The organism is Mesorhizobium sp. M0074 (assembly GCF_040322975.1).
GTDB lineage: Bacteria > Pseudomonadota > Alphaproteobacteria > Rhizobiales > Rhizobiaceae > Mesorhizobium.
On sequence record NZ_JAMYUM010000012.1, the window covers coordinates 111124 to 167866 of the forward strand.

General features: G+C 63.8%; 52 protein-coding genes (2 of these 52 running past the window's edge). 15 read left to right on the plus strand and 37 right to left on the minus strand.

The window, feature by feature from the left end:
• Window positions 1–1952, minus strand: partial view of an AsmA family protein gene (locus NKJ73_RS17925; protein ID WP_352570450.1) — the beginning only. Its footprint begins 2158 nt before the window's first position; only the first 1952 of its 4110 coding nucleotides appear in the window; the start codon lies at window positions 1950–1952; its stop codon lies off the left edge, out of view.
• Window positions 1953–2046: 94 nt separating this feature from the next.
• The gene (locus NKJ73_RS17930) at window positions 2047–3462 is read right to left on the minus strand and encodes an FAD-binding oxidoreductase (RefSeq protein WP_352570452.1); all 1416 of its coding nucleotides are present in this window, start codon (window positions 3460–3462) and stop codon (window positions 2047–2049) included.
• 119 nt (window positions 3463–3581) lie between these two features.
• Between NKJ73_RS17930 and NKJ73_RS17935 the strand changes: the two genes are divergently transcribed.
• The 3 genes from NKJ73_RS17935 to NKJ73_RS17945 all read left to right on the plus strand — a co-directional run bounded on the left by NKJ73_RS17935 (window position 3582) and on the right by NKJ73_RS17945 (window position 5129).
• The gene (locus NKJ73_RS17935; RefSeq protein WP_023676714.1) at window positions 3582–4067 is read left to right on the plus strand and encodes a thioesterase family protein; all 486 of its coding nucleotides are present in this window, start codon (window positions 3582–3584) and stop codon (window positions 4065–4067) included.
• A gap of 147 nt (window positions 4068–4214) precedes the next feature.
• Window positions 4215–4412, plus strand: coding sequence for a hypothetical protein (locus NKJ73_RS17940; protein WP_023676715.1), 198 nt, complete (start codon window positions 4215–4217; stop codon window positions 4410–4412).
• A gap of 186 nt (window positions 4413–4598) precedes the next feature.
• Window positions 4599–5129, plus strand: a complete 531-nt coding sequence (locus tag NKJ73_RS17945) for a hypothetical protein (protein ID WP_352570453.1) — start codon at window positions 4599–4601, stop codon at window positions 5127–5129.
• A 33-nt stretch (window positions 5130–5162) separates the two neighbouring features.
• Here the strand turns inward: NKJ73_RS17945 and NKJ73_RS17950 are convergent, their stop codons facing one another.
• On the minus strand, window positions 5163–5642 hold the full coding sequence (locus NKJ73_RS17950; RefSeq protein WP_352570508.1) for an Lrp/AsnC family transcriptional regulator: 480 nt from the start codon (window positions 5640–5642) through the stop codon (window positions 5163–5165).
• Between the two features lie 90 nt (window positions 5643–5732).
• On the opposite strand from NKJ73_RS17950, the gene NKJ73_RS17955 reads away from it, so the two are divergent.
• Window positions 5733–6635 carry an EamA family transporter gene (locus tag NKJ73_RS17955; protein ID WP_352570454.1) on the plus strand — a complete coding sequence of 301 codons (903 nt, stop codon included), beginning with the start codon at window positions 5733–5735 and terminating at the stop codon, window positions 6633–6635.
• Here NKJ73_RS17955 and NKJ73_RS17960 read toward each other — a convergent pair whose 3' ends face one another.
• On the minus strand, window positions 6636–7535 hold the full coding sequence (locus tag NKJ73_RS17960; protein WP_352570455.1) for a dienelactone hydrolase family protein: 900 nt from the start codon (window positions 7533–7535) through the stop codon (window positions 6636–6638).
• A gap of 275 nt (window positions 7536–7810) precedes the next feature.
• Here NKJ73_RS17960 and NKJ73_RS17965 point away from each other — a divergent pair, with 275 nt between their 5' ends.
• On the plus strand, window positions 7811–7960 hold the full coding sequence (locus NKJ73_RS17965) for a hypothetical protein (RefSeq protein ID WP_023676719.1): 150 nt from the start codon (window positions 7811–7813) through the stop codon (window positions 7958–7960).
• A 9-nt stretch (window positions 7961–7969) separates the two neighbouring features.
• The gene (locus NKJ73_RS17970; RefSeq protein ID WP_352570456.1) at window positions 7970–8401 is read left to right on the plus strand and encodes a hypothetical protein; all 432 of its coding nucleotides are present in this window, start codon (window positions 7970–7972) and stop codon (window positions 8399–8401) included.
• A 10-nt stretch (window positions 8402–8411) separates the two neighbouring features.
• Here the strand turns inward: NKJ73_RS17970 and NKJ73_RS17975 are convergent, their stop codons facing one another.
• Window positions 8412–10724 carry a glucose/quinate/shikimate family membrane-bound PQQ-dependent dehydrogenase gene (locus NKJ73_RS17975; RefSeq protein ID WP_352570457.1) on the minus strand — a complete coding sequence of 771 codons (2313 nt, stop codon included), beginning with the start codon at window positions 10722–10724 and terminating at the stop codon, window positions 8412–8414.
• A gap of 251 nt (window positions 10725–10975) precedes the next feature.
• On the opposite strand from NKJ73_RS17975, the gene NKJ73_RS17980 reads away from it, so the two are divergent.
• On the plus strand, window positions 10976–13699 hold the full coding sequence (locus tag NKJ73_RS17980; protein ID WP_352570458.1) for an ATP-dependent helicase: 2724 nt from the start codon (window positions 10976–10978) through the stop codon (window positions 13697–13699).
• A gap of 9 nt (window positions 13700–13708) precedes the next feature.
• Here the strand turns inward: NKJ73_RS17980 and NKJ73_RS17985 are convergent, their stop codons facing one another.
• From NKJ73_RS17985 to NKJ73_RS18005, 5 genes are all read right to left on the minus strand, one after another.
• The gene (locus tag NKJ73_RS17985) at window positions 13709–14758 is read right to left on the minus strand and encodes an ABC transporter permease (RefSeq protein ID WP_352570459.1); all 1050 of its coding nucleotides are present in this window, start codon (window positions 14756–14758) and stop codon (window positions 13709–13711) included.
• Complete coding sequence (locus NKJ73_RS17990; protein ID WP_352450092.1) at window positions 14755–15552, minus strand: ATP-binding cassette domain-containing protein; 798 nt, start codon at window positions 15550–15552, stop codon at window positions 14755–14757. The genes NKJ73_RS17985 and NKJ73_RS17990 overlap by 4 nt, the downstream gene beginning before the upstream one ends.
• Window positions 15553–15638: 86 nt before the next feature.
• Window positions 15639–16652 carry a substrate-binding domain-containing protein gene (locus NKJ73_RS17995; protein ID WP_352570460.1) on the minus strand — a complete coding sequence of 338 codons (1014 nt, stop codon included), beginning with the start codon at window positions 16650–16652 and terminating at the stop codon, window positions 15639–15641.
• A 105-nt stretch (window positions 16653–16757) separates the two neighbouring features.
• Window positions 16758–17666, minus strand: a complete 909-nt coding sequence (locus tag NKJ73_RS18000; protein ID WP_352570461.1) for a sugar phosphate isomerase/epimerase family protein — start codon at window positions 17664–17666, stop codon at window positions 16758–16760.
• Window positions 17663–18697 (minus strand): Gfo/Idh/MocA family protein, encoded by a 1035-nt coding sequence (locus NKJ73_RS18005; protein WP_352456540.1) that lies wholly within the window; start codon window positions 18695–18697, stop codon window positions 17663–17665. The genes NKJ73_RS18000 and NKJ73_RS18005 overlap by 4 nt, the downstream gene beginning before the upstream one ends.
• A gap of 195 nt (window positions 18698–18892) precedes the next feature.
• On the opposite strand from NKJ73_RS18005, the gene NKJ73_RS18010 reads away from it, so the two are divergent.
• Complete coding sequence (locus NKJ73_RS18010) at window positions 18893–19918, plus strand: LacI family DNA-binding transcriptional regulator (protein WP_352570462.1); 1026 nt, start codon at window positions 18893–18895, stop codon at window positions 19916–19918.
• A 10-nt stretch (window positions 19919–19928) separates the two neighbouring features.
• On the opposite strand, the gene NKJ73_RS18015 is transcribed toward NKJ73_RS18010, so the two are convergent.
• From NKJ73_RS18015 to NKJ73_RS18040, 6 genes are read right to left on the minus strand one after another with little or no spacing between them, the layout of a single operon-like run.
• Complete coding sequence (locus NKJ73_RS18015) at window positions 19929–20846, minus strand: ribokinase (protein ID WP_352570463.1); 918 nt, start codon at window positions 20844–20846, stop codon at window positions 19929–19931.
• Window positions 20843–21718, minus strand: coding sequence for a MurR/RpiR family transcriptional regulator (locus NKJ73_RS18020; RefSeq protein ID WP_023676730.1), 876 nt, complete (start codon window positions 21716–21718; stop codon window positions 20843–20845). Before NKJ73_RS18020 ends, NKJ73_RS18015 begins: the two co-directional genes overlap by 4 nt.
• Complete coding sequence (locus NKJ73_RS18025; RefSeq protein WP_352570464.1) at window positions 21715–22692, minus strand: ABC transporter permease; 978 nt, start codon at window positions 22690–22692, stop codon at window positions 21715–21717. Before NKJ73_RS18025 ends, NKJ73_RS18020 begins: the two co-directional genes overlap by 4 nt.
• Window positions 22693–22708: 16 nt before the next feature.
• Entirely contained in the window at window positions 22709–24241 is a 1533-nt protein-coding gene (locus NKJ73_RS18030) for a sugar ABC transporter ATP-binding protein (RefSeq protein ID WP_352570465.1), read from the minus strand.
• Window positions 24242–24297: 56 nt separating this feature from the next.
• Complete coding sequence (locus tag NKJ73_RS18035; RefSeq protein WP_352570466.1) at window positions 24298–25356, minus strand: sugar ABC transporter substrate-binding protein; 1059 nt, start codon at window positions 25354–25356, stop codon at window positions 24298–24300.
• A gap of 42 nt (window positions 25357–25398) precedes the next feature.
• Window positions 25399–26388, minus strand: coding sequence for a TIM barrel protein (locus NKJ73_RS18040; protein WP_352570467.1), 990 nt, complete (start codon window positions 26386–26388; stop codon window positions 25399–25401).
• A 247-nt stretch (window positions 26389–26635) separates the two neighbouring features.
• On the opposite strand from NKJ73_RS18040, the gene NKJ73_RS18045 reads away from it, so the two are divergent.
• On the plus strand, window positions 26636–28114 hold the full coding sequence (locus tag NKJ73_RS18045) for an esterase-like activity of phytase family protein (protein WP_352570468.1): 1479 nt from the start codon (window positions 26636–26638) through the stop codon (window positions 28112–28114).
• A 146-nt stretch (window positions 28115–28260) separates the two neighbouring features.
• On the opposite strand, the gene NKJ73_RS18050 is transcribed toward NKJ73_RS18045, so the two are convergent.
• Window positions 28261–29049, minus strand: a complete 789-nt coding sequence (locus NKJ73_RS18050) for a L,D-transpeptidase (protein ID WP_352570469.1) — start codon at window positions 29047–29049, stop codon at window positions 28261–28263.
• A 197-nt stretch (window positions 29050–29246) separates the two neighbouring features.
• Here NKJ73_RS18050 and NKJ73_RS18055 point away from each other — a divergent pair, with 197 nt between their 5' ends.
• Complete coding sequence (locus NKJ73_RS18055; protein WP_352570470.1) at window positions 29247–30719, plus strand: MATE family efflux transporter; 1473 nt, start codon at window positions 29247–29249, stop codon at window positions 30717–30719.
• A 9-nt stretch (window positions 30720–30728) separates the two neighbouring features.
• On the opposite strand, the gene NKJ73_RS18060 is transcribed toward NKJ73_RS18055, so the two are convergent.
• Window positions 30729–31937, minus strand: coding sequence for an MFS transporter (locus tag NKJ73_RS18060; RefSeq protein WP_352570471.1), 1209 nt, complete (start codon window positions 31935–31937; stop codon window positions 30729–30731).
• A gap of 182 nt (window positions 31938–32119) precedes the next feature.
• Here NKJ73_RS18060 and NKJ73_RS18065 point away from each other — a divergent pair, with 182 nt between their 5' ends.
• Entirely contained in the window at window positions 32120–32695 is a 576-nt protein-coding gene (locus NKJ73_RS18065; RefSeq protein ID WP_023676740.1) for a TMEM175 family protein, read from the plus strand.
• A 7-nt stretch (window positions 32696–32702) separates the two neighbouring features.
• Here NKJ73_RS18065 and NKJ73_RS18070 read toward each other — a convergent pair whose 3' ends face one another.
• Entirely contained in the window at window positions 32703–32984 is a 282-nt protein-coding gene (locus NKJ73_RS18070; RefSeq protein WP_023676741.1) for a hypothetical protein, read from the minus strand.
• Window positions 32985–33114: 130 nt separating this feature from the next.
• On the opposite strand from NKJ73_RS18070, the gene NKJ73_RS18075 reads away from it, so the two are divergent.
• Window positions 33115–33987 (plus strand): SDR family NAD(P)-dependent oxidoreductase, encoded by an 873-nt coding sequence (locus NKJ73_RS18075; RefSeq protein ID WP_023676742.1) that lies wholly within the window; start codon window positions 33115–33117, stop codon window positions 33985–33987.
• A gap of 69 nt (window positions 33988–34056) precedes the next feature.
• Here NKJ73_RS18075 and NKJ73_RS18080 read toward each other — a convergent pair whose 3' ends face one another.
• From NKJ73_RS18080 to NKJ73_RS18090, 3 genes are all read right to left on the minus strand, one after another.
• Window positions 34057–34488 carry a low affinity iron permease family protein gene (locus NKJ73_RS18080; RefSeq protein ID WP_031211766.1) on the minus strand — a complete coding sequence of 144 codons (432 nt, stop codon included), beginning with the start codon at window positions 34486–34488 and terminating at the stop codon, window positions 34057–34059.
• Window positions 34489–34656: 168 nt separating this feature from the next.
• Window positions 34657–35298, minus strand: coding sequence for a DapH/DapD/GlmU-related protein (locus tag NKJ73_RS18085; protein ID WP_352570472.1), 642 nt, complete (start codon window positions 35296–35298; stop codon window positions 34657–34659).
• Between the two features lie 96 nt (window positions 35299–35394).
• On the minus strand, window positions 35395–35883 hold the full coding sequence (locus NKJ73_RS18090) for a CreA family protein (protein ID WP_023676745.1): 489 nt from the start codon (window positions 35881–35883) through the stop codon (window positions 35395–35397).
• Window positions 35884–36088: 205 nt separating this feature from the next.
• Here NKJ73_RS18090 and NKJ73_RS18095 point away from each other — a divergent pair, with 205 nt between their 5' ends.
• Both NKJ73_RS18095 and NKJ73_RS18100 read left to right on the plus strand, forming a co-directional pair.
• Window positions 36089–36667: an SCO family protein gene (locus NKJ73_RS18095; protein WP_352570473.1), complete on the plus strand. Its 579-nt coding sequence runs from the start codon at window positions 36089–36091 to the stop codon at window positions 36665–36667.
• Between the two features lie 11 nt (window positions 36668–36678).
• Entirely contained in the window at window positions 36679–37551 is an 873-nt protein-coding gene (locus tag NKJ73_RS18100; protein WP_352570474.1) for a 50S ribosomal protein L11 methyltransferase, read from the plus strand.
• Window positions 37552–37590: 39 nt separating this feature from the next.
• On the opposite strand, the gene NKJ73_RS18105 is transcribed toward NKJ73_RS18100, so the two are convergent.
• Window positions 37591–37935: a hypothetical protein gene (locus tag NKJ73_RS18105; protein WP_352570475.1), complete on the minus strand. Its 345-nt coding sequence runs from the start codon at window positions 37933–37935 to the stop codon at window positions 37591–37593.
• Between the two features lie 36 nt (window positions 37936–37971).
• On the opposite strand from NKJ73_RS18105, the gene NKJ73_RS18110 reads away from it, so the two are divergent.
• Complete coding sequence (locus NKJ73_RS18110; protein ID WP_352570476.1) at window positions 37972–39816, plus strand: aminopeptidase P family protein; 1845 nt, start codon at window positions 37972–37974, stop codon at window positions 39814–39816.
• On the opposite strand, the gene NKJ73_RS18115 is transcribed toward NKJ73_RS18110, so the two are convergent.
• The 14 genes from NKJ73_RS18115 to murC all read right to left on the minus strand — a co-directional run.
• Complete coding sequence (locus tag NKJ73_RS18115; protein ID WP_023676750.1) at window positions 39806–40696, minus strand: LysR family transcriptional regulator; 891 nt, start codon at window positions 40694–40696, stop codon at window positions 39806–39808. The genes NKJ73_RS18110 and NKJ73_RS18115 overlap by 11 nt on opposite strands.
• A 316-nt stretch (window positions 40697–41012) precedes the next feature.
• Window positions 41013–41309: an AzlD family protein gene (locus NKJ73_RS18120; protein WP_023676751.1), complete on the minus strand. Its 297-nt coding sequence runs from the start codon at window positions 41307–41309 to the stop codon at window positions 41013–41015.
• On the minus strand, window positions 41306–42034 hold the full coding sequence (locus NKJ73_RS18125; RefSeq protein ID WP_023676752.1) for an AzlC family ABC transporter permease: 729 nt from the start codon (window positions 42032–42034) through the stop codon (window positions 41306–41308). The genes NKJ73_RS18120 and NKJ73_RS18125 overlap by 4 nt, the downstream gene beginning before the upstream one ends.
• Before the next feature lie 122 nt (window positions 42035–42156).
• The gene (locus NKJ73_RS18130) at window positions 42157–42849 is read right to left on the minus strand and encodes a DUF2461 domain-containing protein (protein ID WP_352570477.1); all 693 of its coding nucleotides are present in this window, start codon (window positions 42847–42849) and stop codon (window positions 42157–42159) included.
• Complete coding sequence (gene ligA, locus NKJ73_RS18135) at window positions 42849–45056, minus strand: NAD-dependent DNA ligase LigA (RefSeq protein WP_352570478.1); 2208 nt, start codon at window positions 45054–45056, stop codon at window positions 42849–42851. The genes NKJ73_RS18130 and ligA overlap by 1 nt, the downstream gene beginning before the upstream one ends.
• 241 nt (window positions 45057–45297) lie before the next feature.
• Entirely contained in the window at window positions 45298–46971 is a 1674-nt protein-coding gene (gene recN, locus NKJ73_RS18140; RefSeq protein ID WP_352570479.1) for a DNA repair protein RecN, read from the minus strand.
• A 13-nt stretch (window positions 46972–46984) separates the two neighbouring features.
• Entirely contained in the window at window positions 46985–47854 is an 870-nt protein-coding gene (locus tag NKJ73_RS18145; protein ID WP_023676756.1) for an outer membrane protein assembly factor BamD, read from the minus strand.
• 204 nt (window positions 47855–48058) lie between these two features.
• Window positions 48059–49006, minus strand: coding sequence for a UDP-3-O-acyl-N-acetylglucosamine deacetylase (gene lpxC, locus NKJ73_RS18150; protein ID WP_254818982.1), 948 nt, complete (start codon window positions 49004–49006; stop codon window positions 48059–48061).
• A 279-nt stretch (window positions 49007–49285) separates the two neighbouring features.
• Window positions 49286–50956 (minus strand): cell division protein FtsZ, encoded by a 1671-nt coding sequence (ftsZ, locus tag NKJ73_RS18155; protein ID WP_352570480.1) that lies wholly within the window; start codon window positions 50954–50956, stop codon window positions 49286–49288.
• Window positions 50957–51024: 68 nt separating this feature from the next.
• On the minus strand, window positions 51025–52332 hold the full coding sequence (gene ftsA / locus NKJ73_RS18160; RefSeq protein ID WP_023676759.1) for a cell division protein FtsA: 1308 nt from the start codon (window positions 52330–52332) through the stop codon (window positions 51025–51027).
• Window positions 52329–53270 (minus strand): cell division protein FtsQ/DivIB, encoded by a 942-nt coding sequence (locus tag NKJ73_RS18165; protein ID WP_023676760.1) that lies wholly within the window; start codon window positions 53268–53270, stop codon window positions 52329–52331. The genes ftsA and NKJ73_RS18165 overlap by 4 nt, the downstream gene beginning before the upstream one ends.
• Window positions 53258–54184 carry a D-alanine--D-alanine ligase gene (locus tag NKJ73_RS18170; protein ID WP_023676761.1) on the minus strand — a complete coding sequence of 309 codons (927 nt, stop codon included), beginning with the start codon at window positions 54182–54184 and terminating at the stop codon, window positions 53258–53260. Before NKJ73_RS18170 ends, NKJ73_RS18165 begins: the two co-directional genes overlap by 13 nt.
• A gap of 315 nt (window positions 54185–54499) precedes the next feature.
• Window positions 54500–55465, minus strand: a complete 966-nt coding sequence (gene murB / locus NKJ73_RS18175; RefSeq protein WP_031211769.1) for a UDP-N-acetylmuramate dehydrogenase — start codon at window positions 55463–55465, stop codon at window positions 54500–54502.
• Window positions 55462–56743, minus strand: the 3' portion of a protein-coding gene (murC, locus tag NKJ73_RS18180; RefSeq protein WP_352456166.1) for a UDP-N-acetylmuramate--L-alanine ligase. The gene runs 125 nt beyond the window's last position; 1282 of the gene's 1407 nt are visible here — the last part of the coding sequence; its start codon lies off the right edge, out of view; the stop codon is at window positions 55462–55464. Before murC ends, murB begins: the two co-directional genes overlap by 4 nt.

A 56743-nucleotide genomic window follows, 5' to 3' on the forward strand; every position in this document is an offset into this window, starting at 1 on the left:
GTACCGTCGCCATTGTCTGCGGCACTCGTGACCGCGTCGATACGCGCATCCTGGAACAGCTCGGGATAGGCACCAGCACGCTCCGCCAGCCCCTTCAGCACCGCATTATCCGGATAATGCCGGACGGCGACGTCGATCAGCGGCTTGAGGTCGACGGCGACCACCGAGGCGTCGAGCTTACCGGTCGGGCTCGCCGGGAAATCCTTGATCCGGCCGGTAGCGCTGATCGAGGCGCCGGCAAGCCCGCCAACCGACAGCCGGTCGATCTCAAGCAACCCGTCGCGCAATCTCAGCGCGGTGTCGACGCTATCGGCGGTCAACCCACCGGCGCTGACCGGCCCGGCCTTGATCTGGAAATCGAGGTCGCGGTCGGAAAAGCGGTTGGCACCCTTGTCGCTGACGAAGATCGAGGCGAAGGCGGCGAGCCCATCGACGTCGAGTTCGCCACCTTCCAGTTGCATCAGCACCGATGGCCTTGTGTCGTCGGGCTGGCTGGAATCGATGCGGCCGGAGAACTTCGCCTTGCCGAGGATGAGTTCGAGATCGCTGAAGGCCTGGTGTTTTTCGCTCAAGTCGACCTTGGCCTTGAAGCCGGCAGCCGGCAAACGGCGGATCGCCTCGTCGACGTCCTTAGACAGCCATGCGGCAAAGCCGGAGGGCTGCGCCACCGCCAGAAGCAGCGATCCGGTGAAACCGAAATGGTCCTCGACGCTGACCAAGCCATTGGCTTCCAGCTTAGCGCGGCCGGGCAGCGTGGCGGCCAGCGATTTTACCGCCCAGCCGCCCTCGGCCGGTTCGGCGGACAGGTGCACGTCGCGAACGGTGGTATCGCCTGCCACCACGGCCGGCAGTTTCACCTCGACCGTGCCCGGTATGGTCGGCTTCGGCAGATCGAGCAGCGCCTGCTCCAGCGCCGCCACCCGCTCGGACAGCGTCAATCCGGCACCGGCCGCCGCCCCCACGGCCTCGTCGAACTGCACCTGCGCGCCATTGGCCTCGATCGAGAAATGCGGCTTCAGCCCAAGGTCGACCGCAGCCTTGCCGTCGGCGGTGTAGGGATTGTCGAGCGGTCCGGTCTCGAAGCGAAATTCGTCGACGCCGAGCTTCTGATGGTCGAGCGAAAACTTGCCGTTCAGCCTGAAGCCCGGGTCCGGTTTGCCGGCGCTGACTTTCAGTGCCTCGCCGCCGGTGCCGCGCAGCTGCGCCGCAGTTCGGTCTGCGCCCGATATCTTGAACTGGCCCGAATAGACCGCGGCGCCCTCGACGAGGCCCACATTGCCGTCGGTCTCGATGACCAGCGGATAGTCATCCGGATCGGCCTTGAGCCTGAGCCGCATTTGCCCGTCCGGTTCGGTCTTGCCGGTGGAAGCGGCGATCGTGGTCCGCAACCCGTCCAGCAACAGCGAGCCGTCCAGCCGCCAGGGGCCGGCCAGCGACTTGGCCGAGATCGTCGAGTTGATCTCGGAAATAAGATGGCTGCGCCCGCCGGCGGCGTGGCTGAGCGCGATCTGTCCTTCCGTCACCGTCAGCTTCTCGATGGAGATCTGGCCGGGATCGAAGGGCGAAGACGGCCGTATCGTCCAGTCGACCGTGCCGTCGGCGGCGATGTCGATCGTCGCCTTCGGCCGCACCAGCCGCATGTCGAAGATCAGCACCTCGCCGCGCAGGAATGGCGCGAGTTCTGCATCCATCGAAAAGGTTTCGACGGTCATCGCCGGCTGGCCGTTAGGGCCACCGGCAACGGCGACGTTGGAAAAGGTCACCGAGGGGAACGGCAACAGCCTTGCCGTTGCATCGCCTCGCACGGTCACCTTGCGGCCCAGAACGGCACTGGCCTCGCGCTCGAAATCGGCACGGTAACCCGTCCAGTCGACAAAGTACGGCACCACCAGCGCCGCACACAGCACCAGCACAAGAAGCCCACCGAAGATCACGAACAGGCGTGCGAGCATGAACTCCTAGACAGTTGATAGTAAAGTCAGTGGCACTCTACCCGCATCAGCGTGTCGATAAAGAGGCAAATCGGGGCGCGGCAGCGGCCTGATGTCAGTCCTTTCCCGGCAATATCTTGCCCGGGTTCATGATGTTCAGCGGATCGAGCGCCTGCTTGATCGTGCGCATGATGTCGACGCCATGGCCAAGCTCGTGCCGCAGGAAGCCGATCTTGCCCTGCCCTATGCCATGCTCGCCAGTGCAGGTGCCGTCCATGGCGATGGCCCTCATATTGAGCCGCGCCACGAATTTTTCCGCCAGCGTGATCTCTTTCGGATCGTCCACGTCCATCAGCACCAGCACATGGAAATTGCCGTCGCCGGCATGACCGACGATCGGCGCGATCAGGCCCATCTCCGCGATATCCGCCTCGGTCTCGGTGACGCATTCGGCAAAGCGCGAGATCGGCACGCAGACATCGGTCGAGAGGCCCTTGGCGCCCGGCCGCAGCGTCAGCGACGACCAATAGGCATCGTGCCTGGCTTTCCACAATTTTGTCCGCTCTTCGGCGACGCTGGTCCACAGGAACGGGCCGCCGCCATTTTCCTCGGCGATCATGCCGAAGGTCTCGGCCTGCTCGGCAACGCCGGCATCGCTGCCGTGGAACTCGACGAACAGGCAGGGGCTCTCCGGATAGTCGAGCTTCGAATAGGTCTTCATCGCCCGCATCTGCAGCGCGTTGACCAATTCGATGCGCGCCACCGGAATGCCCATCTGGATGGTCGCGATCACCGCGTTGCAGGCTGCCTCGACGCTGGGAAACGGGCAGACGCCGCCCGAAATCGCCTGCGGAATGCCCTGCAGCTTCAAGGTCAACTGGGTGATGATGCCAAGCGTGCCCTCCGAACCGATCAGCAGCCGCGTCAAATCATAGCCGGCCGAGCTTTTCTTGGCGCGCTTGCCGGTCGTCACGGCTTCGCCGTCGGCCATCACCGCCGTCAGCGACAGGACGTTTTCGCGCATCGTGCCGTAGCGCACCGCGTTGGTGCCCGACGCTCGCGTCGCAGCCATGCCGCCGAGCGAGGCATTGGCACCCGGGTCGATCGGAAAGAACAGGCCGGTGTCGCGCAGGTGCCGGTTGAGATCCTCGCGCGTCACGCCGGGCTCGACGGTGCAGTCGAGGTCCTGCGGATTGACTGCAATGATGCGGTTCATGCGTGACGTATCGAGTGAGATGCCGCCGCCCGGCGCATTGGTGTGGCCTTCCAGCGAAGAGCCGACGCCGAAGGCAATCACCGGCACGCGATGCGCCGCGCATGCGTGCACGATCTCCTGCACTTCCTCCGTCGTCTCGGCAAAGGCGACGCCGTCCGGCGCCTGCGTCGGAATATAGGTCGTGGTGTGCGCGTGCTGGGCGCGGATCGCCTGGCCGGTCTGGAATCGCTCGCCGAGCCGCTGCTTGAGGATGCCGAGTACGGCGGCAATGCCTGCTTCGTTGCGCTCGACCGGATTGAGGTCGCTTAGAGCCATCGATTCCTCCGCGAATGGACCAGCGTCCACCCTTGTTCTGCTTCTACGGATGCGTAGTCTCACCAAGCACGCTCTGTCCAGTCCACGCTCACCCCGGCATGACGAGAAGGAAGTTTCCGATGCCCATCCCCGCCCCTTTCGTCTCTCGCGCCATGGACATCGAGGAGGCCTGGATCGACTACAACGGCCATCTCAACATGGCCTATTACAACGTGCTTTTCGATCGTTGCTCCGACGAAGCATTCGAGATGATGGGGATGGGGCCGGATTATGTGAAAGAACGGCGGCTGACCATCTACACCGCGGAAGTCCATGTCTGCTACGTCCAGGAGTTGCATCTCGACCACAAGGTCACGGTCTCGTTCCAACTCCTCGACCATGACGAGAAGCGGCTGAGAGCCTATCAGGAAATCCGCCATTCCGACGGCTGGCTTGCCGCCACGTCCGAAACGCTGTCGCTGCATGTCGACATGGCTGGCCCGAAGGTAGCGCCCTTCCCCGCCGACGTCCTGGCCAGGGTGGAAGCGATGCGCGCCGCCCATGCCGCCCTGCCGATGCCGGAGCGCGCCGGCCGTTCGATCGGTATTCGTCGTAAGCCGGCTTGAACCACGGTCCAACCGCCGTTAACCTTACCGAGGTTTTAACGTGAACAAGCCGAATTGAGACGTTGAACGACTCAGCGCGGCGTTGGAAAACCGTCCGCATCGAATTGCGATACGGGCGGCGGAGCAGCAGCGGTTCGGGGAACGTGCATGAAAACCGACATCAAGGTCGAGGCGGACAGGCTGGCGGCTGACCCACGCATCACCGACTATGATTTCTGGCGCTCGCTGAAGAACCTCAATAACGAGATCTTCCACATCGCCAACAACAACGAGCCGATCCCATTCGCCATGATCCGCTGGCGCGCCATCCTGAAGCAGGCGCGGATGAAACGCGGCCACGCCTGAACGGTGGGGGAAGAAACAGACCGGCCGTCCGGTTTGCATTTGGTATATTTGCGCCGCCCGTCATTGCCACGCCGTGCACTTCTCCCCATCGCGCCAACGCGTTCCGCGACGGTTACAGCGTCGGTGAATTGCATTGCCTACTCCCTGCCGATATGGATTGCTGGCGGATCGCAATGGAGATGCGAGATGGCGAACGGCTCGCTGTCTGAAATCGAACCAGGATTGCCGACATGGGCGGCGGCGATATCAGTCAGGCTTGACTTCTTACAGCGCAGGCGCTCCGGCAAACGCGGCGTTAGCGAATTGACAGTCGTTCTGGCTGCGCTTCGCCGTCGCGTCGCGGCACCAGGTGGCGGAGACCAGGCTCTCCTTGCCTTTCTGCACGCCTGCCTGGCGTTGCTTGAAGAGGCAGCGGCCTCGCGAACGGACCTCGCGAGCATCTCCCGTGACCTGGCGACGATGTGTGACATGGCGCGAACATCCCTTGAGGGCGATTGCGACGATAGGCCGTTAATGGCCTATGAGGACAATATGACAGGTTTGTCTGGTGCATCGCGCTGGGCCGCCCGAGTCCCGGGTCGTGTGGTTTGGTTGGCCGCCATGGCTGCCGAAGTTCCTGATGCAGAAGCCGAAGCCGCCATTATGCTGGTGAATGACCTGTCTGCCGTTGATGCGGACTTTCCTCTGCGCGCCCTTGATGTGGCGACGCGAGCTTGAGCACCGTCTAGCGGCGCCAGCAACGCGTTGACATCAGGGCGGCCGCTTCACCGCCCCGAGCGGCGACCGCGGCGCCACCGGCGACGACTGGATGATCGCCGTGTTGGTCATCGCATAGGGAATGATGCGGTCGATCACCCGTTCGAGTTCAGCCACCGAGCCGACATGCGCCAGCGCGATGAAACAGTCTTCACCGGTGACCCGGTCGCATTGGGCGATTTCCGGCAGGTCGCGGATGATCTCGGCGACGACGGCGAGCTGCCCCGGCACTGGCCGAATGCGCAGCCATGCCGACAATTTCATGCCGAGCGCGGCCGGATTGATGCGCACCGTGTAGGCCTCGATCACACCGCTTTCCTGCAGTCGCTTGATGCGCTCGGCAACGCTCGGCGCCGACAGGCCGACCGAGCGGGCCAGTTCAGCGGTGCTGGTGCGTGCATCCTCTTCCAGCAAGCGCAGGATTTTCAGGTCAGCCGCATCCAGATCGGAATTTTCATTTCGAAGGCGTTTCAGCGCAATGTTCCTTGCTTTCAGAAAGGGAAAAGGCGTAATGCCCGGCCATCATCCATATCAATGGCAAAAATCGCCTGCGATACTGATCCTATGGAAGATCGGACGCAAGCCCCAGCAGCAAGTCCGGCACTCGCCGGCCCCGCCTTTACCCTGGCGAACTCGGTGCCACCGCATCTCTGGTTCGGCGTCAGCGCCGTGTTCCACTATCTCGGGCCGGCCTTCGCGGTGCTGCTGTTCCCGCATGTCGGCGTGCTCGGCATGGCTTGGCTGCGCATCGCCACCGCGGCACTCGTCTTTGCCCCATTGACCCGGCCATGGGCGGTCTTCGCCCGCGCCGATCGCGCGACGCGGTTGTTGCTTGTGGCTTTCGGGGTCTGCCTTGGGGTGATGAATTGCTCGTTTTACCTGGCGCTCGACCGGCTGCCGATCTCGCTGGTGGCGGCGATCGAATTCGTCGGCACCATCGGCGTTGCGCTTGTTGGCCTCAGAAGCCCGCGCAATCTCGCCGCCCTCGCAATCGCTGTCGCCGGCACCCTGTTGCTGATCGACGTCAAATGGTCGAGCGATCCCGTCGGCCTGTTCTGGGCCTTCCTCAACGGCACGCTGTTCGTTGGCTACATCGTGCTCGGCCACCGCGTCGCGCGCGCCGGCGCCGGCGATGGCATCGCCGGGCTGGGTGCCGCCATGGCGGTCGCCCTTCTCGTCGTTCTGCCGATCGGTTTCGCCGATGCTCTGCCGGCTTTCTCGGCGCCGCCGCTGCTGCTTGCGGGGGTCGGCGTCGGCATCTGCTCGTCGGTCATTCCCTATATTTGCGACCAGCTTGCCATGTCGCGGCTGCCGCGCTCCAGCTTCGCGCTGATGCTGTCATTGCTGCCGGTCACCGCAACGTTGATCGGCGTCATCGTGCTGCGGCAGGTGCCGAGCCTCACCGACTGCCTTGGCATCGCCCTGGTGGTGGCCGGCGTGGCGTTCCATAAGCCGGCGCCGGACTGATCAGGCCAGCTTCTCCTTGAGGAAAGCGATCGTCCGGCCCCAGGCGAGGTCAGCCGCCTTCTTGTCGTAGCGGGCCGCCGACGTTTCGTTGTTGAAGGCATGGTTGGCGCCTTCATAGACATAGACCGAGTATTCGACATGGGCCGCGTCGAGTGCCTTCTTGAAGGCATCGATGCCGGCATTGGTGCGGGTGTCGAGCCCGGCATAATGCAGCATGAGCGCGGCCTTGATCTTCGGCACGTCCTCGGCCTGTGGCTGCATGCCGTAATAGGCGACGGCGGCGGCGAGGTCCGGCGCGTTGACGGCCAGCATGTTCACCGTGCCGCCGCCCCAGCAGAAGCCGACAGCGCCGACCTTGCCGTTGCCGTCCTTGTAGCCTTTGAGGTAGGCGACAGTTGCCACGGCATTGGCGGCGACCTGTGCTGGATCGAGCTGGGAAAACAGGTCACGTGCCCTGTTTTCATCGTCCGGTGTGCCGCCGAGCGGTGTCATGAAGTCCGGCGCAAGCGCCACGAACCCTTCCAGCGCCACGCGCCGCGCCACATCGCGAATATGCGGGTTGAGACCCCTGTTCTCGTGCACCACGATGACCGTGCCAAGCTTGCCGGTCTGGTCCGCCGGCCTGACCAGATAGCCCTTCATCTCGCCGGCGCTGCCGGGATAGCTGATGTCCTTGCCTTTCAGACGCGGATCGTCTTCCGCCACGATTGCCGCCTGGGCCGAGTTCGCCGCCAGCAGCGGCGCGATCGCGGCAGCTGCCGCACCCGATCCGGCAAGCCTGGTCAATTGCTCCATGAAGCGCCGTCGGTCGAGCGTCAGATGCGTGTATTCGTCATAGGCATCGATCATCGCCTGGGTAATGACAGGCTCGGCGACGGCGGGTTCGGCAGGTGTTGTCATGGCGCGCTCCTCGTCGGCGCCCCCCGCGGCAACATAGAGCCGAAGCTTGCCTGGTCCAGTCACGGCTGAGTGAGGCTGCCATAAGTCCCTGCACGAGGGCCGTGATGCCGCTAGCCCCACTGTCGTTAAATTTTGGTCCTTTGTGGCAATGCTAAATGCACGCACCACAATGTAAAAAGAAGTTACCGGGCTATGCCTCACTCGGGCCATTTGGCGAACGACAATGGCCATTTGGCGGGAAAAGAATGCCTGATTGACGACGAAGGAATACGCCCATGACCTTTCCCTCCCCGCTTCTGGCAAGTGGGTTCGCCCTCGCCGCTATGGCTTTGCTGGCGCTGCGGTTCACTGCCTTCACCGCATTCAAACGATCGTTGATCAAAATCCGCGCCAACCGGCACCCGCCCGCAAACACCAAAGCCTGAGGAAAGGTCATGGACGCCCAGGATATCATCAACACCGTCTCCCAGAAATCCGGTCTCAACCAGGCTTTGACGGAAAAGATCGCCGGCACGATTTTCTCGGTGCTCGAACACGAGGCGGAAGGCACGACTCTGTCCAGCTTCTTCGGCAAGATCCCGGGAGCCGACGCCCTGGCCAAGCAATATGATGTCATGGCTCCCGGCGCAGCTTCCGGTGGTGGCCTCCTGTCCTCGCTGGAGGGCGCGCTCGGCGGCGCTCTCGGCGAAAAGACCGGCGCGCTGATCAACGGCGTCGCCATACTAAAGGCATCGGGCCTCACGCTGGCACAGATCAGCCAGGCCGGCACGATGCTGGTCCAGCAGGCCGAGACAGCCGCCGGCCCGCAGCTGACCAGTGAGGTACTTGCATCGGTACCCGACCTGAAAGGGCATCTCGGGCTCTGAAGGAACTTCTCTATTTCGGCAGCGTATAGGCCATCACATAGTCGCCCGGCTTGGTACCGACCGAGCCGTGGCCGCCGGCAACGATGACGACCAACTGGCGCCCGTCGGCTACCGTGTAGGTCATCGGTGTCGACTGCCCGCCCGCCGGCAGCCGCGCCTGCCAGAGCTGTTTGCCGGTCGTCAGGTCATAAGCGCGCACATAGTCATCGACCGCCGCACCAAGGAAGGCGACGCCGCCGGCAGTGATCATCGGCCCGCCAATGCCGGGCACGCCGACCTTGAATGGCAGCGGCAATGGCGTCATGTCGTAGACGGTGCCGTTGCGATGCTTGTAGGCGACCTTTCCGGTCCGAAGGTCGGCACCCGCCACATAGCCCCAGGGCGGCGCTTGGCAGGGAATGCCTAGCGGCGACAGGAACGGCTTCAATATTACTGCGTAAGGCGCACCGTCATTGCGGTTCAGGCCTTGTTCGCTGCCCTTGGTGTCACCGGGCGGCGGCACGTCGGCGCGCGGCACCAGCTTGGAGATGAACGCCAGGTATGTCGGCATGCCGAACATCACCTGCCGGACCGGATCGACTGCCACGCCGCCCCAGTTGAAGGTGCCGAAATTGCCGGGGTAGATCAGCGAGCCCTGCAGCGACGGCGGCGTGTAGCGGCCCTCATAGCGCAACTTCCGAAGCTCGATCCGGCAGGCCAGCTGGTCGAACATGGTAATGCCCCACATATCGGCGCCGGTCAGCGGTTTCGGACTGAAGCTGAGATCCGAGACCGGCTGCGTCGGCGAGGTATGGTCGCCTTCGATCGCGCCGCCCGGCGCCGGCACTTCCTTGACCGGAACGATCGGCTCGCCGCTGCGCCGGTCGAGCACATAGAGGTCGCCCTGCTTGGTCGGCCCGACCAGCGCCGGCACCACGCCATTTTCCGTGGTGATGTCGACCAGCGTCGGCTGCGCCGGCACGTCCATGTCCCAGAGATCGTGGTGCACGGTCTGCCGCACCCAGCGCAATTGTCCGCTGTTGAGATCGAGCGCGGTGATCGAAGAGGAGAATTTCTCGTCATTGGCGCTGCGCCCGGCGCCGAGCTGGTCCGGCGTCTTGTTGCCGAGCGGCACATAAAGCAGCCCGAGCTTCTCGTCGACGCTCGCCGTCGACCACATGTTGGGTGAGTTGTTGGTGTAGGTCTGGTCCGGCGGCAGCGGCGTCGTCTGGTCCGGATTGCCGGAATCCCAATTCCACAACAGCGCGCCGGTGTCGGCATCGTAGGCACGGATGACCCCGGACGGCTCCTGCGTCGAATAATTGTCGTTGACCGCGCCGCCGACGATGATCTTGTTGGCGACGATCAGCGGCGCCGAGGTCGAATAATAATAGCCCGGCTTCGGATATGGCATGTTGGCGAGCAGGTTCAGCGTGCCGCCTTCGGCGAAAGTCGGGCAGACCTGGCCATTCGCCGCATCGAGCGCGATCAGCCGGGCGTCGGATGTCGGCAGGTAGATGCGTGTGGCGCAGGGCTGGCCAGCGGCGACCTTGGCATCGGCATAATAGGACACGCCGCGGCAGGTCTGGTGCTGGCGGTCCTTGTTGAGCTTGACCTGCGGATCGAAGCGCCATTTCTCCTTACCGCTCGCGGCATCGATGGCGATGGCGAAATTATGCGGCGTGCAGATGTAGAGCGTGTCGGCGATTTTTAGCGGCGTCACCTGATAGGTCGTCTCGCCGATGTCGTCGGGCCCTTTCACGTCGCCGGTGCGATAGGTCCAGGCCGGCTGCAGATTGGCAACGTTTTCGGCGGTGATCTGGTCGAGCGGCGAATAGCGCTGGCCATATTGCGTGCGACCGTAATAGTGCCATTCGCCAGCCGGCACGTTGCCGCCGAGATCGGCCGTCGGCGTCACCTTGTCGGTGTTGAGTTCACCCGCAATATCCTTTGGATCGGTCGTCATCGAATAGCCGGCGACCGCAAGCGAGGCCAGCACGGCGAGGATCAGCGGCGCGCGTCCGTCGGGACCGGTAAGCCCGCGCCGCGCCCATGGCGTCAACAGCCATAGCGCGACAAGCACGATGATGCCGCCGCGCGGGCCGAGCTCCCACCAGTCGAAGCCGATCTCCCAGACCGCCCAGGCGAGCGTGCCGAGCACGATCGCCGCGTAGAGCCACAGCGCCGTGGATCTGCGCCTGTAGAGCAGCCAGGCCGCGACAAGGAAAGCTAGACCGACGATGACGTAGTACCAGCTGCCGCCCAGCGTCACGAGCCAGATGCCGCCGCCGCCAATCGCAAGGCCGATGAGGAAAAGGATCAGGGAGGTGATGACCACAGCCAAGACGGTGCTCCTTCGACTGGTGCGCTCCGCGACGCGTCCATGGGCAACCCCGCATTGCGTTCCTGCCCCCACGCAACTTTCTCCGGCCCGCTTCCCCTGTCAAGCAAGCTCGGCGTTTTACGGTGCCGGCCCATCGCAAGCCCGGCGTTTTGGTTAGCGGACCCATCCAGATTGTGAGTCTACCGACTGGACAGAGAACAAAACGGAGACACTTCTGGCCTTTCGCTGCCGAATCACTACATTCGGGGGAGATGTCCGGCTTTTCGGAAGACATGCCCTTTTTTGACGAACCGAACGCGCGGCCCGTGGCCCCGTCGGGCATTGCCGCGCGCGCCATGGCTGCCCGCAACAACCAGAACAACGCGCCCGATTATCTCAACGGCCTCAACCCCGAGCAGCGGCTGGCGGTGGAAACCACCGAAGGCCCGGTGCTGGTGCTGGCCGGCGCCGGCACCGGCAAAACGCGCGTCCTGACCACCCGCATCGCCCACATCCTTGCCACCGGCAAGGCTTTCCCCTCGCAGATCCTCGCCGTCACCTTCACCAACAAGGCGGCGCGCGAGATGAAGCAGCGCATCGGCCTGTTGATCGGCGAAGGCAATGTCGAGGGCATGCCATGGCTCGGCACCTTCCACTCGATCGGAGTGAAGCTGCTGCGCAGACACGCCGAGCTGGCCGGGCTCAAATCCGACTTCACCATTCTCGACACCGACGACGTGGTGCGCCTGATCAAGCAGCTTATCCAGGCCGAAGGGCTGGACGACAAGCGCTGGCCGGCCAAGCAGTTCGCCCAGATGATCGACGGCTGGAAGAACAAGGGCCTCGGTCCCGCCGACATCCCCGAGGGCGATGCCCGTGCCTTCGCCAACGGCAAGGGCCGCGAGCTCTACAAGGCCTATCAGGAGCGGCTGAAAACGCTGAACGCTTGCGACTTCGGCGATCTCCTGTGCCATCCGATCCGCATCTTCCGCGCCAATCCGGACGTGCTGAAGGAATACCACAAGCGCTTCCGCTACATCCTCGTTGACGAGTATCAGGACACCAACACCGCCCAGTACATGTGGCTGCGGCTGCTGGCGCAGCGGCCGCAATCCTCCCCCCTTGAGGGGGAGGTGCCCGCGAAGCGGGCGGAGGGGGTCGCCCCCGAAGGCACCGCTAGAGCGTCGAGCACTGCCGCAGGTAGGTCGAGCACTGCCGCACGGACCCCACCCGCCCGGGCTTCGCCCGGCCACCCTCCCCTCAAGGGGGAGGGAAGTCCGCGCCTGTCCACCGTAAATATCTGCTGCGTCGGCGACGACGACCAGTCGATCTATGGCTGGCGCGGCGCCGAGGTCGACAACATCCTGCGCTTCGACAAGGATTTCCCCGGCGCCACCATCATAAGGCTGGAGCGCAATTATCGCTCCACTGCGCACATCCTCGGCACGGCGTCCCACCTGATCGCCCACAATGAGGGCCGCTTCGGCAAGACGCTGTTCACCGAAAAGATCGCCGAGGACGACGAGAAGGTGCATGTCCATGCCGCCTGGGATTCCGAAGAGGAGGCCCGCGCCGTCGGCGAGACCATCGAGGCCTATCAGCGCCAGAAGCACAATCTCAACGACATGGCGATCCTCGTCCGCGCGTCCTTCCAGATGCGCGAATTCGAGGACCGCTTCGTCACGCTCGGCCTCAACTACCGCGTCATCGGCGGCCCGCGCTTCTACGAGCGCCTCGAAATCCGCGATGCGCTGGCCTTTTTCCGCGTCGTCGCGCAAGGCGCCGACGACCTCGCCTTCGAGCGCATCGTCAACGTGCCGAAGCGCGGCTTGGGCGAGGCCACCATTCGCCAGATCCACGACACCGCACGCGCGCTGCGCATCCCGATGCTGGAGGCGGCGGCAAAACTCGCCGAGAGCGACGAGCTGAAGCCGAAGCCGCGCGCCGCGCTGCGCGAGGTATCGGCCAATTTCGAGCGCTGGCAGAAGGCGCTGGAAACCACGCCGCACACCGAGCTCGCCGAGACCATTCTGGAGGAGAGCGGCTACACCGACATGTGGAAGAACGACCGTTCGATCGAAGCGCCCGGCCGGCTCGAGAACTTAAAAGAACTGATCCGCTCCATGGAGGAGTACGAATCGCTGCGTTCTTTCCTCGAACATGTCGCGCTGGTGATGGACGCCGAGCAGAATGCCGAGCTCGACGCCGTCAACATCATGACGCTGCATTCGGCCAAGGGCCTCGAATTCGAAACCGTGTTCCTGCCCGGCTGGGAAGAAGGCCTGTTCCCGCACCAACGCTCGCTCGACGAGGGCGGCCGCTCCGGGCTCGAGGAGGAACGCCGCCTCGCCTATGTCGGCCTGACCCGCGCCAAGAAGAACCTGCACATCTGGTTCGTCTCCAACCGCCGCATCCACGGCCTCTGGCAATCGACCATCCCGTCGCGCTTCCTCGACGAGCTGCCGGAAGCCCATGTCGAAGTTTCCGAGAGCGGCAACTCCTACGGCGGCTACGGCAATGCCTATGGCGGCGCCTCGTTCGCCTCCGGTCGCGGCGGCCAAGGGGCGGGCAGGCAGAACCCCTATGGAGCATCGCGCTTCGACAACATCGGCGGCAACAACGGCGCCGAGAAATCCGGCGCTTTCTCCAGCACCTATGCGACGCCGGGCTGGCAGCGTGCCCAAGCGAACCGCACCGAGGCGACCGACCGCAATTGGGGCACGCGCTCCGGCCACCAGGTCGAGCGCATCGGCTATGGCGAAACCGACTCCGGCTACGGCGCCGGCCGCACCTCGGTCAAGGGCCGCACCATCGACGGCGAGCTGGTCGCCAAATCCGTCGCCGACACGCCGTCCCCCTTCAATGTCGGCGACCGCGTCTTCCACCAGAAATTCGGCAACGGCAATATTTCCGCCATCGAAGGCAACAAGCTGACCATCGACTTCGACAAAGCCGGCCAGAAACGCGTGCTGGACGGGTTTGTTACTGGGGTTTGAGGTCGCCCCTCACCGATACCGCGCCTGGTTCCATTTGTGGCCGAGCAGCGACAGGATGATGATCAGCCCGTTGAAGAACTGGACGTAGAAGCCGCTCAGGCCAGCCGCGACGACGCCGGTCTGGATGAAGGAGACCGTGACCGCGCCGATCGCGCCGCCGACAACAGTGCCGATGCCACCCCAGGTCGGGGTACCGCCGACGAACACCGATGCCAGCACCGGCAAGAGATAACCGTCGCCCGCCGTCGGCCACCAGGTGAAGTTGATCATCACCGAGAACGTGCCGGCGATTGCCGCGCCGATGCCGACGAAGACGAACACCTTCACCCTGACGCGCTTGACGTCGATGCCCATCTGCTGGGCGCTGTCGGGATTGTCGCCGACCACCTTGACCTGCGCGCCGAAGCGATGGCGGTTGTAGAGCAGCGCCGACAGTACGACGAAGCCCATGGCCCAGAAGATCTGCACCGGGATGCCGTAGAGCTGGCTGGAGAAGATCTTATAGGCCCAGCTGTCGGCAAGGCCGGTCAGCGCCGTCGACCTGCCCTCGTTGATGATCTGGATCAGGCCGCGCAGCAGGAAATTCATGCCGAGCGTGGCGATCAGCGACGACAGCCCGCCATAGACGACCAGCGAGCCGACCAGGAAGCCGAGCAGCATGCCGGTGACCATTGCGGCGGCGATGCCGAGGAACGGGTCGTAGCCGGCCTGCACGACCAGCGCAAACACCCAGGAGGCAAAGCCCATGGTCGCCGGAAACGACAGGTCGATCTCGCCGCAAGTGACGACGAAGACCAGCGGCACCACCACGAACAGCGCCACCGGCAGCGTGGTCAGTACGGAGCTGTAGAGATACCAGGTGGTGAACACGATCGGGTTGGCGATCATGAACACCGCCATCATGACGATGAACACGGCAAGCGTGCCGAGCGCGGCGCGGTTGTCGAGGATGAACCCGCGCAGCCAATTGTCGGACGGATGTCTCCACTCTTTCCCGGCGGTTTCGCTATGCGTGCCGCCGAGGGGGCTCTGCAGATCGGGTTCCATGGTCTTGCTCATCGTGCCGCCCTCCCCGCATCGCCGGCGTCGTGCAACCCCGGCAATCCGCTGGGGTGGGCGACGTCTTCCATGAAATTGATCAGATCCTCGGCCGATTTGACCTCGCTGCGGTCGGCGGTGAGCGCGACCTTGCCGCGGTCCAGCACCACGAAGCGATCGGCGATATCGAAGACGTGGTGGATGTTGTGGCCGATGAACAGGATCGAGCGCCCGCTCGCCCGCACCTGGCGCACGAAGTGGAAGACCTTGGCGGTCTCGGTCAGCGATAGCGCGGTCGTCGGTTCGTCGAGGACTATCAGCTCCGCCTTCTTATAGATGGCCCGCGCGATCGCCACGCCCTGGCGTTCGCCGCCCGAGAGCTGGCCGACGATCGACTGTGGCGTGAACACTTTCGAGGTGAAGCCGATCTCGCGCATCAGCCGGCTCGCCTCCGCGATCTCCTTGTTGACCTTCAGCCAGCCAAGCCAGCCAGTGAGCTCGCGGCCCATGAAGATATTGCGCACGATCGTCTGCTGCACGGCGAGCGCCCGGTCCTGGAACACCGTTTCGATGCCAGCGTCGCGCGAGCGCGCAGGGCTCCATCCGGTCACCGGCTTGCCGCGGACGAGAATCTCGCCGCTGGTCGGTTTGACCACGCCGGACAGGATCTTGATCAGCGTCGACTTGCCGGCGCCATTGTCGCCGATCAGGCCGACCACCTCGCCGCGATCGACGCTGAGATTGACTCCGCCCAGCGCATAGACCTGGCCGTAGGACTTGCTGATGTCGCGCAGTTCGATGATGCGTTCGGCCATGGCGATCCTCGCTTGATTGTCGCGTGCCGGCCTTTTCGCCGGCGGTCCCGCCGGCCGGGCTCGATCCCGGCCGACGGCTTGGGAGGTCAGCGCAACGCCTGCTTGGCGAGCTCGGCGACGATCTCGTAATTCTGCGGCGTGACGAAGCCGGCGCCGGTATCGACATTCATCGGCGCAAGGCCGAGCACCACCTGCTGGCAGAGGCTGAGGATCGGCAGATAGCCTTGCAGGAACGGCTGCTGGTCGGCCGTCAGCTGCACCCAGCCGCCCTTGAAGCCCTCGACGATCTGCGGGCTGGTGTCGAAGCCGAAATTGAAGATATCGCCCGGCTTCCTGCCCGCCGCCTGCATGTAAGTCGGGACGTTGCCCAGCATCTGTCCGCCGGGATAGCCAACTGCCTTGACGTCGGGATTGTTGAGCAGTGCCGCGGTGATCACCGGAATGGCCAGATTGGGGTCGGAAGCCCATTCGCCGCTTGGCGGCGAGGAGAGCTGTATGACCTCGACGCCCGCTTCCTTGAGGGCAGCGACAGTGCCGCGCTCGCGCGCCCCGCGGCTCTCGTTCTCGAACGGGCCGATCATGATCGCCTTGTCGCCGGCCTTGAGCCCGGCCAGCTTGACCGCCTCGGCGCCGAGCGCGCGGCCCTGCTGCTCCTGCTGGGCGCCGACATAGCCGCCGCCGAACGCCGCCGTGACCTTCGGCACCGGCACGTTCTGGTACATCATCTTGATGCCGTCCTTGTGCGCCTGTTCGGCCAGCGGCATGATCGAAGCGTCGCCCGGGTGGCCCATCATGGCGATGCCTTGGGGCTTGACCGCGACAGCCTCGCGCAATTGCTGCACCATCTTCTCGACATCCCACTGGGAAAAGATGTAGTCGACCTTCGGTCCGAGATCGGCTGCCGCCTGCTTGGCGCCATTGTAGACGATGGTGCCGAAGGCATCGCCTTCGGCGCCCCCGACGAAGAAGCGGATATGGACGTCCTTGCACCACTGGGCATCGAGCGCCTGCGCCGGCAAGGTCGAGAGTGCGGCGGCGAGTGCCGTAGCGGCCGCCGCGACGGTCGAGCGCAGAACTGTCCTTCTCATCGTAATGCTCATGCACTTATCCTCCCTTTGTTCCCTCGCTAGCCGAGGGGTTTTGACGATCGCTTCGGCATTGCGCCGCAATCTTTCGCTGGCCGGCACCTCCCGCCGGCCGACTTCTCACACCGGGTTCGGCAGGTAGCTCGCGCCTCCCCGGCATTGTTGGAGATAATCCAGTGCCCGCGCCTGGCCGGTGATCTCGAGATCGCCGCGATAGACCGGGTCGTGCCAGCCCTCAATGTCGATGGCGCCCTTGTAGCCGACCAGCCGCAGCTCGCTGATCACCCGCGTCCAGTCGCTGTCGCCGAAGCCCGGCGTGCGCATCTGAACGAACGGCAGGCGGCCGAACACGCCATGTTCGCGGATCACGTCCCAGCGCACCGTCGCGTCCTTGCCGTGGACGTGGAAGATACGCGGCGCCCATTTGCGGATCTGCGGGATCGGATCGATCAGGTAGACCAGCTGGTGACAGGGCTCCCACTCCAGGCCGAGATTGTCGTCCGGCAATTCGTTGAACATCAACTCCCAGGCGTCCGGATTGTGGGCGATGTTCCAGTCGCCGCTGGCCCAGTTGCCGTCCATGGCGCAATTCTCGAACGCGATGCGCACGCCCTTGTCGGCGGCGCGCTTGGCGAGCGGCCCCCAGACCTCGCGGAAACGCGGCAGGCTGTCGGGCAGCGGCTTGCCGCGGATGCGGCCGGTGAAGCCGCTGACCATGTTGGTGCCGAACAGATGCGCGTTGTCGATGATCGTTTCCCACGCCTCGAGCACGCCGCGACCGATCTCGCCGCTCTCCAGCGGGTTGCCGAACACGCCGATCGACGAGACGATGACATCGGCATCGCCGATCGCCTCGCGGATCTCGCCCGCCAGCCGCGGAATGTCCTTGCCGCCCAGCGTCTGCCAGAAGAACGGCTGGATGCTCTCGAATCCGAGCGGCAGGATCTGCCTGACATAGGCGGCCGGGTCGTCGAGGTTGGCGCGCACCATGGTGCCGATCCTGATGTCGAGCAGCGGGTTTGGCATCATGATCCTTCCTGTGAGGCGATAGCGACCCGGCGCCCGGTTTCGGCGCTCTCGATCGCAGCGAAAACCATGGACAGGCTCTTGATGTTGTCGGCGCCGCGCGTCTCCGGCGCGGTGCCGGTCTCGGCGGCGCGGACGAAATCCTGGATGATGCCGAGATGGCCGCCGACGCGATCTGCCGGGTCGAGCGGCGGCACGGCTATCGGTTCGGTGCGGTCGAACAGGCCTTCACGGACCGGCCGCACGACTTCCGCCTTCAACCCGTCCGCGCCGTCCCAGACAATGCTGCCGCGCTCGGCGACGATCCGCCATGTACTGTCCCAGCTGGTACGGAAGCCGGCCGCGCACCAGCTGCCGGCATAGGTGAACAGCTTGCCGCCGCCGAGGTCGAAGCTTGCGGTTGCCGACGACCCTTGCCGATACCAGGAGTTGGCCGGCTCCCACTCCTGGCAATAGACGCCGGCCGGTTCGCCGGCCACCATGTAGCGGGCTGCATCGAATGTGTGGATCGCCATATCGAGCAGCAGCACATGGCGCATCTCTTCGCGAAAACCGCCGAAATGCGGCGCAACGAAGAAATCGGCGTGGATGCTGGTTGGCGCACCAATGGCGCCGGAATCGAGAAAGCGCCGGATGCGCCTGACGTTGGCGACATAGCGGCGGTTCTGCACGACGGCATGGATGCGGCCGGCGCTGCGGGCCGCCTCGACAATAGCACGCGCATTGTCCGGGCTGTCGGCCAGCGGCTTTTCGGTCAAGAGATGGCAATGGTGGGCAAAGGCGGAAAGCGCGACCTCGCGGCGGGCGGCGGGAACCACCACGTCGAACACCGCGTCGGGCCTGGTCTGGTCGAGCACGGCGTCGAGGTCGGTTCCGATGACGGCGCCGGAAAGCTCGTATTCGCGCGCCCTTGCCCGCGCCCTTTCGGCGTCGAGATCAACCAGGCCGACAATGGCGAGCCCGTCGATCTGCTTGGCTGCATCGAGCCAGGCTTTGCTCATCGCGCCGCAGCCGACCAGGACGACATTGATCATCCAGCACTCCTCCCTCTCGGCCCCTCCAGACCGATCGTCACGGCGTTCACGGCAGGGCCGCAAACGTTCTTCCGTAAACGTTTACGAGAACACACCCGATGGCGTAGAATGTCAATTGGCCGATAGCGAAAAACGTGATGCCGGCTTGGCCTGAAGAGCGGCCGGTGCTAGCCAAGCAAGGGGGAGAACTGTCCTTTGGCGTCCAGTATTCACGACCTTGCACGTCACCTGAACATTTCGATCGGCACGGTGTCGCGCGCACTCAACGGCCGCGCCGACGTCAATGCCGACACACGCCAGCGCGTGCTCGATGCGGCCAAGAAGCTGAATTATTCGCCGAACCAGTCCGGCCGCAGCCTGCGGCGCGGCGCCACCCATTCGATCGCCTTCATGCTGCAGCCTCATCCGGGCGACCAGGAATATGGCGAGCCGTTCTTCATTCCGTTCCTGACCGGGTTGCAGGCCAAGCTCGCCGAAAGCGCACTCGACCTGATCGTGGTGATGGGCGCGCCGGGCGACTATCAGCAGGAGCGCCTGCGCCGTGTCGTCGAGACGCGGCGGGCCGATGCCGTGGTGCTGGCCTGGACGCGGCGCGAGGACGAGCGCATCGACTATCTGACCCAGGCCGGTTTCCCGTTCGCGACGCTCGGCCGCAGCCGCTCCGGCGGCGATTCCTATCCCTCGCTCGACCTCGATTTCGAAAAAGCCGGGGCTGACGCGGTCGATCGTCTCGTCGCGCGCGGTCACCGCCGCATCGCCGCCATCCGCCCGTCGCTCGACCTCAATTTCGGCTATCTGTTCCTCGCCGGCTATCGCAAGGCGTTGCGGCGGCACGGCATCGAATTCGACCTCGAGTTGATCGCCGACGGCTTCATCAACGAGGCCGGCGGCTACGCGGTGACGCCGAAGGTCATGCACTCCAAGGACCCGCCGACGGCCATCATCTTCAACAACGACGCGATGGCGCTTGGCGGCTGCAAGGCTCTGGCCGAGGCGGGCATCAGGCCCGGCCACGACGTTGCGGTGATCGTCATCGTCGACACGCCGCTCTGCCGCTATTTTTCGCCGGCGCTGACCGGCTTCCGCCCGGCGCTTGAGCCGATGGGCGAGCGGTTGGCCGAAATGCTGCTGGCATCGATCCCGGCTTACGCCGGCGCCGAAGGCGCACGCATCATCCGTGAAGTCTGGCCGCTGGAACTGATCGCGCGCGACAGCGATTGAATCGCGGCGGTCACTGAGCAGGCTCAGATTGATCAAGACCCCCGCGCCCGCGCTCTGGCGTTGCGACCAGCGAGGCAGCGGCGGCATTGGCGGCGGCAAGTGCCGCCTCGACGGGCTGCCCACGCGCAAGCCCAGCCGCGAAGGCCCCAACGAATTCATCGCCGGCACCGTGGGTGCTGATGACCTTCACCGGCATCGCAGGCAGTGCGAACGCCTGGCCGCCACGGTCGCGATAGGCAACGCCCTCGCCGCCTGCCGTGACGATCGCGGCCGGATAGGAACCGACGAGCATACCGGCCGCCTTCGCAGCCCCCTCGAGCGTGTCGACGACCGCAACGCCGGCCAGGAATTCCGCCTCGATGGCATTGACGATGACGATATCGGTGAGTGCGACCAGTTCGGCTGACAGCTTTCGCGCGGGTGCCGCGTTGAGGACGACGCAGCCGCAATGCGCCTTCACCGCCCGCGCCGCGGCAATGTTGGCGCCTTCCGGTACCTCGTTTTGCAGCAGCAGAACCGCCGTTTGCGCGATCAGCTCGGCCGCCTCAGTAATGTCCTTTTCGCCGAGAGTGAGATTGCTGCCCGAGACGATTACCGCGCCATAGTCGCCGCTGTCGTCGAAGATCGCTACGCTCATGCCCGAGCCGGCGCCCGCAGCCACTCCCACGAAGCGCTGGTCGACGCCGTTGCGATCGAGATTGTCGAGAAGCGCGCGGCCGAAATCATCGTCGCCGACAGCGCCGATCATTGCCGCACGCACGCCGGCCCGCGCTGCCGACACCGCCTGGTTGCCGCCCTTGCCGCCGCATTTTGGATGCCAGGCATGGCCGGTGACCGTTTCGCCCTTGCGTGGGCGATCGGGGGCTTCGACCATGATATCGTAATGCAGACTGCCGAATACGGTCACCAGCGGCGGGGAAGCCGTCATGTGCCCTTATCTTTCCGTTTCGACGTCACCGCAGACATGGTGCGGCCGAGATTGCGCTCCGCCGCCTGGTAGTCGCGTTGCGCGACCGCCACGAACAGCGCGTCGAGGATGTTGAGCTGGGCAATGCGCGCCGCTGCGTTCTCACCCATCAACGGCGAGCCTTGCGCGGTCGAGCAGAGCACGATGTCGGCGACGGCTGCCAATGGCGAGTTGTCATAGTTGGTGATGGCCAGCGTGCGCGCGCCGCTTTTGCGCGCAAGCTGGATGGCGTCGATGACGGCGCTGGTATTGCCGGAATGCGAAAAGCCGACGGCGATGTCGTCGGCGCCGAGCAGCGAGGCGGACATTAGCATCATGTGCGAATCGTCGTAGACAGAGGTGCGGATGCCGATGCGCAGGAATTTGTGCGAAACGTCGCGTGCGATCTGCGCCGAGCCGCCGACGCCGTAGAAATCGCGATTCCTGGCGCGGTAAAGCAGATCGGCGGCACGGTCGAAATCGTCCATGTCGAGGATGGCCAGCGTCTCCTCCAGCGCCTGGATGGAGGTGCGGAACACCTTCTGCACGATCTCGGCCGAACTGTCGTCCACCGACAGCTCCTGATGCATCTCGGCGGTCGGCAGGCGGCTGTATTCATAGACCGCCGTGCGAAAGTCGCGATAGCCGGAAAAACCCAGCTTCTTGGCGATCTTGACCACCATCGCCTCCGAGACACCGGCCTCCTCGGCGATCTGCTTGAGCGGTATGGTCTCGTCGAAGCCGCGCCGTCCGAAGACCGTTTCAACCACCTTCGCCTCGAGCGGCGTCAGATGCGGCATCATCATGCGAATGCGCGGTCCTACTGCTTTCAGGTCCAGCCCGGTCAAGGTCATCCACGTCCCCTCGTCACGCGATCGATAAGCATCGCGGCGAGGATTATAAGGCCAGTTGCCAGGAGCTGATAGAAGGACTGCACGTTCATCAGCGTCAGGCCGTTGCGCATGCTGCCAAGAATGACGGCACCCAGGATGGTGCCGACGACGCTGCCCTTGCCGCCCATCAGCGAGGCGCCGCCGATCGCCGCCGCTGCTATGGCGTCGAGCTCCCAGAGATTGCCCAGAATGGGTTCGGCCGCACCCAGCCGGCCGATCAGGATCTGCGCTGCAAGCGCTGCCAGCAGGCCCGAGATCATATAGGCGGCGATCTTGGTGCGGGCGATCGGCACGCCGGCTATGTAGGCCGCCTCCTCATTGCCGCCGACGGCGAGCAGATATTCGCCGAACGGCGTCTTCTTGAGGATGATCCAGGCAATCAGCGCGACCACCGCCACGATGATGACCGCCAACGGCAATCCGAACAGCGAGCCGTTGAAGATGGCACGGAAGCCGGCAGGCAGGCCGAGCACCGGATTGCCGCCGGTATAGATCAGCGCCAGCGCCCGGTAGGTGCTGAGCGTTCCCAGCGTGACGATGAAGGGCTGCAGCCCGACATAGGCGACCAGCACGCCGTTGAGCAGTCCGCAGGCAAGGCCGATGGCGAAGCCGGCGGCGATGGCCAGCGGAAACGGCACACCGGCAACCAGCATCGAGGCCGAGATGACCGCCGAAAGGGCTGCCGTCGGCCCGACGGACAGATCGATGCCGCCCGAGATGATGACCAGCGTCATGCCCAACGCCAGGCAGGCATTGATGCTCGATTGCTGCAGGATGTTGATCAGATTGCGCTCGGCAAAGAAGCCGGGGACCAGTGCACCGAAGACGGCGAGGATCACCACCAGTCCGATCAGCGTGCCGGCGTCGCGCACGGAAAACCGGTGCAGGAGATCTGCCCTTGGGCGCGCTGCTGTGTGTTCGATTATATCGGTCATCCGCTGGTCCTGTCCGTTATGCACCGGCCCGATGGCCTTGCGCCTTGCCGGCCTCAATCTCCGTTTGGGGTATGGCGTGCGCGGCGATCGCCTGTTCGCTGAGACTTGCACGGCCCAGTTCGGCGGCGACCGTGCCGTCGCGCATGACCAGCACGCGGTCGGCGAGCCGGATCACCTCGGGGAGTTCGGACGACACGACGATTACCGAATGGCCTTCGGCGGCGAGTTCCTCGATCAGGTGGTAGATCTCCGCCTTGGCGCCGACATCGATGCCGCGCGTCGGCTCGTCGAATAGAAGGATCCGCGTTCCCGCCGCCAGCCAGCGGCCGATGATCGCTTTCTGCTGGTTGCCGCCGCTGAACAGGCGGATCGGCCGGTCGAGCAGGAACGGCCTGAGATTGACCCGCTTCATCTTCTCGGCTGCGACCCGTTTCAGCCTTTTGTGATCGATGACGCCGCGCGGCGCGAACACGCCCATCGAGGCCAGCGCCATGTTGCTGGAGATCGACCGCAGCGGCACGATGCCTTCGCGCTTGCGCTCCTCCGGCACCAGGCCGATGCCGGCCGCGATGGCGTCGCGCGGACTGGAAAGCTTTACCGCCTTGCCGTCGATCTCTATTGCGCCTGATGAGGCCCGGTCGGCGCCGGCCAGGAGCCGCAGCAGTTCGGTGCGGCCCGAGCCGACCAGGCCGGCAACGCCCAGCACCTCGCCGCGATGCAGGTCGAACGAAACGTCACGGACCTTGGTTGCCGAGGCGAGGCCACGCAAGCTCAGCCTGACCTCGGGGGAAGCATGCGAGCGGTGTTGTTCCTGGGCAAGCTCGCGGCCGACCATCATCGAAACGACGGCCTTTTCCGACACCTGCGCGAGATCGACGGTTTCGACCACAACGCCGTCGCGCATGACAGTGGCGCGCTCGCAGATGCCGAACACCTCGTCCAGCTTGTGCGAGACATAAACGACGGCGACACCGTCGCGTGCCAGACCGGCAATGACTTCCGCCAGCCGTTCGAACTCGCTCGGCGTGAGGCTCGACGTCGGCTCGTCCATCGCCACGATCCTGGCGCGGTCGAGCAGCGCCCGGGCGATCTCGACGATCTGCCGCTGCGCCACCTTCAGCGAGCCAAGCGGGGCTGCCGGATCGATGGTCGGGTCGATGGCGGCCAGGGCTTCCGCAGCGCGGCTTTCCTGCTCGCCCCGTGCGACGAAGACGCCGCCGCGCGTCAACGGATGGCCGAGAAACATGTTCTGGGCGACGCTGAGGCGTGGCACCTGCTGTAACTCCTGATGGATCATCGCCACGCCGGCGGCGCGCGCCGCGACCGGGTTGTTCAGCGTCACCGGTTTGCCGTCAATAAGCACGCTTCCCGCCGTCGGCCGGTAGACGCCTGACAGGATGCGCAGCAGCGTCGACTTGCCGGCGCCGTTTTCACCGAGCAGCCCATGGATTTCGCCGGCGCCGACCGAAAAGGACACATCGCTCAGCGCCCGCACGGCCGGAAACACCTTGGAAATGCCCTCGAATTGCAGCCGGGAGATGACTGACATTGCTTCGGTTCTCCAGGCAAGGTGCCGACCCAAGGCCGGCACCTGCCGGCCCTGCTCTACTGGCCCGCTGCCGCGTCCTCGAGCAGCGCCTTGCGCACGGCGTCGCCGGCGCCAGAGTAGCGGTCGGCATTGTCCTTGGTGATCAGCGCCTGCGGCGTGGCGACGACGCGCGGCAGCTTCTGCCCGGCCACCAGTCGCAGCGCCGATTCCAGCGCCACCTCGCCGGTCAGCACCGGGAACGAATCGACGGTGCCGGTCAGCTCGCCGGCGCGGATCGAGGCATAGGCGTCGGAGATGCCGTCGGTGCCGAACACGGCGACCTTGTCCTGCAGCCCGGCAGCCTTGACCGCCTCGACGATGCCCAGCGCCATGCCGTCATTGTTGGCATAGAAGCCGATCAGGTCGGGGTGCTGCTGCAGGATGTTGGTGGCAGCGTCGTAGGAGGTCTGGCGATCCCAGTTGCCGGGGACGCTGGCGACGACCTCGAACTTGCCGGCCTCGGTGACCGTGGTCTTGAAACCGTCGGTACGCTGGACGGCGGCGTAGACGCCGGCCTGGCCTTCGACGATGGCGACCTTGCCGCCGTCCGGCCGATTCTTGATGAACCATTTGGCGACGCGCACGCCGTTGTCGCGCTGGACATTGCCGACATAGTGCTCGGCCTGCGGGATGACCGCGTCGTTGACGTTGACCACCGGCACATTGGCGGCCTTGGCCTGTTCCATGATCGGCTGCAGGTTGGAGTCGGTCTGCGGCGAAACGAGCAGCACGTTGTAGCCTTGCGTGACCAGGCCTTCGGCGATGGTGAGCTGGCCGAGCTGGTCGCCCTCGCTCTGCGCCGCCTGGTAGACCACGGGCACGCCGGTGCGGTCGCCGAACGATTTGTAGCCCTCTCCCAGCGAACGCCAGTATTCGTTGGTCAGCGTCTTGGAGACCGCACCCGCCTTGGTGCCCTCGGGCAGCTTGGGGAAAGCCCCGAACTTGGCCTCGACCTGCGACCAGTCGATGCGATCCTTCTCGGTGTCGGAATTGAGCGGCGCGAGGTCCGCGGAAAACGACGAGCCTATAGACAGCGCCATCAGGGCAGCGGTGGCGGTGGCAAGCAGAAATTTCATGGTCTTTCCTCCCTGGTTGAAAACGGCGATGGCGCCGGAGCTTCAGCTGTCCGGCCCGAGCATGGCTTCCTGGATGATGGCCTGCGAGGCGACCGCGTCCTGACGGTCGACGGCAGTGGACAGGCGATTGTCCTTTTCCAGCCGATCGACGACGCGCAGCATGCGCTTGACAGTCGCGATGTTGACTTCGCATTCGTGGACCGGGTCGAGCCCGGTCATGTCGGGGAACGTGTCGAAGTAGATGGCGCCGGCATAGCCGTCTCGACGGATCTGCCTGAGCAGCTCGATCGTCTGCAGCGTATGCACGGCCCCGACCATCAAGCCGTCGTCGCGCTTGGCGTAGCCGTCGTTGAGATGCACGCCGAGCAGCTTGCTGTGTCGCGCCACCAGCGCAGCGGCGAAAGCCGGCTGCTCGTCGGCGTAGAGCACATGGGCGAAATCGAGCGTCACGCCGAGATTGGGCAGGCCGATCTCGCGGATCGCCAGCAACGTCGTCGCCGCATCGGGCATCAGGCTGTAAGAGCGCGGCTCGTTGGGTTTGTATTCAAGGCTGATCTGGCAATCGGGGTCATGCGCCGCAACTTCACGAATTCCATCGATTTCGTGTTGCCAGAGCGTCGCATAATCGGCCTGGAAAGCATAATCGAAGCCATCCTGCCCGAGCCACAGCGTCATCAGGCCGGCGCCCGCCTCGCGGATGGCGTCGATGCCGGCCTTGGTCAGGTCGATGGCTTCGCGGCGAACGGAAGGATCTGGATTGGTGAAGGCACCGAGCTTGAAAGCCGGATTGGAGTAGTAGCGCATGGCGAAACCATTGATGGAAAGCCCGATGTCGCTGAGTTTGCGCGCCATTTCCGTAGGTTTTTCGCCGACATGGTCGGGGAAGTTGAGGTCGAGATCGGTCAACTCCGCAACCTTCGCCGCACGTGCCGCCATCTGCAGCATGGACGGTTTGCCGACAAGATCGGGCCACTCGGACTGTGGCCGCGAGGCAAAGGAATTGAGGCGGGTGGCGAAACGACAGGCAGTCATCGGGGACCTTTCATTGTCATAACTTTACATAATAACGATTATTTGTAAAGCTGTTAATTGCTCGCTCGGCGACGACGAGTTCGCCATACCCAGGCCAGTTGCAACCACGGGGGACAAGCAAGCGCGGCACTGTCACGCAAGTATCATGTTCGCGTCCTAGATCGCTTCTCCGAAGGCTTTCGCGGCATCCTTGATGCGACGCGGCGCTTTTTCGGGCCCCGGCAGCTTTGTCACAAAGAGGATTTCCATGAAAAACCTGCACCGAACCGCGTCCCTCGCCGTCGCGCTGGCGATGTTCACCGCCTTGACCCCGGCCTTGGCTGAAAACGCCGCAACCGTCGGCGGCGTCAGCTTCGTCAACAAGGGCATGGTCGGTGTCGGCCGCATCCCGGCCAGCCAGAAGGACAAGTTCGGCGAGACGTTTGGCTCCGGCTCAGGCATGTCGATCGACGCTGCCGGCTGGACGCATGGCGCCGATGGCTACAAGGGCTCGTTATGGCTGTTGCCGGACCGCGGCTACAATGTCGTCGGTACCACCGATTACCGCCCGCGCCTCAACACGATCGCCCTCGAGTTCGCCCCGATCGCGCCGGGTGCAGTGCCGGCCACCGGCCAGGAACAATCGGGCCTCAAGGCGACGCTTGCCGACACCATGCTTTTGACCGACGACAAGGGCGCCGACGCAACCGGCCTCGATCCGCTCAACGGCGTGCGTGCCGCGACCGACGACATGCCGATCCTGCCCGAAGCCAACGGCAAGCTCGCGCTCGATAACGAAGCGATCGCACGGCTGCCCGACGGCACGATGTTCATCTCGGACGAATACGGTCCGAACATCTACCGCTTCTCCGCCGATGGGCGTCTGATGTCGGCAACGCAGCCGCCGGCGGCGCTTGTCCCGATGCGTCACGGGACGCCAAACTTTGCTTCCAACAATCCGGGACTTGGCGCGGCAGACCCAGATCCGAAGGATCCCGAAACCGGCCGTCAGAACAACCAGGGCCTCGAAGGCATGGCGCTGACGCCGGACGGGAAGTTCCTGATTGCCGTGCTGCAGTCGGCCCCAAGGCAGGATGGCGGCGATTCCGCCTCGACGCGTCAGAACACGCGCGCGCTGGTCTACGATGCCTCGGATCCCGGCCAGCTCAAGCTCGCGCATGAATATGTCGTGCCGCTGCCGGTGTTCACCGATGCCAAGGGCAAAACCAAGATCGCCGCGCAGAGCGAAATCGTGGCGCTGTCGGACAAGACCTTCCTGATGCTGGCGCGCGACAGCGGCAATGGCCAGGGGCTGAAGGGCGACACCTCGCTCCACCGCGAGATCAGCGTCGTCGATGTGTCTGCGGCAACCGATGTCGCCGGCACAGAATTCGACAAGGACAAGCCGCTGGCGCCCAAGGGTGAGCTCGATCCATCGGTGACGCCGGCCAAGCTGACGCCGTTCATCGACATCAACGACAAGACCGAGCTCGGCCGCTTCGGGCTGCACAATGGTGCGCCCAACGACCGCAACAACCTTTCGGAGAAGTGGGAGGCGATGTCGGTGGTGAGCGTCCTCGATCCAACACTGCCCGACGACTATTTCCTGTTCGTCGCCAATGACAATGACTTCCTCACGCAGGACGGCTTCCAGGTAGGCGCGGCCTACAAGGCCGAGGATGGCGCCGATGTCGACACCATGTTCCTGGTCTATCAGGTCACGCTCCCAGGCCTCGCCAAGAAGTAGCGGCACCCATACAGGCGGACGCGCGGAACGCGTCCGCCTGAGCTGGCGCGATTGAGCGGTCGTGCCCTTCAGTTGCGGCTCGCCCGCGCAAGGACGGTGTCCTGGTGCGTTGCAAAACCTGCGACTGACGATCCAGTCGAAGGCACTTACCTCAACATCTCCGCGTCCTTTGGCACGCCGGCATCGATCGGCTCGGCCGTCCTGTTCGACACGGCGGCGATCTTCCCGGCGGCCGACAGGTTCGGGCGCACGAAGACCGGCGCGACGCCGTCGACGCGGCTGTAGAGGTCGATAATGTCCTGATTCATGAAGCGCACACAGCCGGACGAAGCGTTCTTCCCAATGGAATCCCACTCCGGTGTGCCGTGCAGCCGATACATCGTGTCCTTGCCGTCGCGGAAGAGATACAGCGCGCGGGCGCCAAGCGGGCTCTGCGGGCCGGGCGGCATGCCGTCCTTGTATTTCGCCAGTTCCGGCCGGCGTTGGATCATTTCCGGCGGCGGCGTCCAGACCGGCCACTTCTTCCTAGCCTGAACCACGGCGCTGCCGGTCCATCCGAAACCGGCCTTGCCGAGGCTGACGCCATAGCGAATTGCCTTGCCGCCGCCGCTCACCAGATAGAGGAAGTGCTCGGAGATATCGACGACGATCGTGCCTGGTTTTTCTCCGGTCGGATCGGACACGATTTGGCGAACGAATTTCGGATCGATCTTGGCTACCGGGATTGCCGGCAGTTGATAGCCCTCATCGACGCGCGCGGCATACATGCTTGCGGCATCGCCGAAAGCCGGATCGCTTGGCGCCGCGGTCACTGGCGGCGCTGCCACGTCCGTCGTGGTGCACGCCGAAAGAGCCACGGAGGCCGCGCCCAGAGCGGATGCACCAAGAAACGCGCGCCGGTTCAGGCGCTCAAAAAACAACGGAATATCGGACATGAGCCCCCCGGCTTGCCCTGAGATCCAGGAAATGCGGTCCCACGCGTCCGTGATCAATATCCGATTCCGGAAGCTTTGAGAACATGCTTAGATCAAGGCACGCCAGGCGGAATTTGCAGCGCCGCATCGACCCGTTCCGTTAAATCGGCAATCATTGCGGACCGGACTCAAGACAAGCCTTCGCCGAGTTGCCTGCCATGGATGACAACATGCCCGCGCGCCGGCGGACCGGCGACCTCACCAGTGGGCCTATCCCGCGCACCCTTCTACTGTTTGCCCTGCCGGTGCTCGGCTCCAATGTGCTGCAGTCGCTCAACGGCTCGATAAATGCCGTGTGGGTCGGCCGTTTCCTCGGTGAAGCGGCGCTGACCGCCACGTCCAATGCCAACCTTGTGCTGTTTCTCATCCTCGGCACCGTCTTCGGCATCGGCATGGCGGCGACCATCCTGGTCGCGCAATCCGTCGGCGCCCGCGATCTGCCCGAAGCCCGGCGCATCGTCGGCACCAGCGCCACCTTCTTCTTCCTCGTCTCGGTGGTGTTCGCGGTCTGCGGCTGGATCTGGGTCGATGCGATCCTCGATGCGCTCGGCACGCCGGCCGATGCGTTGCCGCTGGCGCGCTCCTATCTGCGCATCATCTTCCTCGCCGTGCCGATGATGAACCTGCTGTCCTTCGTCATGACGGTGCTGCGCGGCGCCGGCGATTCGCGCACGCCTTTCCTGTTCATGGCGCTGGCCGTCGTGCTCGACGTCGTTTTGAACCCGTTGCTCATCCTCGGCATCGGCCCGTTCCCCGAACTCGGCATCGCCGGCTCGGCCACCTCGACGCTGATCGGCCAGACGGTAAGCGTGGTTGCCATCCTGATCGTGCTTTATGCGCGCAAGCACCCGCTGCGGCTGGCCGGCGCTAATCTCGCTCTGCTGCGGCCGGACCCGGCGCTGCTGCGCATTGTCGTCTTCAAGGGCGTGCCGATGGGCCTGCAGATGATCGTCGTTTCGGCTGCGGCGCTGACGGTGATGGGCATGGTCAACTCGTACGGCTCGCAGGTTGCAGCTGCCTACGGCATAGCCGCACAGCTCTGGACCTATATCCAAATGCCGGCGCTCGCCATCGGCGCCGCGGTGTCGTCCATGGCGGCGCAAAATGTCGGCGCCAGGCGCTGGGACCGGATTGGACGCATCGCCACCTCCGGCGTCGGCTTCAACCTTGTGCTCACCGGCATGCTCGTCGCGCTGCTGTTCGTATTCGATCGCGCGGTGCTCAGCCTCTTCCTTGGCAGCGACAGTGCAGCAATCGAGATCGCCACTCACATCAACAAGATCGCATCGTGGTCCTTCATCCTGTTCGGCATCACCATCGTGCTCTTCGCCACCGTGCGTGCCACCGGCGCGGTGATGCCGCCGCTGATCATCCTGGTGATCTCGGTGCTGCTGGTGCGCACCAGCTTCGCCTATTTCTTCCGAAGCGTGATCGGCGAGGAAGCTCTGTGGTGGAGCTTTCCGGCTGGCTCTATAACCTCGCTCGTGCTGGCCGCGGCCTATTATCGCTTCGGCCGCTGGCGCAGCCTGCACATGATCGAGAGCCGGCCGGCTGCCGGCGAACCGCCGGATACCGGCCTCGGCGTACCGCGCCAGCGCGCGCATCTTTCGCCCGAGACACCGAACGGCTGAAAGGTCGGCTCAGCGCGCGTATTTCGCGCCAAACCCGAGAGCGACCAGGGAAAAGACGACAATCATGCCGGCAAAGGCCAGGCTTGCCACGGTCGCACCTGCCACCGTCGACAGAACGCCGATGCCGATGACCGGCAGCGCGTTGCCGCAAAAACAGCAGATGAAGAAGGCCGAGACGACTTCGGCGCGCCGGTCCGCCGGCGCGATCTCGTTCACCACTTGCAAGCCGCCGCGATAGCCGAGCGCTGCCGCCACGCCGCACAAGGCGGTCCCGGCAATCATTATGGCCATCGAGGCGAAGACCTGCGCCGCAACAATCAGCGCGACGGTTGGGATCATCAGCGCGAGCGCCGCGAACATCGCGGCTCGGCTCGAAAGACGTGCTGTCGCTACAATGGTGGCGGCCGTCACGATTGCCAATTCAAAGAACAGAGCGCCGGCTTCGGCATGGTTGGTTACCTGCAGTTGCTGCGCCAAAATGCTCGGTGCGAGTGCTGCATAAAAGCCGACCAGCGCCATTGCGCCAAAGCCGGTCACCGCCGGCGCAACGAAACTTGCGCGGATGTCATCGGGCACGGAAAGCCGCGGTCGCATCGAAACGTCAGCCAGTTTCCCTGGCCGCGAAACGCTTTCCCGCGTGCGCCAGACCAGCAGGGTTACAGTCGCGAGCATCGCCAGGTAGACGACGAATGTCAGCCTGAGCGGCCAGGGCGCGTATTCGGCGAGCAACCCGGCCCCCAGCGCACCGAGGCCGAGGCCGAGAAAATTGGTGCTGGTGGCAATCGTCGCCGCCTGTGACTTGTCGTCGGTCGGGAGCAATTCGGCGAGCCAGGCGGTGCCGGTGCCCGCGCCGACGCCGATTCCCAGTCCGCTCAGAATTCGGGCGATGTCGAGCCAGGCGACATTTTCGGCGAACAGGAAAACCACCGCGCTGACGACGGCCACCGCTATCCCGGCCAATGCCATTGGACGGCGCCCGATGACATCGGACACACGCCCCAACATCAGCAGCGCCGCCAGATTGCCGATGACATAGACGGCGTAGACCAGCGTCAAAGTGATCTGCGAGAAGCCGAAGAGCTGCTTGTAGATGATGTAAAGCGGCGTCAGCGCCGTGCTGCCGGCGAAAAGAGCCGCAATCATGGCGGCCACGGCGGCCGCTGCAGCGCGGCCGCCGAGTTCGTAATCGCGCGTCATGACTTGAGCGTGAGCGGTCATTTTTCGACCTTTGATAGCGTGATATTCGGGACCTGACACTCTAACGCCGTTTTCGCGTCAGCCGTTCCCCTCCCCCTTCTTGCTCCTGACAACTTGGCTTGCTCCTGACAACTTGGGCAGCTTTTGCCGATAGCGCCGAGTGATATCCTCTTCTAACGTCAGAGGATTGTCAGGGGAGATTCATGGGCAAGGGACGAGTCGAGGCATTCACCGATGGCGTGGTCGCCATCATCATCACCATCATGGTGCTGGAATTGAAGGTGCCGCATGGCGAGGATTTTTCCGCGCTGGCACCACTCTGGCCGATCTTCCTCAGCTATGTGCTGTCCTTCATCAATGTCGGCATCTACTGGAACAATTTGCACAACATGTTCCATACCGTGCAGCGGGTCGACGGCCGCGTGCTGTGGGCGAACCTCAACCTGCTGTTCTGGCTATCGCTGATGCCGGCGACGACAGCCTTCATGGGTGAGAACCATTTCGCGCCGGTGCCGGTTGCCGTCTATGGCGTCGACCTGGCGCTCTGCGCCATCGGCTTCAACATCCTCACCATGGCCCTGCATCGACTGCACGGCAACGAGACTCTCTTCGCCAGGGCGTTGGGCAATGACCTCAAGGGAAAGATCTCGCTGGTCCTCTATCTTTCCGCCATCGCGCTGACCTTCGTCAATCACTGGATCGGTGTCTCGATCTATGTCCTGGTGGCGATGATCTGGTTCGTGCCGGACAGGCGCTTCGAGCGGCTGATCGAGAAATAGGCCCCGTCTAGCCTCGCATTGCTTTCAGCTTTTCCGCTACCGAAGCGGCAAGGTCGGCGTAGCGCTCCTCCAGCCGCTCGGCCGCCTTGATCACTGAAAAATCATGGCCGAATTTTTCCAGCGCCATGCGCAGCTTTTCGACGAATTCGGCCTGTTTTTCGAGCGCCGAAAACAGCGTCATAACTTGCGCTTCGCTGATGTCGGGATTGGCGAGCATTTGTGGCACCTCGCGGCTCATCTGGTCGCCGGTGGCGGTCTGTTCTTTCAGGATCTCGATCCAGTCGGTCAATCGTCAGGTCTCCTTTTTCGATATCAGCATGCGCAGCGCCCGCCGATGCGGTCAACCCGAAGATGCCGGTACCGGCTTGCGCGAGCCTCTTTCCGCGCTAAGTTCGCCGCGGCCAGAACAGGAGAAAATCATGACCACCGACGCCGAGATCCAGACCGCCCTGCCCGCACTTGCCTCCGGCAATGTCGCCGTCATCACCGGCGCGGCCAGCGGCATCGGCCTTGCCGCGGCCAAACGGCTGGCGGCGATGGGCATGAACATCGTGTTGGTCGATATTGGCGGCGCACGCCTCGATGAGGCCCGACGCGCCGTCGCCGCCATCGCCGGCGACAGCGCCGTACTTGCCGTCGCCACCGATGTCTCGAAGGCCGACGAACTCGACCGGCTGGCCGAAAGGACATTCGGCGCCTTCGGCGACGTATCGCTGCTGATGAACAATGCCGGCGTCGGCAACAATCCCGGCAAGCCGTGGGAGAACCGCGACGCCTGGAAACGGCTGCTGGATATCAATTTCTGGGGCGTCGTCCATGGCGTCGAGGCCTTTGCGCCGCGCATGCTGGCGGCGGGAAAGCCGGGCCTGATCGTCAACACCGGCTCCAAGCAAGGCATCACCACGCCGCCCGGCAACCTCGCCTACAACGTTTCCAAGGCGGGCGTGAAGACCTATACCGAAGGCCTGGCGCACGCGCTGCGCAACGAGCCGGGCGCCAGTGTCGCGGCGCATCTGCTTATCCCCGGGTTCACTTTTACCGGCCTGACCGAAGGTGCGACCGAAAAGCCGGCCGGCGCCTGGACCGGCGAGCAGGTCATCGACTTCATGCTGGCCTCGCTACTGCGTGGCGATTTCTACATCCTGTGTCCCGATAACGAGGCGACCCGGTCCATGGACGAAAAGCGCATGGGCTGGGCGATTGGCGACCTCATCGAGAACCGCCCTGCCCTGTCGCGCTGGCACCCGGACTACAAAGATGCTTTCGCGGCATTCATGACACGCACCGCATGATCCCGAACCGAAGATCACCGTAGCAAAGAATCGGATCCGATCTTCGCAGGTATGCGCCGGACCTTTATATCACGCCGCCGCGTGCTTCTTCGTGTTCCGCTTCTTCGCCATGGCTTTCTCGGCTGCCAACTCGGCAAGCTTCTGATCATGCCGCTTCGCTGCCTGTTCGCATTTCTTGCGGATCTCTTCGACCTCGGTCTCAGTCAGGTGTTCGATACCGATGAAGGTGTTCTGGGCTGTGCTGACCCGGATCAATTCGTCGAGCTTCGCCTGGATCGCAGCGCCATCGCGGTTCTGGGTGTTCTGGATGAGAAACACCATCAGGAAGGTGACGACCGTCGTGCCGGTGTTGATGACGAGCTGCCAGGTGTCCGAAAAGCCGAACATCGGCCCGCTTGCCGCCCAGACGACGATGATCAGGAAACAGACGGCAAACGTCGGCGGCAGGCCGGCAAAATGGGCGACGTTGTTGGCGATCCTGGTGAAAAGCTTCTCAATCATTCAAACTCCCTCAACAGCCGGGCGACGAACCCGGACGGAAGCCGAGTTCATTGTGTCTGCAGAAACAGTTGGCAGCCGCTCCTGGTTCCCTCGCGGCGGAAGGTCGCGGGTACATTGTTGGAGGAGCAGATCGCGCAGGCCGTCGGACCGCTTGCAGATAGCCCGAACTCAGGCGGCGTCGTTTTCCCAGCGGTCGAGGAAAGCCTCGATGGGCAAGGCCTGCATGTCGGGGACTGCCCTGGCCAGTTTCTCGAGCGGCCAGTCCCACCAGGCAAGCCGTTCGATCCGGGCCGCAGTTTCCGCGCTGAAGCGCTGCCGCACTGGCCTGGCCGGAACGCCGGCGACGATTGCATAGGCCGGCACGTGGCGCGTCACCACCGCGTTGGCACCGACGATCGCGCCGTTGCCGATCACTACGCCAGGCATGATCACGGCGCCATGGCCGATCCAGACATCATGGCCGATGCTGACGGCTTTCGCCCGCCGCCGGTCGCGGAACGCCTGATCGACACCCAGCCAGCGGAAATACTCGTTGGGCCGATAGCTGATCTTGTGCTGCGTCAGCCGCTCGACCGGATGCTCCAGCGCATTGATGCGGCTGTTGGCGGCGATCGAGCAGAATTTGCCGATCGTCGTATAGATCGCCTCGGCGTGGCGCTCGAAGTAGGAAAAGTCGCCGACCGTCACCTCGCGCAGGATGACCCGCTCGCCGATCGACGCGTAGCGTCCAAGCTTGCACGCCTTCAGCTCCGCCGTCGGATGGATGCGCGGCTCGGGATCTTTCAGGACAAGGTGTTCGGGACGGTCCATGCGCGCGCTTTACGCCCGCGCGCATAGTCTCGCAAGCCGAGTGCAGCGCCGCGCATCCGTTTGGACGCGCCAAGGACCCTGTAGCACCTTCAGTCTCTATTTCGGCTTGCCGCTGGTCCACACCACGTTCTGGCCGTAGAGCGGCACGGTGGTGACCGACATTTTTGCCGAGCCATCCTGCACCTGGCGTGAATGCGACAGGTAGATCAGGGTCTCGTTGGCCTTGTCGTAGATGCGGTTCACCACCTGCTTTTTCCAGATCAGGCTGATGCCTTGCTTGAACACCTCCTCGCCGGCCTCGCTCATGTCGATGTCGCCAATGGTGATCGGCCCGGTCTGGCGGCAGGAGATCGAGGAATCGGACGGGTCCTCGAACCAGTTGCCTTTCTGCAGGCGGTCGATCACGCCACGGTCGAAATAGGAGACGTGGCAGGTCACGCCCTCGACCTTCGGATCCTTGATCGCCTCGACGATGATATCGTTGCCGAGCCAATCGACGCCGACCTTGCCGACTTCCTCGGCGGCGGCCGCGCCGGCGCCAATGACAAGGCATGCGGCTAACGCGCCGCCAATCAGTTTTCGCAAAGAGGCCTCCTGCGGTTCGAATTTTGCCGACCTCAGGTGGGACGAACGGCAGCGCTTTGCAAGCAGATCGCCTCCCACAGGATTGCCGGTTGCGGCAACGCGACATCTTTGCGTCGGCACGACCGAACCGCTAAGAGTGTTCGCCAAGCCAGGGCCTTCACGGCGCCAACCCGGCGCCCGATGGAATAACGACGGACTTTCACTGATGATGCGTTCAATTCTGGTCGGTATTCTCGTCCTGATGGCCGCCGGAATCGGCTGGCTCACCTTCGACTGGTACCGCGGACATTATGGCGGCGAGCCGTTCGGAGCACCGTTCACGCTGGTCGACCAGAAGGGCGCGCCGGTCACCGAAGCCGCGTTTCGCGGCCACCCCAGCGTCGTCTTCTTCGGCTTCACGCACTGTCCGGAAGTCTGCCCGACCACGCTTTTCGAGTTGGCCGGCTGGCTGAAGACGATGGGCGACGACGGCAAGAACCTGCGTGCCTATTTCGTTACGGTCGACCCGGAGCGCGATACGCCCGAAATCATGAACACCTATGTCAGCAATTTCTCCGATCGCATCCTCGGCATATCAGGCGATCCCGACAAGGTCCACGCCATGGCCAAGTCCTTCGGCATCTACTGGAAGAAAGTCGACACGAGCGACGGCGACTACACGATGGACCACACTGCTTCGGTGCTGCTGCTCAACGCCAAGGGCGATTTCGCCGGCACCATTGCTTATGGCGAAAGCCCGGATGCCGCCATCGCCAAGCTCAAACGGCTGGCGGCGGAAGGTTGACATATCCGGTAATGACGCAGACGCGTTTGTATTTCACCGCGGGCAAGATCGAGGCTGATCGCATCTTCGCGGCGCTCGGTGCGGCATTCGACGATGAGGGCCTGCCGATTGCGGTGCTCGAGGTCGACGAGGACCGCGACATCCACGAAGTATCGCTCTATGCCGACGACGACGTCGATGCGGTCGAGGCGCGGCTTAGGGACATCCTTGCCGGACTGTCGCTGTCGAAACCGATAGCGCGCGAAGCGCTGCCCGACATCGACTGGGTGGCGCGCTCGCTGGAGGGATTGAAGCCGGTGCGGGCCGGGCGCTTCTTCGTCCATGGCGCGCATGACCGCAGGAAGCGCCACAGCGGCGAGCTCGCCATCGAGATCGAGGCCGGCCTTGCCTTCGGTACCGGCCATCACGGCACCACCGCCGGCTGCCTCGAAATGCTGGAGCAGGTCATACAGCGCGAGCATCCGCGCAACGCGCTCGACCTTGGCACCGGCAGCGCGGTGCTCGCCATCGCAGCGGCCAGGCTCGCGCATATACCGGTGCTGGCGACCGACATCGACCCGGTCGCCGTCAAGGTGGCCGCCGCCAATGCGCGGCTGAACCAGGTCAAGGGGCTCATTGAAACGGTGGCGGCGCCCGGTTTTCATCATCCGATCTTTGCCGCGCGTGCGCCCTTCGACCTGATCGTCGCCAACATATTGGCGCGGCCGCTGATGCGTCTGGCGCCGCAAATGGCCGGACATATCGCGCTCGGTGGCTCGATCGTTTTGTCGGGCATCCTCGAGCGCCAGCGCGATGCGGTAATCGCGGCCTATGTCGGCCAGAAATTCCGGCACGTCCGCACCTTGCACCGCGGGGGCTGGGTGACGATTCACCTCAAGCGCTGAGGCGCAGCGCCTTCAACGCAAGCCGGAATCAACTCGGACCTAGCGCGAGTTCGCCGCTTTCTTCAGCTGTTCGCGATCGTAGCCGTGAGCTTTCAGCGTTTCGTCGTCAAAGCCAAGCAGAACGCCGCTCACATACCGGCTCGCTTCGCGCTGGCGAGCTTCGATCAGCGCTTTCACAGCGTTTCTGAAAAATCCGCGTCTACGTGAAATCGTGGACATGACGGTCTCCTTTGCAGGGCAATAGGACTCTTTCCTCCACGTGAAGAAGGTAAGCCTTGCTGACGCTTTTTGAAATCGCCGATTCTGCATGGCCTCCATGCGCAAAGAGACACGCAGCAACCGGGAATGATCGTTCCGAAAATCGATTCCGATTTTCGAGGTCATGCGCTACGGTCGCGCCAGCATTCGAGGAGAGCCGACATGTTCCAGACCTTCGATTCCGCCGGCGATCCGGCCGTTGGCAAGCCGCGCGTGGCAATGCTGCGCCAATGGTTGGCGGCGAACGGGCTGGATGGCTTCATTGTGCCCCGTGCCGACGAGCACCAGGGCGAATATGTCGCCGATCGCTCGGCACGGCTGAAATGGCTGACCGGCTTCAGCGGCTCGGCCGGAGTCGCCATTGTGCTTGGCGAGCGCGCCGTCATGTTTGTCGACGGGCGCTACACGCTGCAGGTGCGCCAGGAGGTCGATCTCGACATCTTTTCGATCGAGAGCCTTGTCGACAACCCGCCGGCCAACTGGATCAAGGACAATCTCGGCAAGGGCGTGCGACTTGGTTTCGATCCGTGGCTCCATACGATCAGTGACGTCAAGGCGCTGAAGGCCTCGGCCGAGAAATCAGGCGCGATACTGGTGCCGCTCGAAGAGAATCCAATCGACGCCATCTGGCAGGACCAGCCCGGGCCGCCACTGGGGCCGGTCGAGATCCACCCGATCGGCTTTGCCGGCGAACTGGCCAAGGACAAGCTGGTGCGGCTGGCGGCGGCCACCGAGAAGGACGGCGCCACCCATGCCGTATTGACCGACCCCTCCTCCATTGCCTGGGCGTTCGATATCCGTGGCGGCGACGTACCGCACACACCGCTGGCGCTCGGCTTTGCCGTGCTCGCCGCCGACGGCTCGCATCTGCTTTTCATGGACCAGCGCAAGTTTTCGCGCACCGTCGCGGCCTACCTGACGCAGCTCGCCGAATTGCACGAACCAGGTGAATTCGAAACGGCAATCGTCACCCGGGCCAAGGGCGGCGCAAAAATCGCGCTGGACCCGGTTCTCGCGGCGGACAAGCTCAGAATGCTGGTCGAGGATAATGGCGGCACCGTCATTGCCACGGCCGATCCGGCCCGCATTCCACGCGCAACAAAGAACAAAGCTGAGATCGCCGGCGCACGCGCCGCACATCGCCGCGACGGCGCCGCGGTCGCCAAGCTGCTGTGCTGGCTCGACCGCCAGAAGCCCGGCACGCTCGACGAAATCGCCGTTGTCACCAGGCTTGAGGAGACGCGCCGTCAGACCGGCGAAGAAACGCAGATGCCGCTGCGCGACGTATCGTTCGATACCATCTCCGGCGCTGGTCCTAACGGCGCTATCATGCACTACCGCGTCTCCCGCGCCACCAATCGCAAGCTGGGGGATGGCGAGCTGTTCCTGCTCGATTCCGGCGGGCAGTACCAGGACGGCACCACCGACATTACCCGCACGGTTCCGATTGGCGCGCCAACCGAGGAGATGCGCGAGCGCTTCACGCTGGTGCTGAAAGGCATGATCGGCATCTCCATGCTGCGCTTCCCCCAGGGCACGCGCGGCTCCGAAATCGATGCAGTGGCGCGCCTGGCGCTATGGAGACACGGCTGCGATTTCGCCCATGGCACCGGGCACGGTGTCGGCTCCTATCTTGCCGTGCATGAGGGCCCGCAGCGTATCGCCAAGACCGGTACCGAAAAGCTGCTGGCCGGCATGATCGTCTCCAACGAGCCCGGCTATTACAAGGAAGGTTCCTACGGCATCCGCATCGAGAACTTGATTCTGGTGACACCGGCCGAGGCAATCGAGGGCGGCGACATCGCCATGCACGGCTTCGAGACACTGACGCTGGCGCCGATCGACAAGCGGCTGGTCCGATCGGACCTTTTAACCCGCGACGAGTTGCATTGGCTTGACGAATACCATGCGCGCGTACTGGCCGAGATCGGACCGATGCTCGACGGCGAAACGCTGGCCTGGCTGGAAAAGGCAACCGCGCCGCTGCCGCACGACTTCAAGCAATAGCCGCGGCGGCAACGCCGGTTGACAGGCATTGCTCCGCAAGCAGTCCCTGCAAAGCGGTGACGTTGGGAGAACCGGCTCCCTTGCGCCAGAACAACACCGTGACGGCGTTGTCTTCGTCAGAGGGCAGTTCGTGCAGCTTTAGCCAGCGGCTTTCCGGGAAACCCGAAAGCACGCTTTTCGGCATCAGCGCTATGCCCATGCCAGCCACCACGCAACCAAGGATGGCATGGTATGAACCAAGCTCGATGGTTTTCTCGGCCATGAACCCTCGGCGCGCATACCATTGTTCCAGCCGCTTGCGGTGCGGACAGCCGTGCTCGAAGGCTATCATGGTTTTGGGCATGTCCAGGTGGTCTTCGACCGAAACGCGCGATGCCGCCGAGACAATGACCAGCTGCTCGTGAAACGCGGGCAGCTTTTCGAATGGGGCGTCGGCGATCGGCTCGGCGGCGAACGCTGCATCGAGCTCACCGGCAAGCATGGCGGTCGCGAGAACCTGCGGATTGCCGGTGCGCAACTGGATTTCCACTTCGGGATGCCGTGCATGGTATTCGGCGAGCAGACTTGGAAGCCGTGCCGCAGCGGTGCTCTCCATGGCACCTAGGCGAAGAGTGCCGCGCGGGCGTGGATCGAGCATCGCCGTTCGCGCCTCCTCCGCAAGCGCCAGCAGCCGATCCGCATAGCCGACCAATCTGTGACCGGCCGGCGATACGTGCAGGCGCTTGCCCTCCCGGATAAACAGCTGCACGCCGAGATCCTCCTCGAGCTGCCGGATGCGTGTGGTCACGTTCGACTGCACGCGAAACAGTTTTTCCGCCGCCCTGGTGATTCCACCCTCGCGCACCACCGTGCGGAAGATGCGCAGATCGGCCAAATCCATACATCTCTCCTGGAGAACATAACGATCTTAATTATTCATTTTAACTGATTATGCCTTTCCCGTAAATCGCCGGTGTAGCTGCCGATCAACACGGCAAACCAGGGGAGATGGAAATGTCGCGTAAGCCCTTCGGCATCCAGCCGACCGATCTAAGCGCATTGACGCCGAAGCAGCGCGAAGCCCTCTATAGTGACGCCGTGCGTCGCGCCCACCAGGAGAGATCGGAGGCGATCCGGCTGAGCCTGTCGCGGGTCGGCGCGGCAATAGTCGCTGCGGTAAAACGCATGTGTGCTCTCGCCGCCAAGGCAAAAGTCGATCAGCCGACGAGCTGCCGCGCGAGGATCAGCACGGCAGCACCCGCCAGGAACATCGCCATCAGGCCGCCGCGCAGTGAGACCAAGCCGGCAACGATCAAGGCTGCCCATTCCGCCGGCCCGGCGCTGAGCGCCGCCGGCGCCACCAGCGTGGTCAGCACCGCCGCCGGCACGGCGCTGAGCCCGGCTTCGACGCGCGGGTGGATTTGATCGAAACGCGAGATCACCAGATGACCGCCGATGCGGGTCAGATAGGTCGCGATCGAAGCGGCGATGATGATCCACAAGGTCGTGCTCATCGCCGTACCTCCACGCCGCTGTGGCGGGGCGGCAGGATGACGGCGAGCAGCACGCCGGCCAGCGCACCTATGGAGACATGCCAGGGCGAGCCGACCGTTTTGTATGCAATGATGGAGGCGGCAGCGCTGGCGATGACCACCGGCAGCCACAGCGGCCGCTTGCGGAAGCTCATGACTAGGCCGAGAAAATAGATCGGCAGCAGGAAATCGATGCCCAACGCATGGGTGTCGGGAATAAGCTTGCCGAACATCGCGCCGAGCGCGCTTTCGATGGTCCAGAACACATAGACCGGCAGCCCAAGCCCCATATACCAGGTGAACCCGACGGTCTCGCCGGCCTCCGCCTTGCGCTCGGCCACCGCGAACTGCGGATCGGTAAGCACGAAGTAGCCTATCGCCTGCTGGATCAGCGGCCAATGCGCGATGCGCCGGCCGATGCCAGCCGAATAGAGCACATGGCGAAAATTCACCGCGAAGATCGACAGCACGATCAGCCACGGCGCGACATGCTGGCCGAACAGCTCGATGCCGACCATCTGGCTGGCGCCGCCGAACACCGTTGCGCTCATCAGGAACGCTTCGAGCACGGAAAACCCGTTGTCAACTGCGAGCGCACCGAACAGCAATGCAAACGGCGCCGACGCCACCACGACGGGCATGCTGAGCCGCACGCCGTCCCAGAAATCGCTTTTCGCTCCGTTTTCGGAGATTGCTTCCGCCGACATCGATCGCTCCTTGGGAACGGCCGTATGTAGAGAGAGCGGCCCGGCTTGTCACACCAATTTGCTTGAGGCAAACGATCAGCGGAAATGATGGCTGAAGCGTCGCGGCAAGCTCGCTTCCGAGCCTAGCGCGGCGAAGCCTTGCCATCGATCGCCCTGCCCCAGTCGAGCAGCGGTTTTGCCCGCATGACGAAGTCGACGAGTTCGTCGACCAATCCAGCTCCGTAGATATCCGCCGGCTCGATTGCGTGCCGGACGGCAAAATGCCGGTTGCGGATCGCGGCAGCGAGATCGGGCTCGGCGATATGCTCGAAGCCGCGCGGCGTGCGCTTCATGCAGCCGTCCGGGTCGATCTCGAGGCCGTTCTTCTTCAGCGCCGCGACGAGGCTGCGGAATTCAGCGGGCCGCTTCGCGATCGCGTTGCGCAGCGCCAGCAATAGCTCCGGTCCGGGCTGCCACCAGGCAATGGCGGCAAAGCATCGCTCGAGCCCGATATGGACGTAAAAAACGCCCTGTTCCATCTTGGTGCCGTCGGGCGAAAGGATCGCCGACAAATGCCGGTTATAAGGCCGTTTGTCCTTGGCGAAACGCACATCGCGATTAATCCGGAACAGCGACTTCTTGCGGTCGCCGCGCAGGCCGAGCCCCAATGCCATGAAGCGCTCGGAGAGCGTCTCGACCAGATCGCCGAAGGGACCGCGCAGGTCGCGTTCGAAAAGGTCGCGGTTTTCCAAAAACCACTCCCGGCTCTGATGAAAATCCAGCGCCTTGAGGAAGGGAATGGCCTTTTGCCCAAAACCGTTGAACGCAGCCGCCATCACCCGCCCTTGCCGATCCGCTGCAGCCAGGTGTCCTCGTCGATCACCTCGATGCCGAATTTGGTCGCATCCTTCAGCTTGGAACCGGCGCCTGGCCCTGCCACCAGAAGATCGGTCTTCGCGGAAACCGAGCCGGCGACCTTCGCGCCGAGGCGTTCGGCCATCGCCTTGGCCTCCGGGCGCGTCATCTTTTCCAGCGTGCCTGTAAACACGATTGTCTTGCCGGCGACCGCACTATCGGCTGAGACGTTCACAATGTACGGCTTCGGATGGACCTGTGTGAGCAGCGCTTCAAGCACGGCGTCGTTGCGTTCATTGCCGAAGAAATCGCGAAGCGCGCCTATCACCGTATCGCCGATGCCGTTGATCGAAGGAAAAACGCTGTGTGGATCGGCTGCCGCTGCCGTCTCCTTGCCGATGCGGATCAACTCCTCGATCGTCGAGAAGGTTCGGGCAAGCACAGCGGCCGTCGTTTCGCCGATATGGCGGATGCCCAGCGCGAAGATGAAGCGATCAAGTTCCGGTTCGCGGCGGGCGTCGATGGCAGCGAAGAGCTTGTCGAGGCCGTCATAGTTGCGTTCCTCGACGCTGCGTACATTCTTGCGCGTTTTGCCCGATGCGGCCTCGCGCTGCCTGGCCTGCTCCTCCCGTCGCTCCGCCAGCGCCTTGGTGACGGCGGGACGGCGGTCCCGGAGAGTGAAGATATCGGCGGCTGTCTTGACCAACCCGGCATTGAAGAACAGGTCTATGTTTTCAGCGCCCAGGCCTTCGATATCCATGGCGCCGCGCGACACAAAGTGGCGCAATCCTTCGACGGCCTGCGCAGGACAGATCAGTTCGCCGGTGCAACGTCGGCGGGAATCTTCCTTGCCGGTCTTCTCGTTGATCTCGCGCGTTGCCGGCGAGCCGCAGATCGGACATTTGTGCGGGAATTCGTAGGGCACGGCATCAGTCGGCCGCTTGTCGGCGACGACGCTGACGATCTGCGGAATGACGTCCCCTGCCCGCTGGATGACCACCGTGTCGCCGATACGCACGTCATAGCCGTCGCGGATCGGCTGGCCGTTGCTGTCCAGACCCTTGATGTAGTCTTCGTTGTGAAGCGTGACGTTTTCGACCACGACGCCGCCGACCGTGACGGGCGCAAGCCGGGCAACGGGCGCCAGCGTACCGGTACGGCCGACCTGAATGTCGATCCTGAGCACGGTCGTCATCGCCTGTTCGGCCGGAAATTTGTGGGCAATGGCCCAGCGTGGTTCGCCGGTGACAAAGCCCCATCTGCGCTGCAATTCCAGCTGGTCGACCTTGTAGACGACGCCGTCGATGTCGTAGCCGAGCGATGAGCGCTGGGTCTCGATTAGGTGATAGTGCGCGACCAGTTCCTCGACCGATTTTGCTCGGACCATCAGCGGACTGACCTTGAACCCCCACTCCGCGAACTTCTGCACCGAATCGTACTGGGTCGGAGCCGGATCCTTCGTCGTATAGCCCCAGGCATAGGCAAAGAATTTGAGGTTGCGGCTGGCGGTAACGGACGGGTCCTTCTGACGGAGCGACCCGGCCGCCGTGTTACGCGGATTGACGTAATCCTGGCCGCCTATCGCCGCCGAACGTTGCTTCAGCGCCTCAAATTCCGCGTAGGTCATATAGACCTCACCGCGTATTTCGATGACCTCGGGCCAGTCCGATCCCTTCAAGGTCTTGGGAATATCGGCGATGGTCTTGAGATTGGCGGTGATGTCCTCGCCGACGACGCCGTCGCCGCGCGTTGCTCCCTGCACGAACACACCGCCTTCATACCGCAGGGAAGCCGATAGCCCGTCGATCTTCGGCTCCGCCGTGAAGGCGATGTTCAGATCCTTGTCGCGGTCAAAGAATCGCCGGCCCCGTTCGATGAAGTCCGCGACGTCCTGGTCGGTATAGGCCTTGGCTAGGCTGAGCATCGGCACCGCGTGGCGCACCTTGGCAAAGCCTTCCGCCGGCGGCGCGCCGACCCTGCGTGAGGGCGAATCCTCACGCACCAAAGCGGGGAAGCGCTGTTCGATGGCGAGGTTGCGCCGCGTCAGCGCGTCATATTCCGCATCCGTGATTATCGGCGCGTCCTCGCCATGGTAGCGCCGGTCGTGCTCGGCGATCTCCTGCGCCAACCGCTTCAACTCGCTTGCCGCCTCGCTTTCGCTGAGCGAATCGACTGGTTTTTCGTCCATGCACTGCTCCCTCCACGGTGGCGCGACACAATAGAGCAGGATTCTCTCACGAGGGAGAGACCAGGCACGGAAAATCATTCCTGAACAGCAGGATGGCGCCAGACCCTGACTCAGGTCACGAGCGCCGGAAACGAACTCGTCTAGAGCAATTCCGGGAAAAGTGTGAAACGGTTTTCCGTCCGGAATTGCGCAAAACAAAGAAGTAGAGCGGTTCGGCGTTTCCGTGAAACGATGAACCGCTCTAGGCTGCAGCGGTGTTCTCCCGCAGCAGCCGCTCGGCCGCCGCGCGCGCCTCGTCGGTGATGGTGGCGCCGGCGAGCATGCGTGCGATCTCTTCCTGCCGCGCCGCCCGGTCCATCTCGGCGATGCCGGTCGAGACCCGGTCGGCCCCGCCCGATTTGGAGATCAGGAAATGCGTCGCCGCGCGCGCCGCCACTTGTGGTGCATGCGTGACCGAAAGCACCTGCACGCGTTTTGCCAGCCGCGCCAGCCGCTGGCCGATGGCGTCGGCAACCGCACCGCCGACGCCGGTGTCGATTTCGTCGAAGACCAAGGTCGGCGCCGAGCCCCGGTCAGCGAGTGCTACCTTCAACGCCAGCAGGAAGCGCGAAAGCTCGCCGCCGGAAGCGACTTTCATCATCGGGCCGGGCCTGGTGCCGGGGTTGGTGCGCACCCAGAACTCGACCTGGTCGATGCCTTCTTCCATGCGGCTCTCGGCATCGCTTGCGATCTCGACGATGAACTCGGCCCGTTCGAGCTTCAGCGCCGGCAGTTCGGCCATTACCGCCTTGGTCAGCCCGACGGCCGCCGCATGGCGAAGCGACGACAGCTGGGCCGCCGTAATGTCATAGGCCTGGCGCGCCGCTGCAGCCTGTGTCTCCAGCGCATGCAGGCGCTCTTCGCCGGCGTCGAGATCGGCAAGGTCGGCCGCCATGGTGTCACGCAATTGTGCCAGGTCGTCGACGGCGACGCTGTGCTTGCGCGACGCGGCACGCAGCGAAAACAGCCGCTCCTCGGCTTTCTCCAGCCGCTGCGGATCATATTCGGTGGCGCGCAGTGCGGCTTCGACGCCCGACTGCGCCGCGTCGAGCGACAGCATCGCCTCGTCGAGCGACTTGACGACATCCTCGAGCAAGCCGGGCGCTTCCGTCACCTTGCGCTGCAGCCGCCTGAGCAGGCTGGCCAACTGCGGCAAGGGCGAGGACGGGCCCGAGAGCACATCCTGCGCATCGTGGATTTCCGAGGCGATCTTTTCGGCACGCATCATCGAGGCGCGCAGTTCGGCGAGCTCGGTCTCTTCGCCCGGTTGCGGATCGAGCCTGGTCAATTCGGCGACCGCCGCACGCAGATAATCGGCCTCGCGGGCAGCTGCCTCGACTTTGGCCCCGTGCCGTGAAAATTCCTGCTCACAGGTACGCCAATGCCGCCACGCCTCGCCGGTTGCCCGCGCGGCACCCAGATGACCGCCGAAACTGTCGAGCAACTCGCGATGGGCGCCGGGATCGACCAAAGCGCGCTCGTCATGCTGGCCGTGGATCTCGACCAGCGCACGGCCGATGTCGCGCATCAGCGTCACGCTGGACGGCTGGTCGTTGACGAACACGCGCGTGCGGCCGTCAGCCGTCTGGACGCGGCGCAGGATAATGTCGCCGTCGTACTCGATGGCATTCTCGGCAAGCAGCATGCGAGCCGCGTGATTGCGCGGCACGTCGAACACGGCGATGACTTGGCCTTGTGCCGCGCCATGCCGCACCAGCGAGGCGTCGCCGCGGGCGCCAAGCGCCAGCGACAAGGCGTCGAGCAGGATGGACTTTCCGGCGCCGGTTTCGCCGGTCAGCACCGAAAGGCCGGACGAGAAGTCGATGTCCAGCTTCTCGATCAGAACGATATCGCGGATCGACAGCCTGGAGAGCATGGTGACGCGCCGCTCAGGCGCCGGTGATCAGCTTCCCGGCCTTGGAGATCCACGATCCGGCATTCTCGCGCGGCTCGAGCCCACCACTCTGCAGGAGCTTGTAGGAGTCCTTGTACCACTGGCTGTCGGGATAGTTGGTGCCGAGCACGGCCGCAGCGGTCTGCGCTTCCGACGTTAGCCCCATCGCATAGTAGCTCTCGGTCAGACGCGCCAGCGCCTCCTCGACATGGCGTGTGTTCGAATAGTTCTCCACCACGTTGCGGAACCGTTTGACGGCTGCGATGTATTCGCGGCGCTCGAGATAATAGCGGCCGATCTGCATCTCTTTGCCGGCGAGCTGATCGTTGGCGAAGCGGATCTTCTCCTTGGCGTCGTCGGCATATTCGGACGTGGGCCAGCGCGTCACGAGGTCCTGCATCGTCTGCACGGTAAGACGCGCTTCCTTCTGGTCCTGGGTGACGTCCTTGATCTGGCGGTAGTAGCTCAGCCCGATAATATATTGGGCATAGGCTGCATCGTCGGTCGACGGGTACAGGGTCAGGTAGCGCTTGGCCGAACCGATCGCCTCATCGTAATTGCCCTGACGGTAGTCGGCAAAGGCACCCATCACCATCGATTTGCGGGCGAATTCGGAATATGGATGCTGGCGGTCGACGGCGTCAAACTTGCGGCTTGCCTCCTGCAGTCGCCCGGCATTCAGATTGGCGAGACCCTGATTGTAGAGCACGTCGGCCGGCTCGGTCTGATCGACATAGGTCGACAGATCGACGTCCTTCTCGGACGACATGCAGGCCGACAGAAACAGCGATGGAACGACCACCGAAAGCGCCAGGAAAACAGCCCGCCGCAGCGCCTTCGATTGACCAACTCGCTTGAAAAACATGTTTGGATTCCGCCCTTTCGGCGTCATTTCAGTCGACGGCAGCAGCCATAAACCATAATTGCCTTGCCCGGCAACGCTATCCCCGGCCAATCGCACATTTTTGTGGCGGTTTGGCGCCACCTGGAAAGCTGTGTAATTTGGCCGGCCGGTGATGCATCCATGCAACACAGCTTGACCGCAATGTGGGCCGTAAGACCTTAAGAATCAGATCATCCAGGGCGCATAGAGGGGTGCGTTGACGGCGCTCATCTCCGCGGTACGCCCGCGCTCGCGGCGCGTCGTCTCGACGATCTCGAAAGCCGAACGGTCCGACAAGAGACGGCGCAGCGCAGCCGCGTTCAGCCTGTGGCCACCACGATAGGAGCGGAAGCAGCCGATGAACCGGGCACCGGCGAGCGCCAGGTCGCCCATCGCATCCATCGTCTTGTGGCGCGCGAACTCGTTGGGATAGCGCAGGCCTCCCATGTTGATCACGCGGTTGTCGTCGCCGATCACCAGGGAGTTTTCCAACGAGGAGCCGAGCGCATAGCCGGCCGCCCACAGCCGCTCGACGTCCTTCATGAAACCGAACGTGCGGGCCCGCGCGACGTCGCGGCGGAAAATGTCGGCGTTCATGTCGGATGCAAAAAGCTGGCGCCCGATCGCCGGACTTTCGAAATCGATCTCGATCTCGAAGCGCGTGCCGTCATAGGGCCTGAACTCCGCCCAGCAGGCTCCGTTCTCGATGCGAACCGGCTTGACCACCCTGATGTAGCGACGCTTGACCGGCAGCGTTTCGATGCCTGCCTGGTCAATGGCCTCGACGAACATCACTGCGCTGCCGTCGAGGATAGGCACCTCATGGCCGTCGATTTCGATGACGAGATTGTCGATTCCAAGCCCGAAAAGCGTCGCCATCAGATGCTCGACCGTGGCAATGTGCTCGCCTTGCGGATCGCCAAGCATGGTGCAGAGATCGGTGGCGCCGACCTCGGAGACGAGCGCGCGAAATTCGTGGCTTCCGCTTGCATTCGAAAGCTGGAAGACGACACCCGTATCGGCATCCGCCGGCAGGAAATGGACGGTGACCGGATTGCCACTGTGAACGCCGATGCCAGTCAGCGTCGCGCGCGATTTAAGTGTCGTCTGATAGTCGTGCAAAACAATCCCCATAGCCCGTACTGCCTAGGTCCGCTTCATCTGCCCTGAGGGCGCGGCTCTTGATTGATCGGCAGGCAGGGCCACTTCCCCGAGACTCCCAGCAAACCGACTTTGGTCGGTGGCGAAGATAATGATCCCGCAGGGAGACTCCAAATCACGGTTTCTTACTCTTTGTAACTGCGGTCCCGGGAGGGAACGCCTCATAAGTCCTTGTTCTGAAATCGTTTTTAACGTTAACAGGCGAACAGTCTCCTGCTCGCCTGTTAACAACTGTTACGAACCGTTAACAGATCAATTGGCCTGTCGGCGCAGAAAGGCGGGAATCTCCAACTGATCGTCTTCCTGGACAGCCCGGCTCTGCGGCGTCAGTCGGCCCTGCTCGTCCAGCTGGCCGCGGCGCGGCGCGTAAAGCTGCGGATCCTGGCTGGCAAGGCGGCGCACTTCCGCCGGCGCCTGGCGCAGTTTCGGTTCGCGCGGCTGCGCCGGCTGCAGCCTTGCAGGCTCCTCTTCGCGGCGGGTCAAGCCGTTGGTCAGGCGCTTGAGCAAGCCCATCGGGCCGCTGTTTTCGTGGTCGGCCGGGCGCGCCTTGGCTTCCACTTCGGCCTTCACCTGCGGCGGGAAATCCTCGACCCGCGGCATGCGCTGGGGTGCTGCGGCAACCGGCTGCGGCATTTCACGATGCGGAGCAGGCTGCATCGCTTGCTGAACCGCTGGCTGCATCATCGGCTGCGGCTGAGCCGGAGGCGCCTGGAAGATCTTGCTCTGCGGACGGAAGTCTTCCGCATGCGCGACCGGTGCCGGGCGGGCCTGCGCCACCGCTGCCGCATTCGCCTCGGCGAGCTGAATGGCCTCGGCGACCGGGTCGGCAGCACGTGGTTCATAGATCGGTTGCTGGACAGGCGCCGGGCGCATTTCCGTGACCTGGGCCGCCGGGCGGCTGGCCGCCTTCGGCGGAGCCGTGCGGATGGCGATCGGCGCGGCAGCGATTTCGGCCGCCGATTTGTCGATGCCGGTGGCGACCACTGACACGCGGATAACGCCTTCGAGTTCCTCGTCGAAAGTGGCGCCCAGAATGATGTTGGCATCCTGGTCGACCTCTTCGCGAATGCGGGTTGCCGCCTCATCGACTTCGAACAGGGTCAGGTCGCGGCCGCCGGTGATCGAGATCAGCAGGCCCTTGGCGCCCTTCATCGAGGTCTCGTCGAGCAGCGGGTTGGCGATGGCGGCTTCCGCCGCGGCCATTGCACGGCCCTCGCCCGAAGCCTCGCCAGTCCCCATCATCGCCTTGCCCATTTCGCGCATGACCGAGCGGACGTCGGCGAAGTCGAGATTGATCAGGCCTTCCTTGACCATCAGGTCGGTGATGCAGGCAACGCCCGAATAGAGCACCTGGTCGGCCATGGCGAAGGCATCGGCGAAGGTGGTCTTGTCATTGGCCAGCCGGAACAGGTTCTGGTTGGGAATGACGATCAGGGTATCGACGCATTTCTGCAGTTCCTCGATACCCATGTCGGCCGTCTTCATGCGGCGCTGGCCTTCGAAGTGGAACGGCTTGGTGACGACGCCGACGGTAAGGATACCCTTTTCGCGGGCAGCGCGGGCAACGACGGGAGCCGCCCCGGTGCCGGTGCCGCCGCCCATGCCGGCAGTGACGAAGCACATATGCGTGTTGGAGAGATGATCGATGATCTCATCGATGCATTCCTCCGCCGCCGCGCGCCCGACTTCAGGCTGCGATCCGGCGCCGAGACCCTCGGTGACATGCGCGCCGAGCTGGATCAGCCGCTCGGCCTTCGACATCGTCAGTGCCTGCGCGTCGGTGTTGGCCACCACGAACTCGACGCCGCGCAAGCCGGCGGTGATCATGTTGTTGACGGCATTGCCGCCGCCGCCGCCGACACCGAACACGGTGATGCGCGGCTTGAGCTCGGTGATGTCCGGCTTCTGCAGATTGATGGTCATTGTCTTCGTCCTTTGCCTTTCCCGCCGCTTCGCCGCCGCGGCCGCCTATGGGGCTGTCCCCGTCAAAATTAAAAACTGTCTCTCAACCACTGACTCATTCGATGCAGTTTTCCGCCTGTTCCGGTCATCCGAAGACCGGAAATTCCCTTCGCCGGCCGGCTCTCGAAGCTCGCCATCTGTGGATAGATCAGAAGTCCGACCGGGGTCGAGAAAGCCGGCCCCTTGGCCGCCTCGGGCAAGCCTGCCACGCCAAGCGGGCGTCCGATGCGCACATTGCGGCCGAGAATGCGGCGTGCTGCTTCTGGCAGGCCGGCAAGCTGGCTGGCACCGCCGGTCAGCACCACACGCTTGCCGACGGCGTTGCCGTAGCCGGATTTGTTCAGCCGGTCGCGCAACAATTCCAGCGTCTCGTCGATGCGGGCGCGGATGATGCGCGTCATCACCGAGCGCGGGATCTGCAACGGCACCTCGCCGTCCTCGCCGATCGGATGGATGGAAACCAGGTCGCGGTCGTCGGCACTGCCAGGCAGCGCCGAGCCATGCATCACTTTCAGCCTTTCGGCGGCATCGAGCGAGGTCGACAGGCCCTTGGCCATATCCAGCGTGACGTGGTTGCCGCCGATCGCGATGGCATCGCCATGGACGAACTTGCCTTCCGAAAACACCGAGATCGTCGTCGTGCCGCCGCCCATGTCGATGCAGGCCGCGCCCATTTCGAGCTCGTCGTCGACCAGCGCAGCAAGCCCACTGGCATAGGGCGTCGCCACCATGCGTTCGACCGACAGATGCGAGCGGTTGATGCAGAGCTCCAGATTGCGCAAGGGCGCTGCGTCGCCTGTCAGCACGTGCATGTCGACGCCAAGCTGGTCGCCAACCATGCCGCGCGGATCGCGCACACCGCGCTCGGCATCCAGCGAAAAGGCTACGGGAAGCGAATGGATCACCTCGCGCTCGGCCCGCAACGCCTGCTTGGCGCCGGCGGCAAGCACGCGCTTGATGTCGGCCTCGTCGGCCTCATGGCCGCCGAGATTGATGGTGGCCGAAAAAGCCTCGCTCTTCAGCCGGCCGGCAGTCATGTTGACGATCAGCGAATCGACCGTCAGTCCCGCCATGCGTTCGGCGGCGTCGACGGCAAGACGGATGGCGTGCTCGGCACGGTCGAGATCGATGACGACGCCCGATTTCACGCCTTGCGATTTCTGGTGGCCGATGCCGATCACCTGGACGCGATGCGAGCGTCCGCGCAGCAGCTTGCCATCGTCGCGCGGCTTGAGTTTGGCCACCACGCAGCAGACCTTGCTGGAGCCGACATCCAGCACCGTCAGGATGCCGGACCGGCGCGACGAGGCATCGCTATTGCCGCCAAGCCAGCTCATATCTTCGTCTCCGGCTTGCGCTTCAGCATCTTGGGCTTTTCGTCGAGCGCGGCTTGGCGCTGTGTCGCCGCTTCCGGCGTCAACTGGACGACCAGACGATCGGAAAGGCGCATGTCGACGGCGGCGATGTCGCGCGTCAAAAGCCCGTTCTCGTGATCCATCCTGACCAGGTCGGCAATCGCCTGATCCTCACCGTCTTCGGGAAGCTTGATCGTGATGCCGTTTTCAAGCTTGAGGTCCCAGCGCCGTTCGCCGATGCGGATATAGCCCTTGATCCGCGCGGCGAGCTCCGGATAATTCTTGATCTTGGCTAGGAAATCCGGCGCTTTGGCCGGTGCGCCGGTGCCGATGATCAGCGGCAGCAATATCTGTTTGCCGCCGGAGAATGGCGCAATGACGGTGCCGGATTTCTCGATGACCGAAAGCGCGCTGCCTTGCTGCCACAGCGCGAACGGCTCGCGCTCCTCGACGCGCACTTCCAGCGTATGCGGGTAGACCTTGCGCACTGCCGCGGCTTCGACCCAGGGTAGCGTGGTGATGCGTTCGCGCGCGGCTTCGGCATCGAAGCCGATCAGCGAGGTCCAGCCGTCGAGTTCCAGCCTGTCGAGAATATCGATCTCGGACGTTTCGCGGTTGCCGACGACCTTGACCTGGTCGACGGCAAAGCCGGTGCGGGCGGTGACACTCTGGACGATGGCGTCGGAATATCCGCCGAGATAGGCGCCATAGGCACTGCTCGAAACAAGCAGTGCCGCCGACAGCATGGCAGCGCAATAGGGCGGCGCTTCGAAGTCGCCTTCGCCGAGGCGCGCCAGCACGCGCACCGGCCGGCGGAGCAGGCGCGGCAGCACGAAATGGTCGAACGACAACGGCATGCCGAACAGCGCCGGCCCGGCCGCGCCCTTCCCGTTGCCCTGTCCCCACTTCAACGCAGACACGAAGCGTCCTCCACCATCCAACTCAACAAATCGCCGAACGAGTGTCCCGCTTGCGCGGCGATTTCCGGCACCAAAGACGTCGGCGTCATGCCCGGCTGGGTGTTGACCTCGAGCCAGACAATTTCGCCGTTTTCGGAGTGACGATCGTCATAACGGAAGTCCGACCGGGAAACGCCCCGACAGCCGATAGCTTGATGAGCCTTGAGTGCCAGTGTCTGTATTTTTTGGTAAATATTCGGTGAAAGTTTTGCCGGGCATTCGTGTTTTGATCCTCCCGCGACGTATTTTGAATCATAGTCGTAAAAGGAATGGCCGGTCGGGATGATCTCGCAGACACCGAGCGCCACATCGCCCATCACCGCGCACGTCAATTCCCGCCCGTGCACATAACGCTCGACCATCACCGCGTCGCCATATCTCCACTCGGACGAGCCGATGATCTGCGGCGGATGCGACTGGCCTTCATGCACGATGACGACGCCGAAGCTCGATCCTTCGTTGACCGGCTTGACTACATAGGGCGGCTTCATCGGGTGCTTGTTCTGGATGGCGAAGCGATTGGCCACCTTCGATTCCGCCACCGGAACGCCGGCCGCCTTGGCGACCTTCTTGGCCTGTTCCTTGTTCATCGCAAGCGCCGAGGCAAGCACGCCGGAATGGGTGTACGGAATGGCGAGGTACTCGAGGATGCCCTGGATGGTGCCGTCCTCGCCGAAGGGGCCGTGCAGCGCATTGAAGACGACGTCAGGCTTGAGCTCGGCGAGCACCGAGCCGATGTCACGCGAGACGTCGACGCGGGTGACCTGGTAGCCCTCCCCCTCCAGCGTATCGGCGCAGGCTTTGCCCGACGACAGGGATACGGGCCGCTCGGACGAGAATCCCCCCAGAAGGACGGCCACGTGCTTGCTTGTCATTCCCCGTCATTTCCTCTCACAGCAGGCCTGCACCATCATGCATGGCCCGAAAAGCATCGCGCGCACTCAAATGCGCCCGAGCAACTTCGCTCCCGTGTTTCCGCAACATTGAGTCCGAGTCTCCCGGCAGGTTGCCCCCCCAGACGGAAACGCGAGTAACGCGTCGAAACGACTCAAATCAGGAAACGCTTCAGGGCAGAGAATCAGAGAGTTGATTCGCTGGCAAGTGCTTACGATTCCGATGGATTCACTTTCCGCAAAAACGGCAGCAAAATGTGAATTCATGACTCCGAAAGGCAACGGCGGTCAGCTTGCCTAAAGCAACTGCCCGAGAAATTCCTGGACGGCATGGCCCGGCCGAAAATTACCGATGCGCTTGATCTCCCACTGCAGCCGGATACCTGATCTTTCGAGCACGCGCGCACGCACCGTCTCACCGAGATATTCAAGCTCGTAGCCCGTGGCGGTTCCGGTGTTGATCATGAAGTTGCAATGCATCGGCGACATCTGCGCCCCACCAACCATCAGGCCGCGGCAGCCGGCCTTGTCGATCTCCTTCCAGGCCGAGGTGCCCTCAGGATTCTTGAAGGTAGAGCCACCGGTCTTTTCGCGGATCGGCTGCACGGTCTCGCGATGGTTCTGGACAGCATCCATCGCGGCCTTGATCGCCGCCTTGTCCTCAGGAATGCCTTCGAGCAGCGCCGACGTGAAGATCAGCCCGGACGGCGCCGCTGAATGGCGATAGGCATAGCCCATATCGGCATTGCTCAGCGTATGAACATTGCCCTTGCGGTCGAGTGCCCGCACCTCGACCACGCGCTCGCGCGTCTCGACGCCATTGGCGCCGGCGTTCATCCTCAGCGCTCCGCCAATGGCGCCGGGAATGCCGTGGTAGAAATGAAAGCCACCGATGCCTGCCTCGTAGGCAACGGCCGCAAGGCGCTTGTCGGGTGTCGCGGCGCCCGCCTTGATCGTGGTCGGCGCAATTACTTCGGTCTCGCCAAAGCCTTTGGCCGAAAGCCGGATGACAAAGCCCGCAATGCCGCCGTCACGGACAAGCAGGTTCGAGCCGACGCCGACGATGGTCAGCGGAATTTCCTCCGGCACCGCCTTCAGGAACGTGGCAAGATCGTCCTCGTCGGCCGGCTGGAACAATGCGTCCGCGAGCCCGCCGGCTCGAAACCAGGTGATCTTGTCCATCTCGGCATTGGGCGTGATGCGGCCGCGCAGTCCGGCAAGCCGGTCGCCAAGCTTCTCGATCAACGCCTGGCCGCGCATCATGAGATGGTCCCGCCGAGTTCCTTGGGCAGCGCATAGGCCCATTGGGTGATGTTGCCGGCGCCGAGGAAGACGACGAAATCGCCCGGCTTCGCCACCTCGCGCACGATCGGCGCAATCGCCGCCGGACCTTCGATGTAGCGTGCGTCGCGATGGCCGCCGGAGCGGATGCGCGACACCAGTGCGTCGGACGTGACGCCGTCGATCGGTTCCTCGCCGGCCGCATAGACGGGCGCCACCATTACCGTATCGGCGTCGTTGAAGCAGACGGAAAACTCGTCGAACAGATCGCGCAGCCGGGTGAAGCGATGCGGTTGTGTAACGGCGATGATGCGACCCTTGGTAGCGCTGCGCGCAGCTTTCAGTACCGCCGTGATCTCGACCGGATGATGACCGTAATCGTCGAACACATCGACACCGTTCCACGAACCGGTATGGGTGAAGCGCCGCTTGACGCCCGCGAAAGACGACAGGCCCTTCTTGATTGCCTCAGCCGAAAGGCCGAGCTCATGCGCGACGGCAATCGCCGCCGTCGCGTTGGAGACATTGTGGCGCCCGGGCATGGGCAGCCGCAGGCCTGATATCGTTATCTGGCCGTGCGTCTTGCGGTCGCGGATCACCACGTCGAATTCCGAGGTCGGGCCGTCCATGCGGTGATTGGTGAAGCGCACGTCGGCCTGCGCATTTTCGCCATAGGTGATGACGCGCCGGTCCTCGATGCGGGCGACCAGCGCCTGCACCTCGGGATGGTCGGTGCACATCACACCAAAGCCGTAGAACGGCACATTCTCGACGAACTGACGAAACGCTTCGCGCACTTTGTCGAAGGAGCCGTAATGGTCGAGGTGCTCGGGGTCGATATTGGTGACGACGGCAATCTCGGCCGGCAGCTTGAGGAAGGTGCCGTCGCTCTCGTCGGCCTCGACCACCATCCATTCGCCGTCTCCCATGCGGGCATTGGTGCCATAGGCATTGATGATGCCGCCATTGATTACCGTCGGGTCGAGCCCGCCGGCTTCGAGTAGCGTCGCCACCATCGAAGTCGTCGTCGTCTTGCCATGCGTGCCGCCGATCGCGACCGCCTGCCGGAAGCGCATCAGCTCGGCCAGCATTTCGGCGCGCCGCACGATCGGCAGCAACTTCTCTCTCGCCGCCTTCAGCTCCGGGTTGGATTTCTTGATTGCGGTGGAGACGACGACCACTTCGGCCTCGCCGAGGTTTTCGGCCTGATGGCCGACGAAGCATTCGATGCCCTTGTCGCGCAGCCGCTGCACATTGGCG

Excerpts from the sequence above, each read along its gene's own strand:
- NKJ73_RS17930 (WP_352570452.1), bottom strand. The coding sequence starts at position 3,462 with ATGGCTCTAAGCGACCTCAATCCGGTCGAGCGCAACGAAGCAGGCATT.
- NKJ73_RS17935 (WP_023676714.1), top strand. The coding sequence starts at position 3,582 with ATGCCCATCCCCGCCCCTTTCGTCTCTCGCGCCATGGACATCGAGGAG.
- NKJ73_RS17940 (WP_023676715.1), top strand. The coding sequence starts at position 4,215 with ATGAAAACCGACATCAAGGTCGAGGCGGACAGGCTGGCGGCTGACCCA.
- NKJ73_RS17945 (WP_352570453.1), top strand. The coding sequence starts at position 4,599 with ATGGCGAACGGCTCGCTGTCTGAAATCGAACCAGGATTGCCGACATGG.
- NKJ73_RS17955 (WP_352570454.1), top strand. The coding sequence starts at position 5,733 with ATGGAAGATCGGACGCAAGCCCCAGCAGCAAGTCCGGCACTCGCCGGC.
- NKJ73_RS17960 (WP_352570455.1), bottom strand. The coding sequence starts at position 7,535 with ATGACAACACCTGCCGAACCCGCCGTCGCCGAGCCTGTCATTACCCAG.
- NKJ73_RS17965 (WP_023676719.1), top strand. The coding sequence starts at position 7,811 with ATGACCTTTCCCTCCCCGCTTCTGGCAAGTGGGTTCGCCCTCGCCGCT.
- NKJ73_RS17970 (WP_352570456.1), top strand. The coding sequence starts at position 7,970 with ATGGACGCCCAGGATATCATCAACACCGTCTCCCAGAAATCCGGTCTC.
- NKJ73_RS17980 (WP_352570458.1), top strand. The coding sequence starts at position 10,976 with ATGTCCGGCTTTTCGGAAGACATGCCCTTTTTTGACGAACCGAACGCG.
- NKJ73_RS17985 (WP_352570459.1), bottom strand. The coding sequence starts at position 14,758 with ATGAGCAAGACCATGGAACCCGATCTGCAGAGCCCCCTCGGCGGCACG.
- NKJ73_RS17990 (WP_352450092.1), bottom strand. The coding sequence starts at position 15,552 with ATGGCCGAACGCATCATCGAACTGCGCGACATCAGCAAGTCCTACGGC.
- NKJ73_RS17995 (WP_352570460.1), bottom strand. The coding sequence starts at position 16,652 with ATGAGCATTACGATGAGAAGGACAGTTCTGCGCTCGACCGTCGCGGCG.
- NKJ73_RS18000 (WP_352570461.1), bottom strand. The coding sequence starts at position 17,666 with ATGATGCCAAACCCGCTGCTCGACATCAGGATCGGCACCATGGTGCGC.
- NKJ73_RS18005 (WP_352456540.1), bottom strand. The coding sequence starts at position 18,697 with ATGATCAATGTCGTCCTGGTCGGCTGCGGCGCGATGAGCAAAGCCTGG.
- NKJ73_RS18015 (WP_352570463.1), bottom strand. The coding sequence starts at position 20,846 with ATGACGGCTTCCCCGCCGCTGGTGACCGTATTCGGCAGTCTGCATTAC.
- NKJ73_RS18020 (WP_023676730.1), bottom strand. The coding sequence starts at position 21,718 with ATGACCTTGACCGGGCTGGACCTGAAAGCAGTAGGACCGCGCATTCGC.
- NKJ73_RS18025 (WP_352570464.1), bottom strand. The coding sequence starts at position 22,692 with ATGACCGATATAATCGAACACACAGCAGCGCGCCCAAGGGCAGATCTC.
- NKJ73_RS18030 (WP_352570465.1), bottom strand. The coding sequence starts at position 24,241 with ATGTCAGTCATCTCCCGGCTGCAATTCGAGGGCATTTCCAAGGTGTTT.
- NKJ73_RS18035 (WP_352570466.1), bottom strand. The coding sequence starts at position 25,356 with ATGAAATTTCTGCTTGCCACCGCCACCGCTGCCCTGATGGCGCTGTCT.
- NKJ73_RS18040 (WP_352570467.1), bottom strand. The coding sequence starts at position 26,388 with ATGACTGCCTGTCGTTTCGCCACCCGCCTCAATTCCTTTGCCTCGCGG.
- NKJ73_RS18045 (WP_352570468.1), top strand. The coding sequence starts at position 26,636 with ATGAAAAACCTGCACCGAACCGCGTCCCTCGCCGTCGCGCTGGCGATG.
- NKJ73_RS18050 (WP_352570469.1), bottom strand. The coding sequence starts at position 29,049 with ATGTCCGATATTCCGTTGTTTTTTGAGCGCCTGAACCGGCGCGCGTTT.
- NKJ73_RS18055 (WP_352570470.1), top strand. The coding sequence starts at position 29,247 with ATGGATGACAACATGCCCGCGCGCCGGCGGACCGGCGACCTCACCAGT.
- NKJ73_RS18060 (WP_352570471.1), bottom strand. The coding sequence starts at position 31,937 with ATGACCGCTCACGCTCAAGTCATGACGCGCGATTACGAACTCGGCGGC.
- NKJ73_RS18065 (WP_023676740.1), top strand. The coding sequence starts at position 32,120 with ATGGGCAAGGGACGAGTCGAGGCATTCACCGATGGCGTGGTCGCCATC.
- NKJ73_RS18075 (WP_023676742.1), top strand. The coding sequence starts at position 33,115 with ATGACCACCGACGCCGAGATCCAGACCGCCCTGCCCGCACTTGCCTCC.
- NKJ73_RS18080 (WP_031211766.1), bottom strand. The coding sequence starts at position 34,488 with ATGATTGAGAAGCTTTTCACCAGGATCGCCAACAACGTCGCCCATTTT.
- NKJ73_RS18085 (WP_352570472.1), bottom strand. The coding sequence starts at position 35,298 with ATGGACCGTCCCGAACACCTTGTCCTGAAAGATCCCGAGCCGCGCATC.
- NKJ73_RS18095 (WP_352570473.1), top strand. The coding sequence starts at position 36,089 with ATGATGCGTTCAATTCTGGTCGGTATTCTCGTCCTGATGGCCGCCGGA.
- NKJ73_RS18100 (WP_352570474.1), top strand. The coding sequence starts at position 36,679 with ATGACGCAGACGCGTTTGTATTTCACCGCGGGCAAGATCGAGGCTGAT.
- NKJ73_RS18105 (WP_352570475.1), bottom strand. The coding sequence starts at position 37,935 with ATGACCTCGAAAATCGGAATCGATTTTCGGAACGATCATTCCCGGTTG.
- NKJ73_RS18110 (WP_352570476.1), top strand. The coding sequence starts at position 37,972 with ATGTTCCAGACCTTCGATTCCGCCGGCGATCCGGCCGTTGGCAAGCCG.
- NKJ73_RS18115 (WP_023676750.1), bottom strand. The coding sequence starts at position 40,696 with ATGGATTTGGCCGATCTGCGCATCTTCCGCACGGTGGTGCGCGAGGGT.
- NKJ73_RS18120 (WP_023676751.1), bottom strand. The coding sequence starts at position 41,309 with ATGAGCACGACCTTGTGGATCATCATCGCCGCTTCGATCGCGACCTAT.
- NKJ73_RS18125 (WP_023676752.1), bottom strand. The coding sequence starts at position 42,034 with ATGTCGGCGGAAGCAATCTCCGAAAACGGAGCGAAAAGCGATTTCTGG.
- NKJ73_RS18130 (WP_352570477.1), bottom strand. The coding sequence starts at position 42,849 with ATGGCGGCTGCGTTCAACGGTTTTGGGCAAAAGGCCATTCCCTTCCTC.
- ligA (WP_352570478.1), bottom strand. The coding sequence starts at position 45,056 with ATGGACGAAAAACCAGTCGATTCGCTCAGCGAAAGCGAGGCGGCAAGC.
- recN (WP_352570479.1), bottom strand. The coding sequence starts at position 46,971 with ATGCTCTCCAGGCTGTCGATCCGCGATATCGTTCTGATCGAGAAGCTG.
- NKJ73_RS18145 (WP_023676756.1), bottom strand. The coding sequence starts at position 47,854 with ATGTTTTTCAAGCGAGTTGGTCAATCGAAGGCGCTGCGGCGGGCTGTT.
- lpxC (WP_254818982.1), bottom strand. The coding sequence starts at position 49,006 with ATGGGGATTGTTTTGCACGACTATCAGACGACACTTAAATCGCGCGCG.
- ftsZ (WP_352570480.1), bottom strand. The coding sequence starts at position 50,956 with ATGACCATCAATCTGCAGAAGCCGGACATCACCGAGCTCAAGCCGCGC.
- ftsA (WP_023676759.1), bottom strand. The coding sequence starts at position 52,332 with ATGAGCTGGCTTGGCGGCAATAGCGATGCCTCGTCGCGCCGGTCCGGC.
- NKJ73_RS18170 (WP_023676761.1), bottom strand. The coding sequence starts at position 54,184 with ATGACAAGCAAGCACGTGGCCGTCCTTCTGGGGGGATTCTCGTCCGAG.
- murB (WP_031211769.1), bottom strand. The coding sequence starts at position 55,465 with ATGATGCGCGGCCAGGCGTTGATCGAGAAGCTTGGCGACCGGCTTGCC.